53 protein-coding genes, 1 pseudogene and 1 riboswitch (2 of these 55 cut by a window edge) are annotated in these 56,011 nt (G+C 67.4%); of the genes and pseudogenes, 28 read left to right on the top strand and 26 right to left on the bottom strand.

Annotated features, from left to right (window positions below):
• From purU to QE394_RS11665, 8 genes and pseudogenes are all read left to right on the top strand, one after another.
• Nucleotides 1-6, top strand: the 3' end of a protein-coding gene (gene purU, locus QE394_RS11700; RefSeq protein ID WP_056080934.1) for a formyltetrahydrofolate deformylase. The gene continues 915 nt to the left of window position 1, outside the view; the window shows 6 of its 921 coding nt (coding positions 916-921); the start codon falls outside the window, past its left edge; it ends in the stop codon at nt 4-6.
• 54 nt (nt 7-60) lie between these two features.
• A pseudogene (locus tag QE394_RS11695) lies at nt 61-2,555 on the top strand (FAD-dependent oxidoreductase).
• A gap of 2 nt (nt 2,556-2,557) precedes the next feature.
• Nucleotides 2,558-3,229 (top strand): cyclodeaminase/cyclohydrolase family protein, encoded by a 672-nt coding sequence (locus QE394_RS11690; protein WP_056080940.1) that lies wholly within the window; start codon nt 2,558-2,560, stop codon nt 3,227-3,229.
• The gene (locus QE394_RS11685) at nt 3,226-4,107 is read left to right on the top strand and encodes a bifunctional 5,10-methylenetetrahydrofolate dehydrogenase/5,10-methenyltetrahydrofolate cyclohydrolase (protein ID WP_056080943.1); all 882 of its coding nucleotides are present in this window, start codon (nt 3,226-3,228) and stop codon (nt 4,105-4,107) included. The genes QE394_RS11690 and QE394_RS11685 overlap by 4 nt, the downstream gene beginning before the upstream one ends.
• A 195-nt stretch (nt 4,108-4,302) precedes the next feature.
• Nucleotides 4,303-5,622, top strand: coding sequence for a molybdopterin molybdotransferase MoeA (locus QE394_RS11680; protein WP_056080946.1), 1,320 nt, complete (start codon nt 4,303-4,305; stop codon nt 5,620-5,622).
• Entirely contained in the window at nt 5,610-6,503 is an 894-nt protein-coding gene (gene fdhD, locus QE394_RS11675) for a formate dehydrogenase accessory sulfurtransferase FdhD (RefSeq protein ID WP_349034575.1), read from the top strand. Before QE394_RS11680 ends, fdhD begins: the two co-directional genes overlap by 13 nt.
• 366 nt (nt 6,504-6,869) lie before the next feature.
• A complete protein-coding gene (locus QE394_RS11670; RefSeq protein ID WP_349034574.1) occupies nt 6,870-8,276 on the top strand; it encodes an MFS transporter in 1,407 nt (468 codons plus the stop codon).
• 250 nt (nt 8,277-8,526) lie between these two features.
• Entirely contained in the window at nt 8,527-11,034 is a 2,508-nt protein-coding gene (locus QE394_RS11665) for an FAD-dependent oxidoreductase (RefSeq protein WP_349034573.1), read from the top strand.
• Nucleotides 11,035-11,100: 66 nt separating this feature from the next.
• On the opposite strand, the gene QE394_RS11660 is transcribed toward QE394_RS11665, so the two are convergent.
• From QE394_RS11660 to QE394_RS11650, 3 genes are all read right to left on the bottom strand, one after another.
• Nucleotides 11,101-13,452 (bottom strand): FdhF/YdeP family oxidoreductase, encoded by a 2,352-nt coding sequence (locus QE394_RS11660; RefSeq protein WP_349034572.1) that lies wholly within the window; start codon nt 13,450-13,452, stop codon nt 11,101-11,103.
• A 117-nt stretch (nt 13,453-13,569) separates the two neighbouring features.
• On the bottom strand, nt 13,570-14,190 hold the full coding sequence (locus tag QE394_RS11655) for an MBL fold metallo-hydrolase (protein WP_349034571.1): 621 nt from the start codon (nt 14,188-14,190) through the stop codon (nt 13,570-13,572).
• Nucleotides 14,187-15,305, bottom strand: a complete 1,119-nt coding sequence (locus QE394_RS11650; protein WP_261619451.1) for an S-(hydroxymethyl)mycothiol dehydrogenase — start codon at nt 15,303-15,305, stop codon at nt 14,187-14,189. Before QE394_RS11650 ends, QE394_RS11655 begins: the two co-directional genes overlap by 4 nt.
• A gap of 318 nt (nt 15,306-15,623) precedes the next feature.
• On the opposite strand from QE394_RS11650, the gene QE394_RS11645 reads away from it, so the two are divergent.
• The 3 genes from QE394_RS11645 (at nt 15,624) to purM (ending at nt 18,879) form a co-directional block, all read left to right on the top strand.
• The gene (locus tag QE394_RS11645) at nt 15,624-15,938 is read left to right on the top strand and encodes a hypothetical protein (RefSeq protein WP_056080963.1); all 315 of its coding nucleotides are present in this window, start codon (nt 15,624-15,626) and stop codon (nt 15,936-15,938) included.
• A gap of 104 nt (nt 15,939-16,042) precedes the next feature.
• Nucleotides 16,043-17,713 (top strand): amidophosphoribosyltransferase, encoded by a 1,671-nt coding sequence (gene purF, locus QE394_RS11640; RefSeq protein WP_349034570.1) that lies wholly within the window; start codon nt 16,043-16,045, stop codon nt 17,711-17,713.
• Nucleotides 17,710-18,879 carry a phosphoribosylformylglycinamidine cyclo-ligase gene (purM, locus tag QE394_RS11635; RefSeq protein WP_056080968.1) on the top strand — a complete coding sequence of 390 codons (1,170 nt, stop codon included), beginning with the start codon at nt 17,710-17,712 and terminating at the stop codon, nt 18,877-18,879. Before purF ends, purM begins: the two co-directional genes overlap by 4 nt.
• A gap of 81 nt (nt 18,880-18,960) precedes the next feature.
• On the opposite strand, the gene QE394_RS11630 is transcribed toward purM, so the two are convergent.
• The gene (locus tag QE394_RS11630) at nt 18,961-19,719 is read right to left on the bottom strand and encodes a VOC family protein (protein WP_349034569.1); all 759 of its coding nucleotides are present in this window, start codon (nt 19,717-19,719) and stop codon (nt 18,961-18,963) included.
• Between the two features lie 232 nt (nt 19,720-19,951).
• Entirely contained in the window at nt 19,952-20,185 is a 234-nt protein-coding gene (locus QE394_RS11625; protein WP_015938627.1) for a DUF3073 domain-containing protein, read from the bottom strand.
• 280 nt (nt 20,186-20,465) lie between these two features.
• On the opposite strand from QE394_RS11625, the gene QE394_RS11620 reads away from it, so the two are divergent.
• Entirely contained in the window at nt 20,466-21,173 is a 708-nt protein-coding gene (locus QE394_RS11620; RefSeq protein ID WP_349034568.1) for a septum formation family protein, read from the top strand.
• 35 nt (nt 21,174-21,208) lie between these two features.
• On the opposite strand, the gene clpB is transcribed toward QE394_RS11620, so the two are convergent.
• The 6 genes from clpB to QE394_RS11590 form a co-directional block, all read right to left on the bottom strand.
• Nucleotides 21,209-23,851, bottom strand: coding sequence for an ATP-dependent chaperone ClpB (gene clpB / locus QE394_RS11615; protein WP_349034567.1), 2,643 nt, complete (start codon nt 23,849-23,851; stop codon nt 21,209-21,211).
• Between the two features lie 242 nt (nt 23,852-24,093).
• A complete protein-coding gene (locus QE394_RS11610; RefSeq protein WP_349034566.1) occupies nt 24,094-24,846 on the bottom strand; it encodes a trypsin-like serine protease in 753 nt (250 codons plus the stop codon).
• Nucleotides 24,847-25,013: 167 nt separating this feature from the next.
• Nucleotides 25,014-26,099: an ATP-binding cassette domain-containing protein gene (locus tag QE394_RS11605; RefSeq protein ID WP_349035404.1), complete on the bottom strand. Its 1,086-nt coding sequence runs from the start codon at nt 26,097-26,099 to the stop codon at nt 25,014-25,016.
• A complete protein-coding gene (locus tag QE394_RS11600) occupies nt 26,096-26,971 on the bottom strand; it encodes an ABC transporter permease (RefSeq protein WP_349034565.1) in 876 nt (291 codons plus the stop codon). Before QE394_RS11600 ends, QE394_RS11605 begins: the two co-directional genes overlap by 4 nt.
• Nucleotides 26,968-27,762: a molybdate ABC transporter substrate-binding protein gene (gene modA / locus QE394_RS11595; protein ID WP_349034564.1), complete on the bottom strand. Its 795-nt coding sequence runs from the start codon at nt 27,760-27,762 to the stop codon at nt 26,968-26,970. Before modA ends, QE394_RS11600 begins: the two co-directional genes overlap by 4 nt.
• Nucleotides 27,759-28,169, bottom strand: a complete 411-nt coding sequence (locus tag QE394_RS11590) for a TOBE domain-containing protein (RefSeq protein WP_056080988.1) — start codon at nt 28,167-28,169, stop codon at nt 27,759-27,761. Before QE394_RS11590 ends, modA begins: the two co-directional genes overlap by 4 nt.
• Nucleotides 28,170-28,301: 132 nt before the next feature.
• On the opposite strand from QE394_RS11590, the gene QE394_RS11585 reads away from it, so the two are divergent.
• Entirely contained in the window at nt 28,302-29,171 is an 870-nt protein-coding gene (locus tag QE394_RS11585; RefSeq protein ID WP_349034563.1) for a DUF4031 domain-containing protein, read from the top strand.
• Nucleotides 29,168-29,983, top strand: a complete 816-nt coding sequence (locus QE394_RS11580; RefSeq protein WP_261619460.1) for a 2-phosphosulfolactate phosphatase — start codon at nt 29,168-29,170, stop codon at nt 29,981-29,983. The genes QE394_RS11585 and QE394_RS11580 overlap by 4 nt, the downstream gene beginning before the upstream one ends.
• A gap of 23 nt (nt 29,984-30,006) precedes the next feature.
• On the opposite strand, the gene QE394_RS11575 is transcribed toward QE394_RS11580, so the two are convergent.
• A complete protein-coding gene (locus tag QE394_RS11575; protein ID WP_261619461.1) occupies nt 30,007-30,303 on the bottom strand; it encodes a DUF4190 domain-containing protein in 297 nt (98 codons plus the stop codon).
• 103 nt (nt 30,304-30,406) lie between these two features.
• Here QE394_RS11575 and QE394_RS11570 point away from each other — a divergent pair, with 103 nt between their 5' ends.
• Complete coding sequence (locus QE394_RS11570) at nt 30,407-30,670, top strand: hypothetical protein (RefSeq protein WP_056081002.1); 264 nt, start codon at nt 30,407-30,409, stop codon at nt 30,668-30,670.
• Nucleotides 30,671-30,737: 67 nt separating this feature from the next.
• Here the strand turns inward: QE394_RS11570 and QE394_RS11565 are convergent, their stop codons facing one another.
• Complete coding sequence (locus QE394_RS11565) at nt 30,738-31,139, bottom strand: YccF domain-containing protein (RefSeq protein WP_056081005.1); 402 nt, start codon at nt 31,137-31,139, stop codon at nt 30,738-30,740.
• 105 nt (nt 31,140-31,244) lie between these two features.
• Complete coding sequence (locus QE394_RS11560) at nt 31,245-31,856, bottom strand: phosphoribosylanthranilate isomerase (protein ID WP_261619462.1); 612 nt, start codon at nt 31,854-31,856, stop codon at nt 31,245-31,247.
• 150 nt (nt 31,857-32,006) lie between these two features.
• Here QE394_RS11560 and QE394_RS11555 point away from each other — a divergent pair, with 150 nt between their 5' ends.
• The 5 genes from QE394_RS11555 (at nt 32,007) to QE394_RS11535 (ending at nt 34,849) form a co-directional block, all read left to right on the top strand.
• Nucleotides 32,007-32,573, top strand: a complete 567-nt coding sequence (locus QE394_RS11555) for a HutD family protein (RefSeq protein WP_261619463.1) — start codon at nt 32,007-32,009, stop codon at nt 32,571-32,573.
• A gap of 100 nt (nt 32,574-32,673) precedes the next feature.
• Complete coding sequence (locus QE394_RS11550; protein WP_349034562.1) at nt 32,674-33,204, top strand: ferritin; 531 nt, start codon at nt 32,674-32,676, stop codon at nt 33,202-33,204.
• Nucleotides 33,205-33,344: 140 nt separating this feature from the next.
• A riboswitch (guanidine-III (ykkC-III) riboswitch) is annotated at nt 33,345-33,410 on the top strand.
• A gap of 9 nt (nt 33,411-33,419) precedes the next feature.
• A complete protein-coding gene (locus QE394_RS11545) occupies nt 33,420-33,743 on the top strand; it encodes an SMR family transporter (RefSeq protein WP_349034561.1) in 324 nt (107 codons plus the stop codon).
• Nucleotides 33,743-34,102, top strand: coding sequence for a multidrug efflux SMR transporter (locus QE394_RS11540; RefSeq protein WP_349035403.1), 360 nt, complete (start codon nt 33,743-33,745; stop codon nt 34,100-34,102). The genes QE394_RS11545 and QE394_RS11540 overlap by 1 nt, the downstream gene beginning before the upstream one ends.
• 120 nt (nt 34,103-34,222) lie before the next feature.
• Nucleotides 34,223-34,849, top strand: a complete 627-nt coding sequence (locus tag QE394_RS11535; RefSeq protein WP_349034560.1) for a nucleoside/nucleotide kinase family protein — start codon at nt 34,223-34,225, stop codon at nt 34,847-34,849.
• A gap of 142 nt (nt 34,850-34,991) precedes the next feature.
• Here QE394_RS11535 and QE394_RS11530 read toward each other — a convergent pair whose 3' ends face one another.
• Genes QE394_RS11530 through betT form a run of 3 tightly spaced genes read right to left on the bottom strand, consistent with a single transcriptional unit; the run spans nt 34,992 to nt 40,248 of the window.
• Entirely contained in the window at nt 34,992-36,575 is a 1,584-nt protein-coding gene (locus QE394_RS11530; protein WP_349034559.1) for a GMC oxidoreductase, read from the bottom strand.
• Between the two features lie 2 nt (nt 36,576-36,577).
• Nucleotides 36,578-38,077 carry an aldehyde dehydrogenase family protein gene (locus QE394_RS11525; RefSeq protein WP_056081023.1) on the bottom strand — a complete coding sequence of 500 codons (1,500 nt, stop codon included), beginning with the start codon at nt 38,075-38,077 and terminating at the stop codon, nt 36,578-36,580.
• The gene (betT, locus tag QE394_RS11520; protein WP_349034558.1) at nt 38,074-40,248 is read right to left on the bottom strand and encodes a choline BCCT transporter BetT; all 2,175 of its coding nucleotides are present in this window, start codon (nt 40,246-40,248) and stop codon (nt 38,074-38,076) included. The genes QE394_RS11525 and betT overlap by 4 nt, the downstream gene beginning before the upstream one ends.
• Before the next feature lie 297 nt (nt 40,249-40,545).
• Here betT and QE394_RS11515 point away from each other — a divergent pair, with 297 nt between their 5' ends.
• Complete coding sequence (locus QE394_RS11515) at nt 40,546-40,848, top strand: antibiotic biosynthesis monooxygenase family protein (protein WP_349034557.1); 303 nt, start codon at nt 40,546-40,548, stop codon at nt 40,846-40,848.
• Nucleotides 40,849-40,937: 89 nt separating this feature from the next.
• A complete protein-coding gene (locus QE394_RS11510) occupies nt 40,938-41,588 on the top strand; it encodes an MBL fold metallo-hydrolase (RefSeq protein WP_056081032.1) in 651 nt (216 codons plus the stop codon).
• Nucleotides 41,589-41,785: 197 nt separating this feature from the next.
• Here the strand turns inward: QE394_RS11510 and QE394_RS11505 are convergent, their stop codons facing one another.
• Nucleotides 41,786-43,681 (bottom strand): DEAD/DEAH box helicase, encoded by a 1,896-nt coding sequence (locus QE394_RS11505; protein ID WP_056081036.1) that lies wholly within the window; start codon nt 43,679-43,681, stop codon nt 41,786-41,788.
• 327 nt (nt 43,682-44,008) lie between these two features.
• Here QE394_RS11505 and QE394_RS11500 point away from each other — a divergent pair, with 327 nt between their 5' ends.
• Nucleotides 44,009-44,800, top strand: coding sequence for a class I SAM-dependent methyltransferase (locus QE394_RS11500; protein WP_268155644.1), 792 nt, complete (start codon nt 44,009-44,011; stop codon nt 44,798-44,800).
• 9 nt (nt 44,801-44,809) lie between these two features.
• Here the strand turns inward: QE394_RS11500 and QE394_RS11495 are convergent, their stop codons facing one another.
• Both QE394_RS11495 and QE394_RS11490 read right to left on the bottom strand, forming a co-directional pair.
• On the bottom strand, nt 44,810-46,195 hold the full coding sequence (locus tag QE394_RS11495) for an MFS transporter (protein WP_349034556.1): 1,386 nt from the start codon (nt 46,193-46,195) through the stop codon (nt 44,810-44,812).
• A 6-nt stretch (nt 46,196-46,201) separates the two neighbouring features.
• On the bottom strand, nt 46,202-47,476 hold the full coding sequence (locus tag QE394_RS11490; protein ID WP_056081671.1) for a CynX/NimT family MFS transporter: 1,275 nt from the start codon (nt 47,474-47,476) through the stop codon (nt 46,202-46,204).
• Between the two features lie 270 nt (nt 47,477-47,746).
• Here QE394_RS11490 and QE394_RS11485 point away from each other — a divergent pair, with 270 nt between their 5' ends.
• Both QE394_RS11485 and trmB read left to right on the top strand, forming a co-directional pair.
• Entirely contained in the window at nt 47,747-48,127 is a 381-nt protein-coding gene (locus QE394_RS11485) for a hypothetical protein (protein WP_349034555.1), read from the top strand.
• Between the two features lie 142 nt (nt 48,128-48,269).
• Nucleotides 48,270-49,199 carry a tRNA (guanosine(46)-N7)-methyltransferase TrmB gene (gene trmB / locus QE394_RS11480; RefSeq protein ID WP_056081048.1) on the top strand — a complete coding sequence of 310 codons (930 nt, stop codon included), beginning with the start codon at nt 48,270-48,272 and terminating at the stop codon, nt 49,197-49,199.
• A 34-nt stretch (nt 49,200-49,233) separates the two neighbouring features.
• Here the strand turns inward: trmB and QE394_RS11475 are convergent, their stop codons facing one another.
• Nucleotides 49,234-49,680: a hypothetical protein gene (locus QE394_RS11475; RefSeq protein ID WP_349034554.1), complete on the bottom strand. Its 447-nt coding sequence runs from the start codon at nt 49,678-49,680 to the stop codon at nt 49,234-49,236.
• 4 nt (nt 49,681-49,684) lie between these two features.
• Complete coding sequence (locus QE394_RS11470; protein ID WP_349034553.1) at nt 49,685-51,265, bottom strand: hypothetical protein; 1,581 nt, start codon at nt 51,263-51,265, stop codon at nt 49,685-49,687.
• A 138-nt stretch (nt 51,266-51,403) separates the two neighbouring features.
• On the opposite strand from QE394_RS11470, the gene QE394_RS11465 reads away from it, so the two are divergent.
• Both QE394_RS11465 and QE394_RS11460 read left to right on the top strand, forming a co-directional pair.
• Nucleotides 51,404-52,279: a DUF1206 domain-containing protein gene (locus QE394_RS11465; protein ID WP_349034552.1), complete on the top strand. Its 876-nt coding sequence runs from the start codon at nt 51,404-51,406 to the stop codon at nt 52,277-52,279.
• Nucleotides 52,280-52,371: 92 nt separating this feature from the next.
• The gene (locus tag QE394_RS11460; RefSeq protein ID WP_261619474.1) at nt 52,372-52,860 is read left to right on the top strand and encodes an SRPBCC family protein; all 489 of its coding nucleotides are present in this window, start codon (nt 52,372-52,374) and stop codon (nt 52,858-52,860) included.
• Here the strand turns inward: QE394_RS11460 and QE394_RS11455 are convergent.
• Entirely contained in the window at nt 52,857-53,612 is a 756-nt protein-coding gene (locus QE394_RS11455; RefSeq protein ID WP_349034551.1) for a zf-HC2 domain-containing protein, read from the bottom strand. The two genes, QE394_RS11460 and QE394_RS11455, sit on opposite strands and share 4 nt — an antisense overlap.
• Entirely contained in the window at nt 53,609-54,109 is a 501-nt protein-coding gene (locus tag QE394_RS11450) for a sigma-70 family RNA polymerase sigma factor (RefSeq protein WP_056081067.1), read from the bottom strand. Before QE394_RS11450 ends, QE394_RS11455 begins: the two co-directional genes overlap by 4 nt.
• A gap of 178 nt (nt 54,110-54,287) precedes the next feature.
• On the opposite strand from QE394_RS11450, the gene QE394_RS11445 reads away from it, so the two are divergent.
• Complete coding sequence (locus tag QE394_RS11445) at nt 54,288-54,836, top strand: hypothetical protein (RefSeq protein ID WP_349034550.1); 549 nt, start codon at nt 54,288-54,290, stop codon at nt 54,834-54,836.
• Nucleotides 54,837-54,932: 96 nt separating this feature from the next.
• Here QE394_RS11445 and QE394_RS11440 read toward each other — a convergent pair whose 3' ends face one another.
• Both QE394_RS11440 and QE394_RS11435 read right to left on the bottom strand, forming a co-directional pair.
• Nucleotides 54,933-55,730: a hypothetical protein gene (locus QE394_RS11440; RefSeq protein WP_349034549.1), complete on the bottom strand. Its 798-nt coding sequence runs from the start codon at nt 55,728-55,730 to the stop codon at nt 54,933-54,935.
• A protein-coding gene (locus QE394_RS11435) for an RNA polymerase sigma factor (protein ID WP_349034548.1) crosses the window boundary here: on the bottom strand, nt 55,723-56,011 show its final stretch. It continues 290 nt past the right edge of the window; 289 of the gene's 579 nt are visible here — the last part of the coding sequence; its start codon lies off the right edge, out of view — the gene reads right to left on this strand; it ends in the stop codon at nt 55,723-55,725. The genes QE394_RS11440 and QE394_RS11435 overlap by 8 nt, the downstream gene beginning before the upstream one ends.

Raw genomic sequence — 56,011 nt, 5'->3', positions numbered from 1 at the left:
CGCTAGCCGGCGCCGCACCCAGCACACAGCACATCAATGACTTTTCAGCAGGAGAACCACATGGAATCGACGCCACGCATTGTCATCATCGGAGCTGGCATTGTCGGCACGAACCTGGCGGATGAACTGGTCACCAAGGGTTGGAACAACATCACCGTCCTGGACCAGGGCCCGCTCAACATGCCGGGCGGCTCGACGTCCCACGCCCCCGGCCTGGTCTTCCAGACCAACCCGTCCAAGTCCATGGCGCTGTTCGCCAAGTACACGGTGGAAAAGCTCCTCTCCCTGACCGAGGACGGCGTCAGCTGCTTCAACCAAGTGGGCGGACTCGAAGTTGCCACCAACGAAACCCGTCTGGCCGACCTCAAGCGCAAGCTCGGGTACGCCCAGGCATGGGGCATCGAGGGTTCCATCCTCTCCCCGGCGGAATGCAAGGAGCTCTACCCCCTGATCAACGCGGACGACATTTTGGGCGGCCTCCACGTTCCCAGCGACGGACTCGCCAGCGCCGCCCGCGCCGTGCAGCTGCTGATCAAGCGCACCGAAGCCGCCGGCGTGAAGTACCAGGGCAACACCACCGTCACGGGGATTGAACAGTCGGGCCGCCGCGTCACCGGCGTGCAGACGCCCGACGGCGTGATCCCGGCTGACATCGTTGTCTCCTGCGGCGGATTCTGGGGTGCCAAAATTGGCGAGCTGATCGGCATGTCCGTGCCGCTGCTGCCGCTGGCCCACCAGTACGTCAAGACCACTCCGGTCCCGGCCCAGAAGGGCAAGAACGAGCTGCCCAACGGCGCCCGGCTCCCCATCCTCCGCCACCAGGACCAGGACCTCTACTATCGCGAGCACGGTGACCGGTACGGCATCGGCTCCTACGCCCACAAGCCCATGCCCGTGGACCTGGACGAACTCGGCAGCTTCAAGCCGGACGAGATCAGCGAGCACAACATGCCCTCCCGGCTCGACTTCACCCTGGAGGACTTCCTCCCGGCTTGGGAAGCCACCAAGCAGCTGCTGCCCCCGCCCTGCGCGAAAGCGAGATCGAGGACGGCTTCAACGGCATCTTCTCCTTTACCCCTGACGGCGGCTCCCTGGTGGGCGAGTCCAAGGAACTGGACGGCTTCTTCGTTGCCGAAGCCGTGTGGGTTACCCATTCCGCTGGCATCGCCCGCGCCGTGGCCGAGTTGCTGACCACCGGGAAGTCCTCCATTGACCTGGGCGACTGCGACATCCACCGCTTCGAGGAAGTCCAGCTGACCCCCGAGTACGTCAGCGAGACCTCGCAGCAGAACTTCGTGGAAATCTACGACGTCCTGCACCCGCTCCAGCCCAAGCTGTCCCCGCGCAACCTGCGCGTCAGCCCCTTCCACGCCCGGCACAAGCAGTTGGGCGGCTTTTTCCTGGAAGGCGGCGGCTGGGAACGCCCTTACTGGTTTGAGGCCAACGCCGAACTCCTCAAGGAGATGCCGGCAGACTGGCAGCCGCCGGCACGCGATGCCTGGTCCGGCATGTTCAGCTCGCCCATTGCGGCTGCCGAAGCATGGAAGACCCGTACCGCCGTCGCAATGTACGACATGACTCCGCTGAAGCGCCTTGAGGTCTCCGGCCCGGGCGCCCTGAAGCTGCTGCAGGAACTGACCACCGCGGAAATGAACAAGAAGCCCGGAGCCGTCACCTACACGCTCCTGCTGGACGAGCAGGGCGGCGTCCGAAGCGACATTACCGTGGCCCGCCTGAGCGAGGACGCCTTCCAGCTCGGCGCCAACGGCAACATCGACACCGCCTATTTCGACCGGGCAGCACGGCACCAGACCGCAAGCGGCACCGCCGAAGACTGGGTCCAGGTGCGCGACACCACCGGCGGCACCTGCTGCATCGGACTCTGGGGCCCGCTCGCCCGTGAGGTGGTCGGCGCGGTCAGCAACGACGACTTCACCAACGACGGCCTGAAGTACTTCCGGTCCAAGCAGGTTGTCATCGGCGGTGTCCCGGTCACCGCCATGCGGCTGTCCTACGTCGGTGAGCTCGGCTGGGAGCTGTACACCAGCGCAGACAACGGCCAGCGCCTCTGGGATGCGCTGTGGAAAGCCGGCCAGCCCTTCGGCATCATCGCCGCAGGCCGCGCCGCCTTCAGCTCACTCCGCCTGGAGAAGGGCTACCGATCCTGGGGCACGGACATGACCACCGAGCACGATCCGTTCGAGGCGGGCCTGGGCTTCGCCGTCAAGATGGCCAAGGAGAACTTCGTCGGCAAGGCCGCCCTGGATGGACGCACGGAGGAAACGTCGGCGCGTCGCCTGCGCTGCCTGACGGTCGACGACGGCCGCAGCATCGTGCTGGGCAAGGAACCGGTGTTCTACAAGGACCAGGCGGTGGGTTACGTCACCAGCGCAGCTTACGGGTACACGGTGGCCAAGCCCATTGCGTACGCCTACCTTCCCGCCGAAGTATCGGTGGGCGACTCGGTGGAAATCGAGTACTTCGGCCGCCGCATCGTTGCCACCGTGACGCAGGATCCGCTGTACGATCCCACGATGTCCCGGCTGCGCGGCTGACCATGGCCGAACAGCAAGCGAACAGCGCAGGTTCCCCCGGCTCAGCTTCAATCGGCGCAGAGACCATCAGCGGCTACCTCGCCCGGCTCGCCTCCCGGCAGCCGACCCCCGGGGGCGGTGCCGCTGCGGCCCTCCATGCTGCGCAAGGCGCTGCCCTGGTGGCCATGGTGGCCCGGTACACCACCGGTCCCAAGTACGCCGAAAACGCGGCGCTGGTAGAGCGGATCGCCGGCATCGCCGACGAACTGGCCACCGAAGCACTGCGGCTGGCGGATTCGGATGAGCAGGTCTTCCAGGCGGTCATCGACTCCTACAAGCTGCCTGCCGACACGGAGGAACTGAAGGCCGCTAAGAGCGGCGCCGTCCAGGCGGCCCTCGTCCAGGCGGCGCAGACCCCGGCGCAGCTCATCAAACTCGCCGGTTCGGTGGTGGAACTCGCCACCGAACTGGGCGAGGTGGCAAACCCGAACGTCATCAGCGACGTCGCAGCAGCGGCGGATGCCGCCCGGGCTGCCGCAACCACCGCCCGGGTGAACATCGACATCAACCTTGTTGCCATCAAGGACCCGGGTGTCAGGTCACTGCTGGCAGACCAGACGGACGGCCTCGCAGACAAGGTTGTTGCGGCAGCGGACAGCCTCGCGGCCCGGGTGCGGGAAAGGATCCTTCAATGAGCCCCTCTACCACCACAACACTGTCCGGAAAGGCGCTGGCCGGAGTCATCCGGCAGCGCACCCAGGATGAGGCCCGGGAACTTGAGCGGGACGGTGCGCATCCGTCCCTCGCCGTGGTCATCGCCACGGACGACGGGTCAACGCACTGGTACGTCCGCTCCATCGAACGGGCGGCCGAAGCTGCGGGCATCGGCTGCCGCATCATCGACCTCGGGCACGATGCCACCGAGCAGGTGCTGGCCAACGTCCTGCGGGACCTCAGCGCAGAGCCTTCGGTCCACGGCATCATCCTGCAGACGCCGCTGCCGGCAGGAGTCCGGACCGATGCCCTGGTGGGCCTGATCGCGCCGGAAAAGGACATTGACGGCGCCAACCCGCTCAGCCTCGGCCGCCTCGCCGTGGGGCAGCCGGCCTTCGCCCCCGCCACCGCCCGCGCCGTGGTCGAAATACTCGACCACTACGACGTCCCCGTTGCGGGCCGCAGCGTGGCAGTGGTGGGCCGGTCCGCCGTCGTGGGCAAACCCCTGGCCCTGCTGCTGCTGGAACGCGACGCGGCCATCACCGTGTGCCACTCCCGCTCCGGCCCGCTGGAGCGGCACACCCGGCAGGCGGACATTGTGGTGGTGGCCGCCGGAAGGACGGGACTGGTGAACGGCAGCCATATCTCGCCGGACACTGTTGTGGTGGACGTTGGCACCAACGTCCTCCCTGACGGCTCCCTGGTGGGCGATGTGGACGGGGCAAGCGTGAACGGCATCGCCGCCGCACTGACCCCGGTTCCCGGCGGCGTCGGCTCGGTAACCACCGCGCTGTTGCTGCTGCACACCGTAGAGGCTGCGCGTCAGCAGTCGCCGGTCCAGCTTTTGGAAAACGCCTAACGTTCAAAAAAGTGTGGACACGACATTCACCACTGACCTAAAATTACTGATATATCTTTATCCGCAACAATGAGATATCAGTCGCCCGTTGCTCGTAGACGGTGCTTCGATGGCCTGAAACCTGGGGAGGTATTCCTCGTCGAAGCACCGCTTACGGGCAACGGGCTTTTCGCTTCAACTCCGCAAGGGGCATCCATGATGACGTTTACGCCCATCGCAGATCCCACATCCCCAATGGCGGGGACCGGTCTGCACTCGATCGATTGGCCGAAAGCCAGGCGCCTGGCCTACGACTGCGCAGGCCCCCTCCCCTCCGCTCAGGTTCCGCTCCATGAAGCGGCCGGCCGAACCCTCTCCCGCGCGGTGACCGCGTTGCAGGACCTGCCCCACTACGCCTCCTCGGCAATGGACGGCTGGGCGCTGAGCGGGGATGGTCCCTGGCTGCTGTCCGGCGGGCAGCAGCCCCTGGCGCCGGGCACGGCCGCCGTCATCGCCACCGGTGGCCTGGTTCCGGACGGCGCAACTGCGGTGCTCCGCAAGGAAAGCGGCCTGGTGGCCGGGGACGGAACGGGGCGCCCCGTCCTTACCGTCAGCGCCGGCGCGAAGCCGGGTGAACCCCGGCCGGGCCAGCACGTGCGTCCCCCGGGAACCGAGGCATTGGCGGGCGAAACACTGATTCCCGCGGGCACCGTTCTCAACCCTGCCCACCTCGCCCTTGCCGCCGTGGCCGGCCATGACCAGGTGGAGGTGCAGTCACAACCCGTGGTTTCCGTCATCCTGACCGGCTCCGAGGTAGTGACGTCAGGCGTTCCTGCTCCCGGGAACGTCCGGGATACTTTCGGGCCCCAGCTGGGCACCGTCATTTCCCAGCTGGGCGGCGTACCGGGCGGCTTCACCCGCGTTGGCGACTCCTTCGATGCTTGGCTGGCGGCGCTGGAAGGCTCCGGTGCGGAATCGGCGTCGCGGGCCAACGTCGTCATCACCACCGGAGGGACCGGCAAGTCCGGCACTGACCACTTCCGGGACGCGGTGGCCGCGCTGGGCGGACGCCTGCTCCTGGACGGCGTCGCCATGCGCCCCGGACACCCCGCCGTCCTGGCCGAACTGCCCGACGGGCGCTTCGCCGTCGGACTTCCCGGAAATCCCCTCGCTGCCATGATGGCACTGGCCACCATCGGGGCCCCGTTGCTGGCCGCGCTGGGAAACCAGCCCCTGCCGCAGCTCCAGCACGCCGCCTCCGGCAACGACTTTGGCCCCGACGGCGGCTGCAGCGACGGAAAGGGGCGGACGCGGCTCATCCCGTGCAGGTTCCTGTCCGGCCTGGCATTTCCCGTGGACCACACCGGACCCGGAATGATGCGCGGCCTGGCGTGGGCTGAGGGCATCATGGTTGTCCCTCCCGGCGGCGTCGACTCGGGCCAACCCGTGCCGGTACTGCCGCTTCCCTGGACCCCGGCGCCCGCAGCCAGCCAGGTGGCCACCAGCACCGGAAGGAACACGCCTTGGCCCGCATGACGCAGCGCCGCAAGATCCACCGCTTCCATCTGGACGGCTCGGGCACCGAATATCCGGTCCGGTTCAAGGAGGACGTGATCGCCGCCGAAGAGCCGCTGGAGATCCGGCTGGGCGGCCGATCGTTCGCCGTCACCATGAGGACGCCGGGCGACGATTTCGACCTCGTGGCCGGGTTCCTCGTCTCCGAAGGTGTTATCCGGGACGGGTCCGAGCTGGTTTCGCTGCGCTTCTGCGCCGGCGGCCCCGAGGACGTCCAGACCTTCAACGTAGTGGACGCCCAGCTGCGTCCGGACGTGCCCCTGCCCGAAACGATGCGGCACGTCTACACTTCCAGCTCGTGCGGCATCTGCGGCACGGAGTCCATCGAGGCGGTGCGGAAGACCCTGCACTGCAATCCCTCCGCGAACCCGCTGAGGGTACCCGTCGACGCACTGGCCGCCCTGCCGGAGAAGCTGCGGGAAGCCCAGGCCGTGTTCGACAAGACGGGCGGCGTCCACGCTGCCGGCCTCTTCCGGCTGGGTGATGGCGAGCCTGAGCTGCTGTGCCTGCGCGAGGACGTCGGCCGGCACAATGCCGTGGACAAGGTGGTGGGCTGGGCCCTCCGGCAAGGCCTGCTGCCCCTGCGCGGCACGGTGCTCCAGGTGTCCGGCCGGGCGTCGTTTGAACTCGTCCAGAAGGCGGCCTTGGCGGGCATCCCCATCCTGTCCGCAGTGAGCGCCCCGTCAAGCCTGGCCATCGACCTGGCGGTCGAAACCGGCCTGACGCTGGCGGGGTTCAGCAGGGGGCACAGCCTGAACGTCTACGCGGGCCGGGACCGGCTGGAGCCACCCCGTGCCGTAACAGATGACCTTCTCCAGGCAGTCGCCGGCCAGGAAAGCTAGCGCCCCGCGACGCCATTCGGGCCGGTCACTCCCCCGCAGCCGGGGGTGCGATTCCTACTGCCCATATTGAGCCGGGTGCCGGTGCCGGACCCCGCAAGCGCCAGCCGACATCTTCTTGACAACGGGTGTGACGTCACGCACTGTTTTGTTGCATAAAACGAAGCTCGTTGATCATCCCGGAACGAAGGCTTTTTCTCGAATGCGCGTACCTCCTGTTCCACGGCACCGGGCCGCGGCAACCGGGACGCGACTAATCACAGCGAAAAACCAACCTGCGGTGGCCGCTCGTGGAGGAACCCTGTTCCCCCGAAGCTCCCGCTGCGGCGAGCACCACGCTGCCGCAACAGAAACCCAAAGGAACTGTTGATGACAATCCAAGGTGGCAGCACCATCGATCAGACCAGAACAGAAGAGACCAGCTCCACGTTCAAACGCCGCTTCATGGTGCGGCTTGTCGCTGTCTTCATCGGCGGGATGTTCCTCGACGGTTACATCCTCGGAATCATCGGCCCCGTGGCCGGACTCATGCGGACAGATCTTCAGCTCGACGCACTGTCCCTGGGCATGATCGCTGCGGGCCCGCTGGTTGGTATCTTCGTCGGCTCCCCGCTGGCCGGCTGGGCTGCTGACAAGTTCGGACGCAAGCCCATGTTCCTCGTGGACATGGGCCTGTTCCTGGCCGCCTCAGCGGCCCAGTTTTTCGTAACCTCCGGAGACGGAGCCGTGATCCAGCTGGCCATCATCCGGTTCCTCATGGGCGTCGCGATCGGTGGCGAATACTCAATCGGCGGCCCATTGCTGTCAGAGTTCTCCCCTCCAAAGCTCCGCGGGCGGCTGCTCGGGCTGACCCTGGTGGCCTGGTACGTCGGCTTCATGATGGCATTCATCATCGGCACGCTCCTGCACGACGCCGGCACACCATGGCGCCTGGTCCTGGGCACGAGCACGATCATCGCATTCGTCCTGTTCCTCGCCCGCATCGGCCTCCCCGAATCGCCGAGCTGGCTCATTACGAAGGGACGGCGCGAGGAGGCACTGGCCGTTGCGCACCGATACGTCGAATCGCCCCAGATGCACGAGAGCATCACCGAAGAGATCGATCTCAGGATGATCCAGGAGGCCCAGGCCGCGCAGAGCAGGAGCAAAATCAAGACCGCCTCCATGGCAATGCTGTTCTCGAGGCAGTACTGGCGCACCACCCTCTTCACCTCAGGTTTTTGGTTCTGCGCTGTCACCCCGTACTTCGCGATCGCGACCTTTGCCGACGACGTGCTCACCCAATTCGGCTTCGGCGGCGGCTGGGCCGGTGGAGTAGGACTGTCCGCCCTTGCGACAGCGGGTGTTGTCACCTCGGTGCTATTGATTGACAGACTAGGCCGCCGAATCCTCACCGTGCCCGGGCAGTGGATCTGCGCAGGCATCCTGCTGGTCATCGGAGTCTGGGCGGACGCGCCGGCGATCCTCGTGCTTGTCCTGTTTCTTGCCTTCTCCTTCTTCAATGCCGGCTACACCACGATGACCCAGGTCTATCCGTCCGAAGTTTTCCCGGGCCACCTGCGCGGCATCGGCACGGGCTTCGCTGCTGCCTTCAGCCGCATCGGGGCCGCGCTGGGCACCTTCGCCCTCCCGTGGGCGATCAGCAACATCGGCATGGGTCCAAGCATGGTGGTGGCCGCCGCCGTCGCACTACTCGGCGCAGCCCTCTCGCAATGGCTCGCGCCGGAGACGAAGGGGCGCACCCTCGCCGAGATCTCGGCAGACTTCTCCCACTGACCCCGGGACTGCACCCCGAAAACGGCCCCGTGGGACAACCGGGCCGCAATGGAAGGAGGCCTTCGCCGCGTTTGCGGGGGGCCTTCTTCCTTGCCCCGACATACTCCCGCCGGCCCCGCAACAAAGCAGGCAGCCCCTTGACATCTGATGTGAGCTGCGCCACCGTGTTGCATATGGTGATGTGCGTTGCTCATAGCGAAGCGACAGCGCAGCTCCCACTCAACACCGCCAACCAGGAGAACCACACGCCATGACTGCATCGCCCCGCGTCGTCATCATCGGAGCCGGCATCGTCGGCACGAACCTCGCCGACGAGCTCGCCAGCCGCGGCTGGACCAACATCACCGTGGTGGAACAGGGACCGCTTGGACTCGCCGGCGGGTCCACCTCCCACGCTCCTGGCCTGGTATTCCAGACCAATCCGTCAAAGACGATGACTGAGTTCGCCACCTACACGGTGAACAAGCTGCTCTCCCTGAGCACTGACGGGGTCTCCTGCTTCAACCAGGTGGGCGGCCTCGAGCTGGCTACCACAGAGGCCCGCCTGGAAGACCTCAAGCGCAAGCTCGGCTACGCCACCTCCTGGGGTGTTGACGGCCGCATCATCGACGCCGATGAATGCGAGAAGCACTGGCCGCTGCTCAATGCCGGCTCCCTGGCCGACGGCCGCCAGGTCCTGGGCGGACTGTTCGTACCGTCCGACGGCCTGGCCTCGGCGGCGCGAGCCGTCCAGCTCCTCATCGCCAAGGCCCGCGCGGCAGGGGTCACGTTCCGCGGCTCCACCACTGTGACCGGCGTCGAGCAGGCAGGCGGCAAGGTGACGGGCGTGCAGACGTCCGACGGCGTGATCCCGGCGGACATCGTGGTCTCCTGCGCCGGGTTCTGGGGCCGTGAGCTGGGCAAGATGGTGGGGCTCAGCGTGCCGCTGCTGCCGCTGGCCCACCAGTACGTCAAGACCACCCCGGTGGACGCGCTGAACGGCGTCAACGACCTGCCCAACGGTGCCAGCAAGCCCATCCTGCGCTACCAGGACCGCGACCTCTACTTCCGGGAGCACGGCAACCGGATCGGCATCGGCAGCTACGCCCACAAGCCCATGCCCGTGGACATGGACCGGCTGCCCCGGGTGGGCGCGGACGAGATGTCCGACCACCGCATGCCGTCCCGGCTCGACTTCACGCTGGAGGACTTCGCCCCGGCCTGGGAGGACTGCCAGGACCTGCTGCCGGCACTTCACCAGGCCCAGATCAACGATGCGTTTAATGGCATCTTCTCCTTCACCCCGGACGGCGGCCCGCTCATGGGCGAGGCACCGGACCTCTCCGGCTTCTTCGTGGCAGAGGCCGTTTGGGTCACCCACTCCGCCGGCGTGGCCAAGGCCATGGCCGAACTCCTGGTCACCGGACACCCGGAGACCGATTTGCACGGCTGCGAGCTCACCCGGTTCGAAAAGGTCCAGACGTCCGATTCCTACGTCAGCGAGACCTCGCAGCAAAACTTCGTGGAGATCTACGACGTCATGCACCCGCTGCAGCCCCGCGAATCCCCGCGCGACCTGCGCGTGAGCCCGTTCAACGTGCGGCAGAAGGAGCTCGGCGCGTTCTTCCTGGAATCCGCCGCCTGGGAGCGCCCGCACTGGTTCGAAGCCAACCGCGGGCTCCTGGCAGAGCTGCCCGGGGAATGGCGTGCGCCCGAACGCGACGGGTGGGCTGCCATGTTCCACTCCCCCATCTCCGCCGCCGAAGCGTGGAAGACGCGCACCGCCGTTGGACTCTACGACATGACGCCGCTGAAGCGGCTCTCCGTGACCGGCCCCGGGGCGCAGGCGCTGCTCCACCGGCTCAGCACCGGCAACATCGCCAAGAAGCCCGGCGCCGTGACCTACTGCCTCCTGCTTGAGCACGACGGCGGCATCCGCAGTGACGTGACCGTCGCCAGGCTCACCGAGGAGGAGTTCCAGCTGGGCGTCAACAGCAATGTGGACTTCGACTACCTCCGCGTGGAGGCCCGCCGGCAGTCGGCTGCGGATCCGGCCCAGTGGGCGCACGTCACGGACATCACCGGCAGCACCTGCTGCATCGGCTTGTGGGGCCCTCTGGCCCGCGAGGTGATCGGCAAGGTCAGCGCAGACGACCTGACCAACGACGGCCTGAAGTACTTCAGGACCAAGGAGATCACGGTAGGCGGCATCCCCGTCACCGCCATGCGCCTGTCCTACGTGGGCGAACTCGGCTGGGAGCTCTACACCACCGCCGAGTACGGCCTGAAGCTCTGGGACCTGCTGTTCGAGGCCGGCCAGGAGCACGGCATCGTCGCCGCCGGACGCGGCGCCTTCAACAGCATGCGGCTGGAGAAGGGCTACCGGCTGTGGGGCACCGACATGACCTCCGAACACCACCCCTACGAGTCCGGCCTGGGCTTCTCCGTGGCCAAGGACAAGACCGGGTTCGTTGGCGCCGAGGCCCTTGCCGCGCGCAAGGAGCAGCCCGCCACCCGGGCCCTGCGCTGCCTGACGGTCGACGACGGCACGTCAGTGGTGCTCGGCAAGGAACCTGTGTACGTGGGCGGGGAAGCCGTCGGGTACGTCACCAGCGCGGCCTACGGCTACACCGTGCACAAGCCGATCGCCTACGCCTGGCTGCCCGCCGGCGTCGAAACCGGTGACGCCGTGGAGATCGAGTACTTCGGTAAGCGCGTGGCGGCCACTGTTTCCGCTGAACCCCTGGTGGACCCGGGCATGGAGCGCATCCGCGGCTGACAAAGCCAGCCAACGGCAGAACGCCCCCGTTTCCTTGCGGAAGCGGGGGCGTTCGTGTGGTGAAATCTAGACGCCGCTCGCCTGCAGCGACGCGGACTCTTCAGCCACGGCCGCCTCGCCCTTGTGCGGTTCGAAGCGGACGAACATGGCTTTGAAGCCGGGGGTGTTGGATTCGCGGGCCACGTTTTCCTTGTGGACCAGGGCGTTGGCTTCGGGGAAGTATGCGGCCGCGCAGCCCTTGGCGGTGGGGTAGGCCACCAGGCGGAACTTGTCTGCCCGGCGGTCGACACCCTGGAACGTGCTCACCACGTCCACGAGTTCCCGGTCCTGGAAGCCCGACTCGGCGAGGTCCTCCGGGTGGATCAGGATGACGCGGCGGCCGCCGGAGATGCCGCGGTAGCGGTCGTCCAGGCCGTAAAAGGTGGTGTTGTACTGGTCATGGCTGCGGATGGTCTGCAGCACCAGGTGGCCGGCCGGCGGTGTCAGGTACTCCAGCGGGCTGACCGTGAACCGGCCGCGGCCGATGTCCGTGGCGAAGGAACGGGTGTCGCGCGGCGGGTTGGGCAGCACGAAACCGTTCTTGGTCCGGACCCTGGCGTTGAAGTCCTCGAAGCCGGGGAGGACGCGGGAGATGTGGTCGCGGATCACGTCGTAGTCCTCGGCCATGCCGCGCCAGTCAACGGAGTGGCCCTTGCCGAAGGTGGCCTCTGCCATCCGGGCCACGATCACGGGTTCGGCGAGCAGGTGCTCGGACACCGGCGTGAGGCGGCCCTGGGTGGAGTGGACCACGGACATGGAGTCCTCCACGGAGAGGAACTGCGCGCCCTTGGGGTGCTTGTCGTCCTTGTCCGTGCGGCCCAGCGTGGGCAGGATCAGCGACGTGCGGCCGTGCACAATGTGGGAGCGGTTGGGCTTGGTGGAGATGTGGACGGTCAGGCCGATGCGCTGCATGCCGGCTTCCAGGGCCTCGGTGTCCGAGCAGGCGAGCGAGAAGTTCCCGCCCATCGAGACGAAGACGTCCACCTCGTCACGGTCGAAGGCCTCCATGGACTCCACGGCGTCGTGGCCGTGGTGCCGCGGGGACGTAATCCCGAACTCGGCATCGAGGGCCGCGAGCAGCCATTCCTTGGGCTTTTCCCAGATGCCCATGGTCCGGTCGCCCTGGACGTTGGAGTGCCCGCGGACGGGGCACGCGCCCGCGCCGGGCTTGCCGAAGTTGCCCTGCAGCAGCAGGACGTTGACCATTTCCTTGATGGTGTCCACGGAGTGCGGCTGCTGGGTGACACCCAGGGCCCAGCAGAAGATGGACGCCTTGGAGGCCAGCAGCATCCCTGCCACCTTCTCGATCTGCGCCCGGTCCAGGCCGGTGGCCTTCTCCGTCTCGTCCCAGTCCAGGGTGCGGCGGGCGTCGCGGTAGGCGTCGAACCCGTCCGTCTGCGCGGCGATGAAGGAATGGTCGACGACGGTTCCCGGGCCCTTCTCCTCGGCCTCCAACAGCAGGTGGCCGAGCGCCTGGAACAGGGCCAGGTCCCCGCCCACCTTGATCTGCAGGTACTCATCGGCCAGCGGTGTGCCGCCGCCCACCACGCCGGACACCGTCTGGGGGTCCTTGAAGTTGAACAGGCCGGCCTCGGGCAGCGGGTTCACGGCCACCACCTTGCCGCCCTTGTCCTTGCACTCCTTGAGCGCCGAGAGCATGCGCGGGTGGTTGGTGCCAGGGTTCTGGCCCACCACGAAGATGAGTTCGGAGTCGTGGATGTCCTCCAGCGACACGGTGCCCTTGCCGATGCCGATGGTCGGGTTCAGCGCGGAGCCGGAGGACTCGTGGCACATGTTGGAGCAGTCCGGAAGGTTGTTGGTGCCCAGGGCCCGCGCGAACAGCTGGTACAGGAACGCGGTCTCGTTGGCGGTGCGGCCTGAGGTGTAGAAGACGGAGCGGTCCGGCGTGGTGGCACGGATGTGCTCACCGATCAGCTCAAACGCGTCATTCCAGGAGATGGGCGAGTAGTGCGTCTCGCCTTCCCGGATCACCACGGGTTCGCTGAGCCGGCCCTGGTTCCCCAACCAGTATTCTGTCTTCTCCGACAGTTCCGCAATGGAGTGCCTGGCCCAGAACTCGGCGCCCACGGTGCGGAGGGTGTTCTCCTCGGCCACGGCCTTGGCGCCGTTCTCGCAGAACTCGGCAGCCTTGCGCTTCTTGTCCGATTCGGGCCACGCGCAGCCCGGGCAGTCGAAGCCGCCGCGCTGGTTCAACCGCAGCAGGGACTGCGCCGTCCGGGTCACGCCCGCCTGTGCCACGGCGCGCTCCAGCGCGACCATGACGGCCTTGACGCCTGCGGCCTCGGTCTTGGGCTTGTGGACCTCAAGGAGGTCCTCATTGATGTCCGCCACCGGGGCGGGCTGCTTACCGAACTTCATCGTTCCAACTTCCTTACCGGCATATAACTTCCTTGCCGGCATATGTTGATCAATCGCTGATGGAGGCGTGCACGGGTTTCCCGGCACGCCTCCACTGCGCGGTCTTCTGGACTGCGCCTACTCCGCGATCTTGGCCAGGGTTTCCTGTTCGGCCGCGATGGTGGTGTTGTCGCCGTGGCCGGTGCGCACCACCGTTTCGGCCGGCAGGGTCAGCAGCCGTTCGCGGATGGAGGTGAGGATGGTGGGGTAGTCGCTGTACGAGCGGCCGGTGGCACCCGGTCCGCCGTTGAACAGGGTGTCCCCCGTGAACACCGTGCCTTCGCTTTCCAGGTAGAAGCAGGTGGATCCCGGCGAGTGGCCCGGCGTGTGGATGGCCTTCAGCACGGCGCCGCCCACTTCGAACTCGTCACCGTCCTCGTGGTACTGGTCCGGGGTGGAGTCCGGGTATTCCTGTTCCCAGAGGACCAGGTCTTTCCGGTTCAGGCAGATCGGTGCACCTACGGCTTCGGCGACCTCGCGGGCAGCGCCGATGTGGTCGTTGTGTGCGTGCGTGAGCAGGATGGCCTTGACTGTGCGGCCGTTGACCTGGTTGATGATGGCAGCGGCGTCATGCGGGGAATCGATGATCACGCATTCGGTGCCGTTGCCCACAATCCAGACGTTGTTGTCCACGTCCCAGGTGCCGCCGTCGAGCGAAAACGTCCCCGAGGTGACCAGGTTCTCGATGGTGACGCTCATGCGGAGGCGCCCGCAGTCTCGGTATCAGCCTGGATTTCGACGACGGAACGCAAGACCTTGCCCTCGTGCATCTTGCCGAAGGCCGCCTCCACCTGGTCGATGGTGATCCGCTCGGACACGAAGGCGTCCAGGTCCAGGTTGCCCTGCTTGTAGTGGGACACCAGCATGGGGAAGTCACGGGAGGGCAGGCAGTCGCCGTACCAGGAGGACTTCAGCGATCCGCCGCGGCCAAAGACATCCAGCAGCGGCAGTTCCAGCTGCATCTCGGGCGTCGGAACGCCCACCAGGACCACGCGGCCGGCAAGGTCGCGGGCGTAGAAGGCCTGCTTGAAGGTTTCAGGACGGCCGACGGCGTCAATCACCACGTCCGCTCCGTTGCCTCCGGTGAGGGCCTGGATGGCCTCCACCGCGTCCTCCTGCTTGGAGTTGACGCCGTGGGTGGCGCCGAGTTTCTTGGCCATTTCGATCTTGTTGTCGTCGATGTCCACGGCGATGATCGTCGTGGCCCCAGCGAGCTTGGCCCCGGCGATCGCCGCGATGCCCACGCCGCCGCAGCCGATCACGGCCACGGATTCGCCGCGCTTGACCTCACCGGTGTTGATCGCGGCGCCGATGCCGGCCATCACACCGCAGCCCAGCAGGCCGACAGCGGCAGCATCAGCCTCGGGATCCACCTTGGTGCATTGCCCGGCGGCAACGAGCGTCTTTTCAGCGAACGCTCCAATGCCCAGCGCAGGGGACAGCTCGGTGCCGTCCTCAAGGGTCATCTTCTGGGTGGCGTTGGCGGTGTTGAAGCAGTACTGGGGCTGGCCCTTGGCACAGGCACGGCACTGGCCGCACACCGCACGCCAGTTCAGGATCACACGGTCGCCCGGCGCCACTTCGGTGACGCCCTCGCCCACGGCGCTGACCACGCCGGTGGCCTCGTGGCCCAGCAGGTAGGGAAAGTCATCGCCAATGCCGCCCTGCTTGTAGTGCAGGTCGGTGTGGCAGACACCGCAGGTCAGGATGTCCACCAACGCCTCGCCCGGGCCCGGATCCGGCACCAGGATGGTCTCCAGCGACACCGGAGCGTTCTTCTCACGGGCAATGACAGCTTGAACTTTGTGAACCATGGTTCTGTGTTCCTTTCCTGGATCCGGCCGGATCCGGTGAGTCGGCACCAGCTGCCAATCTAGCCGACACAGCAGGGTGGCTGCCCGCCGGCGGCTTGGTCGGAATGCGCCGGAGGCATTGCGCATTACACAACACGGCGCACATAGTGCTACTTGAGAATATGACAGCGGCCACAGTTGGTGTCAATAGATATATCAGTCATATCGCTTGGCGGACAGTGCCGGCCTTCCTTTCCCCCACGCCGTCCACCGATGCCGGCCCGCCCAGCTCCGCGGCTGCATTACGCGCACCAAATCTCCGGCAGTAGGCTGGATGGCATGTCTTCGAACCAACCCCCCGCCGAGCGGCGCGAGGTAACCGTCCGCCGGGCCCCCAAATTCGTACCTTTCCTGGTCCTGGGCGCACTGGCGGGCTTCGCAGCAGCTGCAATTGCGGCTTTCGGAGTGCCCGCGGATGAGGACTTCGATCCGGGCGCGGTTTTCGGCTTCCTCATGATCACGTTCGGCGCCGCCGGAGCCGTCCTCGGTGCGGTCCTGGCGCTGATCCTGGACCGCCGGAGCGTCCGCAGGCAGCAGCGCGTCGTCGTCGAATCCGTTCCGGATTCCGAACCGGACACAGACCCGCAGCCGTGACCCGCGCCACCGGCAGCACGCCCCGGCATCCGGGCGCGTGACGCTGCCGGGTCACAAAGGGAAGCGGGAAAAAGTCCTACCCCATGTCGTGCGATAATCGATCAGTGGCACGCGGCGATGGAAAACTTTCCCATGATCTTCTTCCCGGCGAAAAAGGCCCGCAGGACGCCTGTGGCGTCTTCGGCGTCTGGGCTCCCGGCGAAGAAGTAGCAAAACTAACCTATTACGGGCTGTACGCACTGCAGCACCGTGGCCAGGAGTCGGCTGGTATCGCTACCAGTGACGGCAAACGGATCAATGTCTACAAGGACATGGGGCTGGTGTCCCAGGTCTTTGACGAGACAACCCTGAACACCCTCACCGGGCACCTGGCCGTGGGGCACTGCCGCTACTCCACCACCGGAGCCAGCCACTGGGCCAACGCCCAGCCCACCCTCGGCGCCACCTCCACCGGCACCGTCGCCCTGGCGCACAACGGCAACCTGACCAACACTGCCGAGCTCAATTCCATGATCACCGAACGCAACGGCGGCCAGCTCACCGGCGAAATGAAGCAGGGCAACACCTCGGACACCGCCCTGGTCACGGCCCTCCTTGAAGGCGAGCCCGGCAAGACCCTTGAGGAAACCGCCACCGAACTGCTGCCCAAGATCAAGGGCGGCTTCTGCTTCGTCTTCATGGACGAAGGCACCCTCTACGCAGCCCGCGACACCTACGGCATCCGCCCGCTGGTCCTGGGCCGGCTGGAACGCGGCTGGGTAGTGGCGTCCGAGCAGTCCGCACTGGCCACTGTGGGCGCCAGCTTCATCCGCGAGATCGAGCCCGGCGAATTCATCGCCATTGACGAAGAAGGCGTGCGGTCCAAGAAGTTCGCTGAGCCCACTCCGGCCGGCTGCGTTTTCGAGTACGTGTACCTTGCCCGCCCGGATGCTGCGATTGCCGGCCGTTCCGTCTACGAATCCCGCGTGGAAATGGGCCGCCAGCTGGCCCGCGAAAACACCCACGAAGCGGACATCGTCATCCCCGTCCCGGAGTCGGGCACCCCCGCCGCGGTGGGTTACGCCGAAGAATCCGGCATTCCGTTCGCACACGGCTTCGTCAAGAACTCCTATGTGGGCCGCACCTTCATCCAGCCCTCGCAGACGCTGCGCCAGCTGGGTATCCGGCTCAAGCTCAACGCCCTTGAGTCCGTGATCCGCGGCAAGCGCGTGGTGGTGGTGGACGACTCGATCGTCCGCGGCAACACCCAGCGGGCCATCGTCCGGATGCTGCGGGAAGCCGGCGCCGCCTCCGTGCACGTCAAGATTTCCTCCCCGCCCGTGCAGTGGCCCTGCTTCTACGGCATCGACTTCGCGTCCCGCGCCGAGCTGATCGCCAACGGCGCCACCATCGAGGAAATCTCCCAGGCCATCGGCGCCGATTCGCTGGCCTACATTTCCGAAGACGGCATGATCGACGCCACCCGCCAGCCCCGGCAACGCCTCTGCACCGCGTGCTTCACCGGCAAGTACCCGATTGCGCTGCCGGGTGCCGACAAACTGGGCAAGAACCTCCTGGAACGCACGGACCTTGTTGGCCTGGCGCCGTCGCCGTCAGCCCTGCCGGGCGAAACCGCAGCCCTCGCCGTTGACTCGGAAGAGGATCCCGCCGAAAAGGCCGGCGCTACCGGCTGCGATCCCGGCCCGGACTCCGAGTTTGAAAACCTGCTGACCGACGCCGACATGGTGCCAGACGTACACGCCGCCGCAGGCACTGACAAGAAAGAGTCCGTATGACTTCCGCAAACACTGCCGCCGGCAACGGTTCCGTAACCCCCGGAAATACCGCAGGCATCACGTACGCCTCTGCGGGCGTCGATGTCGAAGCCGGCGACCGCGCCGTCGAGCTCATGAAGGGCGCCATCAAGGCAACCCACAACTCCTCGGTGATCGGCGGGGTGGGCGGTTTCGCCGGCCTCTACGACGTCTCGAAGCTGCTGACCTACAAGAAGCCGCTGCTGGCCACCTCCACGGACGGCGTCGGCACCAAGGTGGCCATCGCCCAGGCCATGGACATCCACGACACCATCGGGTTCGACCTCGTCGGCATGGTGGTGGACGACATCGTCGTGGTGGGCGCCGAGCCGCTCTTCATGACCGACTACATCGCCTGCGGCAAGGTGGTTCCTGAGCGCATTGCCGGCATTGTGCGCGGCATTGCCGCCGCCTGCTCCGTAGCCGGTACTGCCCTGGTGGGCGGCGAAACCGCAGAACACCCCGGCCTGCTGGGTGAGCACGAATACGACGTTGCCGGTGCAGCCACCGGCGTCGTGGAGGCAGATGCCCTCCTCGGCCCTGACCGCGTCCGCGCGGGCGACGTTGTGATCGGCATGGCCTCCTCCGGCCTGCACTCGAACGGCTACTCGCTGGTCCGCCGCGTGATCAACCACGCCGGCTGGGCTCTGGACCGCCAGGTCTCCGAACTGGGCCGCACCCTGGGTGAAGAACTGCTCGAACCCACCCGCGTTTACGCCGCCGACTGCCTGGACCTGGCCCGCACCTTCCCCGTCACGGGTTCTGCAGCGGTCCACGGCTTCAGCCACGTGACCGGTGGCGGCCTCGCCGCCAACCTGGCCCGGGTCCTGCCGCAGGGCCTGGTGGCCACCGTGGACCGCGCCACCTGGGAACTGCCGGCCATCTTCAAGCTCGTATCCGAACTCGGCAACGTGCCGCTGGCCGACCTGGAACGCACCCTGAACCTGGGCGTGGGCATGGTGGCCATCGTCTCCCCCGAAGCCGCGGATGCCGCCGTCGCGCGTTTGAACGAACGCGGGCTGCCGTCCTGGGTAATGGGCACCGTCGCCGCGGACTCGGATTCCATCCTGAAGTCCGGACCGGACTACGTCCAGGGCGCCAAGGGCGTGGACGGCGGCGCAGTCCGCATGGTCAACGCCTACGCGTAATCCCCCATCGAGTGCTCCGTAACTGCCCTTTTGAACCCTCAAAACGGCGGTTACGGAGCACTCGATTTGATTTAAGCGGCTTCAACCTCCAGCAAGCTGAATTCGCCGCCTTGCGGATCGCGGATGGTGGCTGGCCCCCCCGCCGGAGCCGTCATCCGGTTCCACCAGGACCTCGCCGCCCGAATCCCTGACGGCCTGCACGGCGGCACTGAGGTCCGCCACGCCAAAGTAGATCTGCCAGCCAGCCGGTCCCTCGTCCGGCGCCACCCCGGCCACTTCCGTGCCGTCCACCAACAGCGTGCTGTAGGTGCCGCCGTCCTCCTGCGGGTACTCCGTGACTTCATGCCCGAAAAGGTGCTGGAAGAATCCGATGGCGGCCTGGGGCTCAGGGGTGAGCAGCTCGGCCCAGGACAGGGCACCGGGCCCGTTGTACCGTCCTGAGCCGCGGTGCGTTCCGGCCTGCCACACTCCGGTGGTGCCGCCGCCCGGCGGGTCCAGGAACACCATGACGCCGGTGTCCCCCACCGCTTCCGGGCCAAACTGCACGGCACCGCCGGCATGGACTGCGTCGCCGGCTATGCTGCGCGCGTCCTCCGCGGCCAGGTAGACGTTCCACCGGGCAGCCGAACCGGGTGCCCGCATGGGGCTCTGCGGTGCGATGGTGGCCACCACGTCGTCGCCCAGGAAAGCCATCGCATAGCTGCGGCCATCCGGAGTTGGGTGGTCCTCGAAACGCCACCCGAACACCGCTGCATAGAACTTTTTGGCGGCCTCGACGTCCGGCGTCTGAACGTCAGCCCAGCACGGGGCACCCTGCGGGTAGGTGTTTACAGTTGGCATGGGACCTACCGTACACGGAGGCCCAGGGGAAGCCCCGGCCGCCGTGCACGCAGCTTCCGGTGTCTGTGCCCGGGAATCGGGTTGGGAATCCGGGAGGGCTGCAGAGCCAGCGGAAAGAATGACGACGACGGAAAGGCCCGCGGGCACGCACTGTGAAGAGGCGTGCCCGAACGGGCCTTGTGACCGAGGTCAGCAGTAATGGTGCTGCAAAAGAATTGTTCAGCGGCGGCGACTAGCCGATGCGACGGTTGTCAACCTCGTCGTCATCATCTTCCAAATCATCCGCGTACTTATCCACATAAGCCGAATAGTCCGGTTCTACCGGCTCATTGGCGTAATGGCTCGTTACACGACTGCCCGGACCCGTCAGCTCCCGCTGAAGTGCCGAGTAGTCAGTGTTCGGGGAGTAGTACTTGATATCCCGAGCCTGCTTGGTAGCTTTTGCCTTTTGACGGCCGCGCCCCATGGCGTGACCCCCTTTTGTACTTGGACCGGAGGTGGTCACCTTGGCGATCGGTGAGGCCCCGGAATGTTTGGTCAATTTGTCGTACACCTAGATTACATGCTTTCTGCGGCAACTGCTTGCCGCCCGACGCGCTCCCACGGGTGTTTGGGATACCATCCCCCGGTCCGCCCGCGGGATTCCGGGTTTTTTCTTCGGTAGAGTCGCTTCAGGCAGCTGCCAAAACCGTTCGGACAGCCGGTTTTGCAGCACTGACGCGACGACAACGCAGGAGGATGCAGCCGTGAACCCCCAGGACGTCCCGCCGAAGCCAGCCTCCCCGCCAACGGCCGGCATCCCCCGGGTAGACGCCGCCCCCGCCCCGGCCTCCGTGACGTGGCCCCGGCAGCATGCCGAAGCCGGCCCCTCGACCTCCGGAGCCTCCGAATCCGCCCCATCCGGCGCCACCGCATCGCACCGGGCACACCGGGCAAAGGCCCTGTGGAAGGCGCTCTTCGCCGTCGTGCTCATTGCTGTGGTGGGCGGCCTCGTGTGGCTGGCCCTCTGGCTTAATTCGGGCGCAGCGTCACCGGAGGCCCAGGGAGGGCAGGCTGGAGTCCTGGAAACCACGCCCACGCCGAGGGCGACGCCGCTGCCGCTGCCCAGGGAGGGCGTCAAGCCTGCCGACTATGCCGTGGGCGACTGCTTCAAGGACTTTGATCCGGAATCGCTGGCCTCAACCGCGGTGCCCTGCGACACGGGCCATTCCGCGCAGCTGGTTGGCGTCTTCCGCTATCCCGCAGGTGAGCGCTACCCCGGCGCCGAAACGCTGAAGGCCAAGGCCCTGGAGATCTGCCAGGCCACCAGGCTGGGTCCGGCCGCCAACAACTTCCAGCTCAATTACCAGCGCAGCTTCCCCAGCAGCACCAGCTGGGACGCCGGGGACCGCAGGGCGGACTGTTATGTGACGGCCCCGAACGGCAACGTCATCAACGCGAGCGTGCTGCCCTGACAGTTGCCTGCCAGGACAGCACGTTTAAGGGTCCGCTAATCCTTCCGGCGCACCGACAGCCCGGCTGACGGGGCACCGGTGAGGGCGTCCACGTTGCCGTTGGTGAGTTCGTCCGGATCGGCCGCGGTGTCCACGAGCACCGTGTCGCCGTCAACGATGTCACCGGCGAGGATGGCCCTGGCCAGCCGGTCGCCGATCTCCCGCTGGACCAGGCGGCGCAGCGGCCGTGCGCCATATGCGGGATCGAAGCCGGAGAGGGCCAACCATGCCTTGGCCCCGTCCGTGACGTCAAGGGTGAGCCGGCGATCATGGAGGCGCCGGCCCAGCTCGTCCACGTGCAGTTCAACAATGTGGCCCAGCTCCTCCACCGTGAGGACATCGAACAGGACCACCTCATCCAGGCGGTTCAGGAACTCCGGCTTGAAGGACGCGTTCACCGTGGCCATCACGGCGTTCCGCTTGGCCTCGGCATCCAGGGCCTGGTCCACCAGGAACTGGCTGCCCAGATTGGACGTCAGCACCAGGATGACGTTGCGGAAGTCCACGGTGCGGCCCTGGCCGTCGGTGAGCCGGCCGTCGTCGAGCACCTGGAGCAGGATGTCGAACACCTCGGGGTGCGCCTTCTCCACCTCGTCCAGCAGCACCACGGAGTACGGACGGCGGCGGACGGCCTCAGTGAGCTGGCCGCCCTCTTCGTAGCCGACGTATCCGGGAGGGGCGCCCACCAGGCGTGATACGGAGTGCTTCTCGCCGTACTCGGACATGTCGATGCGCACCATGGCACGCTCGTCATCGAACAGGAAGTCCGCCAGGGCCTTGGCCAGCTCGGTCTTGCCCACGCCGGTGGGACCCAGGAACAGGAAGGAACCGGTGGGCCGGTTGGGATCGCTGATCCCGGCACGCGCACGGCGAACGGCATCCGATACGGCAGCGACGGCCTTGGCCTGGCCGATCAGCCGCCGGCCCAGCTCCTCCTCCATGTGCAGCAGCTTCTGGCTCTCGCCCTGCAGCATGCGCCCGGCGGGGATGCCGGTCCAGGCGGAGATTACCTCGGCGATGTCATCGGCGGTCACCTGTTCGGCCACCATCTGGGATGACTTGTCCGTCACGGCAGCCTCGGCCTCGGCGGCGGCGGTGAGCTCGCGTTCCAGGGCGGGAATCTCGCCGTACAGCACGCGGGAGGCGGTTTCGAGGTCTCCTTCGCGGGCGGCCTTCTCATACGCGCCGCGCAATTCGTCCAGCTTGGCCTTCAGGTCGCCCACCCGGTTGAGGCCGGCTTTCTCGGCCTCCCAGCGGACCTTGAGCCCGTTGAGTTCCTCCTCGCGGTCAGCCTTGTCAGCCCGCAGCGCGGCGAGCCGCTCCACGGAGGCGGCATCTTTCTCGTCCTGAAGGGCCAATTCCTCCATGGTGAGCCGGTCCACCAGCCGCTGGAGCTGGTCGATCTCCTCCGGAGCGGAATCGATCTCCATGCGCAGCCGGGACGCGGCCTCGTCCACGAGGTCGATGGCCTTGTCCGGAAGCTGCCGCCCGGAGATGTAGCGGTTGGAGAGGGTGGCGGCGGCCACGAGTGCGGAGTCCGCGATGGCGACCTTGTGGTGCGCCTCGTAGCGTTCCTTCAGGCCACGGAGGATGCCGATGGTGTCCTCGACGCTGGGCTCTCCCACATAGACCTGCTGGAAGCGGCGTTCCAGGGCGGGATCCTTTTCGATGTTCTCGCGGTATTCATCCAGGGTGGTGGCGCCGATCAGCCGGAGCTCCCCGCGGGCCAGCATGGGCTTGAGCATGTTGCCGGCATCCATGGAGGAGTCGCCGGTAGCGCCCGCGCCAACCACGGTGTGGATCTCATCGATGAAGGTGACGATCTGGCCTTCGGAATTCTTGATCTCCTCGAGCACGGCCTTGAGCCGCTCCTCGAATTCGCCGCGGTACTTGGCGCCGGCCACCATGGACGCCAGGTCCAGGGCGATCAGGGTCTTGCCGCGGAGGCTTTCGGGGACGTCGCCGGCCACGATGCGCTGGGCAAGTCCTTCCACAACGGCGGTCTTGCCCACGCCGGGCTCGCCGATGATCACCGGGTTGTTCTTGGTGCGGCGGCTCAGCACCTGGACGATGCGGCGGATTTCCGTGTCGCGCCCGATCACCGGGTCCAGCTTGCCGGAGCGGGCCATGGCCGTGAGGTCGGTGCCGAACTTTTCCAACGACTGGAAGGTGTTCTCCGGGTCCGGGCTGGTGACCTTGCGGTCGCCGCGGACGCCGGGCAGGGCGGCCACCAGGGCTTCGTGGGAGGCGCCGGCTTCGCGGAGGAGGCGCCCGACGGCGTCACTTCCGGAAGAGAGTCCCAGCAGCAGGACTTCGGTTGACACGAAGGTGTCGCCGAGGCGCTCGGCCTCCTCCTTCGCACTCTGGATGGCCTGCAGTGCAGTGCGGGAAAGCTGGGCCTGCTGGGAAGATCCACCCGAAGCCGAAGGAAGGGACTTGATGGCGCTGCTGGCGTGGACACTGACTGCGTCCGGTTCTGCGCCGGTCGCGCGGAGCAGCGCCACGGCCACACCCTCGCGCTGGTCCATCAGCGCTTTGAGGATATGGGCGGGTTCCACCTGCGGGTTGCCGGCCGTTGAGGCGTTCATGGCGGCAGCCGAAAGAGCCTCCTGGCTCTTGGTGGTGAATTTGACGTCCAAAGAGGGCTCCTTTCAGGGGCGTTTTCTTTAGGTTGAGTGTACTACGCTCAACTTTTAAAAACGCAGTCCTTTGGCCCTGTTTTCCCACAGCGAACCTTCGGCGCTTCCCGGCGGGACATGCAAAACCGGCGGGCGGCTCCCCCAACAAGCCATCCGCCGGACGGCCGGTTCCCGCGGCATCCCCCGGGAACCGGCACCGCCCGCCCCCTACCGGGACGGGCGGAAGTCGCGAAGACCGGAACTCAGGAGGCACCCACCCCTGAGACGCTGGTGATCCAGCTGAGGTTGCGGGACACGGACGCATGGTCGTTGTAGTACCTGGTGAAGCTGGACGGGTTGGGGCTGGGCAGGATGCTTGACGTCGACAGGACACCTACCAGCTTGCCGCTGACGATGAGCGGGCCGCCGGAGTCGCCACCCAGGGTGTGCCCGCTTTGGGACTGCGTCCGGACGGAGGCTCCGCCGTAGGTATCAGTCCCTTGGCCGGCCACGGTGACGTCGGCGGTCTTGAGGTTGTAGGACATGGTGCCCGCGCCTTCGGTCTGGTCGCCCCAGCCGTACACCTTGGCCGGAGCCCCGGTGGCGGGGAATGAGCTGGAGAGCCCTACGTAGGAGCCGTAATGCGGGGTGGACAGTTTCAGCAGCAGGACATCGCCGGTGCTGGAGGCATAGCGGCCGGCCACGGTCTTCACGGTGCCGCCGGCCTCCAGGTAGGTGGTTCCCAGCCGGACGGACTGCAGGGAGGCCGAATTGCAGTGCTTGGCCGTGATCACCCAGCTGGCCGAGATTTGGCTGCCGGTGCATCCTACGTTGGTACCGGTGGCATCGAAGGAGATCTGCGCTGCGTAGGGGGCTGCGGAAATGGCGGTGGTGCTGCCGCCGGCTATATCGGGGCTTGCCGCGTCACCGCCCGTTGCGGGTGCGGCCTGTGCGGGCAGCGGGCCCATGAGCGCAGCAGTCGCGGCAACGGCGGCAAGGATTCTGGCGATTTTCACAGCGGTGGCTCCTTCGCAAGGGACCCCGCACCGCTGCCGGTTGAGGCGCGGGCGGGGTCGGTTCCGGTTGATGGGCGGAGGCGATGGCCTGCCGCCCATCCGAACGGTACCGGAACATTGTGAAGCTTGTCACTGACTTTGACAAAATATGTAAATTAGTTTGTAAATCAAGTCGCGTAGATGGAAACCGCAGCGGACTTGATCACGAAGTGGGCCCGGATCCCGGGGGCCAGGCCCAGCTCTGCCGAGGCTGCGGGAGTGATGTCCGCGGCCAGGCCGCCTCCCCGCACCCGGATCTGGTCTCCATGGGGCTCCAGTTCGGTGACCTGCACGGGGAAGGAATTGCGGGGGCTTCCGTGTGCGTCCGTCAGGAACACGGACACGGCCGACGGCGGAAACACGGCCGCGCCAGGCAGCCCGGCGGCGCCTGCCTGGCCCGCTTCGCCCGGTTCCTCCAGGTGCCCGGCGATCTCCAGGTCAGGAGCGATGCCCTGCCCGCCGGCTGTCCGGATTCCGGAAGCCGTCAGCGTGCCTGTGACGAAGTTGAGCCCGGCCAGGCCGGCTGCGAACGGGCTGCGCGGCCGCTCCAGCACTTGGCGGGTGGGTCCGTCCTCCGCGATGCGCCCATTCTCAAGGACCACCACACGGTCCGCCAGCACCAGCGCATCCAGAACGTCGTGGGTGATGATGATAGCCGGCCGGTCCGCGAGCACCCGCTTCAGCAGCCGCCGCAGCAGCGGAGCCGAATGGATGTCCAGGGCCGCCATGGGCTCGTCCAGCAGGAGGAGGCCCGGGTCCGCAGCGAGGGCACGGGCCACGGCGACGCGCTGCGCCTGGCCGCCGGACAGCCCGGCTGGGCGGCGGCCGGCCAGGGCTTCAGCCTCCACTTCGGCCAGCCACTGGAGGGCGCGTTCCTTTGCCTTGCGTGGGGGGACGCCGGCGCTCCGGGGCCCGAAGGCCACATTGTCCGCCGCCGTGAGGTGCGGAAAGAGCAGGGGTTCCTGGGCCAGGAGTGCGGTTCCGCGGCGGTGCGGCGGCGTCCACTGATGGATCCCGGATCCCAGGTGGAACAGCGTCCGGCCATTGAGCTCGGCCCTCCCGGTGTCCGGCCGGACCAGGCCCGCGATGGTGGACAGCAAGGTGGATTTGCCCGCGCCGTTGGGCCCCATCACCGCCACGGTTTCGGTGGGCCCCAGCGCGAGGGACACGTCGAAATCCCGCTGGGCCACGGCAGCCTGGAACGAAAAGCTCACCGGACCGTCCCGCCCGCGGTGCCCGCCGTCGTCGGGCGCCGGGAAGAACCGCCCCATGGTGCCGGACCTTGGCGCTGCAGTCCGCCGGGGCGGCCGTAGGCAAGTGCCACCACCGCTACCGCGACAGCCACCAGGACGAGTGACAGGGCGACGGCGGCGTCAGGATCGGTTTCGCGCTGGAGGTAGATTTCCAGCGGCAGGGTGCGGGTGACGCCTTGGAGGCTGCCGGCGAAGGTGAGGGTGGCGCCGAATTCGCCCAGGCTGCGGGCAAACGACAGCACGGCTCCGGAGGCCAGCCCGGGAAGGATCAGCGGGAGGGTGACGCGGCGGAACACGACGCCCGGCGGTGCGCCGAGGGTGGCGGCCACGGCCTCGTACTTCTGCCCGCCGATCCTCAGCGCCCCCTCCAGGCTGACCACCAGGAACGGCAGTGCCACGAAGGTTTGTGCAAGGACCACGGCGGTGGTGGAGAAAGCGATCTGGATTCCCAGGACCTGCAGGGCGCCGCCCAGGAGTCCCTGCCGGCCGAAGGTGTAGAGCAGCGCAAGGCCACCCACCACAGGCGGCAGCACCAGCGGCAGCAGCACGAGGGAGCGGAGCAGCCGCTGGAAGGGGAAGCTGCCGCGGGCCAGGACGAGAGCGAGGGGGACGCCGAGAACGATGCACAGGAGCGTGCTCGCGGCCGACGTGCGCAGGCTCAGGCCCAGGGCGTCAAGCGCGGACTCCGAGGTAACCAAGGTGATGAAGTTTGCCCAGTTGACCCGGGCCACGATGGCTACAAGGGGCAGGACCACCACCAGGGCTGACAGGACAGCGAGTCCGGAAACCCACCGCGGGATGCCGGTATACGGCTGCCGCGCCCGGAGCTTCATTGTCCGCCCGCGCCGAACCCGGCTTTGGCGAGAACCTGCTGGCCGTCTGATCCCAGCACGAGGTTGATGAAGGCCTTGGCGGCTTCCTGGTTCTTTGCCCCGGACAGGGCTGCGATGGGATAGCTGTTGACGGCCGCTCCGGCCTCCGGGAACGGGATGCTGTCCACCCTGCCCCCGGCTGATTTGACGTCCGTGACGTACACCAGGCCGGCATCGGCTTCTCCTGAGGTGACCTTGCCCAGGACGTCGGTCACCGCGTTTTCCTCGCTGACCGGGCGGAGGGTGACCCCTGCCTTGTCCGCCGCCGTGGCGGCGGCCGCGCCGCAGGGCACCTGCTTGGCGCAGGTCACAAGCCGGAGGCCGTCCCTGGCGAGATCCTGGAACCCGGTGACACGTGCGGGGTTTCCGGCCGGGACTGCTATGGCCAGGGTGTTGGTCGCGAAAACCCGGGGCTCGCCCTCGGCCAGGCCCGCCACGGTGACTTTGTCCATGTTTTTGGTATCCGCGGAGGCAAATACGTCTGCGGGGGCGCCCTGGGTGATCTGGGTGGCGAGGTCGGAGGAGCCGGCGAAGCTCAGGCTGACGCGGGTGCCGGGATGCTGCGCTTCGAAAGTCTCCGCCAACTCGGTGAAACTCGACTTGAGCGACGCCGCGGCGAAGACGGTCAGGGTTGTGGCGGCATCGTCGGATGAAGTGCCAGCGCTGCCCGCCGGTGCGCTGCTGCCGGCGCATCCGGCCAGCCCGGCCGCCAGTACCAGGGCGGCGACCGCCGTCGTGACGCCTCGTTTCATACTGTTCCCTTCCCCTGCGGGGTTTCGATGATGACGGTGGTGGCCTTGACTACGGCCGTGGCCACCGAGCCCAGTTCGAGTCCCAGGTCCCGGACGGCTTCGCTGCTCATCAGGGACACCACCCGGAAAGGCCCGCACTGGAGTTCCACCTGCGCCATGACCTTGTCAGCCACAATGCCGGTCACCAGCCCCACGAACCTGTTGCGCGCCGAACTTCCGGTCCGGTGCGGATCGTCGGGGAGCTGGGCGAGTTTCTGGGCGTGCCGGGCGAGCTCCAGCCCGTCCACGGCCAGCCGGCCGGACTCGTCCCTGAGGGCCGTGAGGGAACCGTTGTCCGTCCAGCGCCGCACGGTATCATCACTGACGCCGAGGAAGCGTGCGGCCTCGGAAACGCGAATGAGGGTCATGCGCCTACTGTAGTTCGTAATTGCGGACCGAATGGCGAATTCAGTCCGCAGATCGGATTGTGACCGCAGTGCCCTTTCCTCCGGGTGCCGCGCTACCGGGCAGCAGTGGGGCGGCGGCACTACACTTCCTGCATGGCCATTTACCTGGACCCGCCATTGTGGCCTGCCCATGGAACACACTTCTCGCACCTGGTGTCAGACACGTCGCTGGATGAGCTGCATGCCTTCGCCGGTGCTGCGGGCATCCCTGAGCGGGCGTTCGACGGCGACCATTACGATGTGCCGGAGCGCCGCTTTAACGATCTGGTGGCGGCCGGCGCGGTGCCCGTCGAGGCCCGCGTCCTGGTACGGAGACTGATTGCGAGCGGCCTGCGGATCCCGGCGCGGCAGCGAAACAAATCCCTCAAGGTGCCTCTGCTTAACCGGTGGAACACCATCATGGACGGCCATGACGCCCTCTTCCTGGACCTGCTGGACCGCTGGAGCGAACCGCACCGGCACTACCACGGCTGCACCCACCTGCTCTCGGTCCTCGAGGCGCTGGACCTGCTGACGGAGCCCGCCGAACCTCCACGGACGGTGCTGCTGGCTGCCTGGTTTCATGACGCCGTCTACCGCGGAATCGCTGAACAGGACGAGGAGGAATCGGCACGCCTTGCAGAGGACCGGCTGGCAGAGGCCGGGCTCCCCGAAGCGGACGTGGACGAGGTTGCCCGGCTGGTGCGCCTGACCTCTGACCATCGGCCGGAAGCCGGGGACGACGGCGGCGCCCTGCTCTGCGACGCTGACCTTTCCGTTCTCGGCGGGGAACCGGACCAGTACGCCCGTTATGTGGCAGCCGTGCGAAAAGACTATGCGCACATTGGTGACGCGGACTTCGCCGCCGGCCGGGCCGCCGTCGTACGCCATCTGCTCGAACTGGACCCGTTGTTCCACAGCCCCCGCGCGAAGGCGCTGTGGGCGGACTCCGCGCACCGCAACCTGAAGGGCGAACTGGCATGAACGCACCAGGCTCGAACCCGCGGCACACCAGGACGGCGAATGCCGCGCACTGGCAGCTTCCCTACACGGTCCGCTTCGAGTGGGGACCCGACGCAGCCGCCATCACGTCCGGCGCCAACCTTGCCGTGGTGGTGGACGTCCTGTCCTTCACCACCTGTGTGAGCGTGGCACTGGACCGCGGCGCGGAGGTGCTCCCCTACGCGTGGAAGGACACCAGCGCCGAGGACTTTGCTGCCCACCACGGTGCACAGCTTGCCGGCCCGCGCGACGGCGGCGGGCTGAGCCTGTCCCCCGCCAGCCTGCGCGCCGCGGACTCCCTGGGCCGGGTGGTGCTCCCGTCCCCCAACGGCTCGGCTCTCTGCCATGAACTGGCCGGCCACGTTCCGCTGGTGGCCGCGGTGTCCCTCCGCAACGCGGCGGCAACGGCCGACTGGGTGGCCGCGAACCTACCGGAGGACGCCGTGATCGCCGTGATCGCCGCGGGTGAGCGCTGGCACGACGGAACCCTGCGCCCCGCCGTGGAGGACCAGATCGGTGCCGGCGCCTTCATCGCGGGCCTGGCGGCCACGGGCAGGGGCGGCTACGACGCGGATGAAGGCAGGGATGGCCGGCACGGATACTCACCCGAAGCCGTGGCGGCGATGGCGGTCTACGAGGCTGCCGAGCCGCGGTTGCGGGAGATGCTGCACGGCTGCGCCAGCGGCAGGGAGCTGGCGGGCGCCGGCTACGCCGCGGATGTGGACATCGCCGCGGAACTGGACGACAGCGACGCCGTGGCCATCCTGGCGGACGGGGTATTCCGGCGCAGGTGAGGAATGTTATTGCTTAAGGCTGGCTACTGCGTGAACTGCTGCACGGCACCTGGTATGAAGCCCAAAGTGTTGATCAGCGCCAACGAGGCAATCCCATAGCCAATCATCAGGGCAGCAATTGCCAGCAGCTTCCCCCGTTCACCCCTGAGGCGAATTTGGTTCAAGGCAACGTGCCCGGCACCCACCGCAAACACGGCAAGAACGGCCACCCCAAAAATCCACAGCCCAGATGCAGCCAGGACAGCCAAAACCATGGCCGCAACAGCCAGTTTGTTCAGTTGATGTCTTGCCGTGTGCGTCGGCTCCGTCGATGCGCTCATCCTGGTCCCCCAACCTAAGGTATGCATGCGAGTCTAACTGGAGCCATCGCCGCACCTCAGGACCAGTATCCTGACCGTACTTGGAAAGCCGAAAAGTGGGGGCATGATGGACGCCGACTGGAGCTTTAGGACAGACGACAGCAATGCACGTTACCTCGTCCCATCCGACGAAGTGCGCCTGCCCGTTGAGAAGGCCGCCAAGGAACTGCGCGAGGCCATGGAATCGTGCAGAAGAGCCGCCGTCGATCTCGGCGCCGTTATCCGCGCTTCAAGCCAGGCTGGGTATGGAACGGGATGGATCCTGGAGGCAGCAGGCCTCAACAGCGCAGATCTGGAACGAGTCCTTCGCGGCGAAGAACTCTTCTGAAGAATTTCTGGCACATCAGAGTGGCCCGGATCGAAGACCTCCCGGTCATCACGACCAGAGCCGGGATTTAGCGGTAGGTGCTCACGAACGGAGTGCTGGTGGGCACGATCTGCTTGCCCAGCGGCATCAGCGACACCGGGATGAGCTTCAGGTTGGCGATGGCCAGGGGGATGCCGATGATGGTGAGGGCCATCGCGATCGCGGTGGCCACATGACCGATCGCGATCCAGATGCCGGCCACCAACAGCCAGATCACGTTGCCCAGCAGGGCGAACGGCCCGTTGCCGCCCGGCTTGTCCACCACCATCTGCCCGAACGGCCACAGCGCATAGGCCCCGATCCGGAACGAGGCGATGCCCCACGGAATGGTCACGATCAGCAGGCAGCAGATGACCCCTGCCGCGAAGTACCCCAGAGCCAGCCAGAAGCCGCCGAATACCAGCCAGATGATGTTGAGCAGTGTCTTCATGCATCCATTGTCCACCGGTACTGCGAACCGGAACGTAGGGGATCCCCCTGAGCGGACCCTTAATTGGCCTGGCTGACGGCGCCGGGAGAAAGGGTCCGGCCAGCCCTAGACCTTCGCGCCGGCCTTCGCGGCTCCGACGAACGCACGGATTTTCGCCAGGTCCTTGACGCCGCGGGATGCCTCCACACCGGAAGAGACGTCCACGCCCCAGGCGTGGGCCGCCACTGAGGCGTCATGGACATTGCCTGCATCCAGCCCGCCGGCGAGCAGCCACTGGCGGCCCTGCAGGACGGGGAGATCCGCCATGGACGCGTAGTCCCAGCTCTCACCCGAGCCGGGCACGGCGGCATCGATCAGGAGGAGGTCTTCGCCCCAGTCCGCCAACTCATCCGGGCCGGCACCAGCGGTGACGGCCCTGACCAGCTTCATTCCGGCGTCGTGCACTGTGGCAACGTCCGCGCGGGTGCGCTCACCGTGCAGCTGGATCCACTGCAGCCCAGCGGCGCGGGCAATGGCAATGGCGTCGGCCACAGGCTCGTGGCGGAAAACAGCAATGGGTGAAACGTTGGCTGGCACGTCAGCCAACAAGGTGGCAACCTGGCCCGGCGAGACCACCCGCGGGCTGGCAGTCAGGACAAATCCCACCGCATCCGCGCCGGCATCCACCGCTTCCCGGATGGATTCAGACGTGCTGAGACCACACACTTTGACGAACATTCCCGGGCTCCTTCAGGCTGTTTTCGTGTTGACCCCCCGCAGGAGAGTAGCAGGGACGGGTCCAACCTGCGATGCATGCCCACGTAACCAAACCGCACACTCGCCAGGTGGCGGGACCGGTCAACCCCGGCCGCAAACTAGGCTGGGCAGATGCAGATCATCCGCTTCGCAGAACTCAAGGCCAAACCCTGGCGCAACGGCGGCGGCACCACACGGGAAATCCTCAGCGGCCCGGCGGACCAGGCTGACGGGTGGGGCTGGCGGGTCAGCCTCGCCGATGTCACCAAAGCCGGTGATTTTTCGGAGTTCCCGGGCTGTGAGCGTGTGCTGACCGTGGTGGAGGGCGAACTCCTGCTGCTCAGCGTGGACGGCTCCGAACGTCCCGTGGAAAAGTACCGGCCATTCCGCTTCGACGGCGGCGCGGCAACCACCGCCACGCTGCCCACCGGCGACATCCGGAACCTCAACGTGATCACCAAGTCTGACGCCTTCAAGGGCTACGCATCCGTCATCGAAATTTCGAAGAAGCGGGCCCACCCGGTGTTTGCGGGACAGGTTGCCGTGCTGCTGCAGGGACAGGCGACGGCTGGTGACGGGGCCGGCGGCTCCGCTGACCTGGGGCGCTACGACGCGGTAGTGGGATCCGATGACGCCACTCCGGAGGTCACCGGCCGCGGGTTCCTGGCCGTGGTGTCCATCGATCCTGCAGCGGACTGACACGCCGGCCAACCGGCCCAACCGGGGACAGGGACAAACCTCCCGGGCCCAATATGTCGCCCTCTGGTAGGCGCTCCGGTCCGTCCCTACACTCGGCACTATGACAACAACAACGTTCAACGCGCTCCTGTCTACCCAGATCGGCAACGAATTCACGGCGTCCCAGCAGTACATCGCCGTTGCCACGTGGTTCGCCAACGAGGACCTGCCCCAGTTGGCCCGCTACTTCTACCGCCAGTCCGTGGAGGAACGGAACCACGCCATGATGATGGTCCAGTACATGCTGGACCGGGACATCCCCTTCAACATTCCCGGCGTTCCGGCTGTCCGGACCGACTTCGCCAAGGTCACTGAGCCGCTGGCCCTGGCGCTGCAGCAGGAACAGGAAGTCACCAGGAACATCGAGGACCTTTTCCGTGCCGCCCGCGCCGAAAATGATGCCCTGGGCGAGCAGTTCATGCTCTGGTTCCTCAAGGAACAGGTGGAGGAGGTGGCGTCCATGACCACACTGCTGAACATCGCCGAACGCGCGGACAACCTCTTCGACATCGAGAACTTCATCGCCAGGGAAACTGTCGGCGACGGCGGCCGCGACGCCAACGCGCCGGATGCCGCAGGCGGCGCGCTCTAACCCCCGGCCAACTGCGTAGCAGCAGATGTCGGATAGAGCCTCAAAAGAGCATCTGCTGCGACCTGGTTGGGTGCAGGCACCCGTGGTGAGCTTGGGCACCAACGCTGGCCAGCCGGCGTCGGGCGTTGCTATGTTGGATGCCAAGGCTCCGCACCCGAGCCTCCGGACGACGGTTCAGTACCCGGCACGCGACAAGACTGGCCAAAGGATCTGTCATGTCGTGGTTAATCCTGGTTCTCTCCGGGGCGCTCGAAGCAGTCTGGGCCGCCGCCCTGCACCGCGCAGCGCAGGCATCCGGCAAACGCCGCATCGCCCCCTCCATCCTCTTCCTGGTCTCCGTCGTTGCCAGTACCGGCGGCCTGGCCTTTGCCATGCAAAGCATTCCCACCGGTACCGCCTATGCGGTGTGGGTGGGCGTCGGCGTGGTCCTGACGTCCGCCTACGCGATGGCCAGCAAGGTTGAACGCCCGACGGCGGCGCGCCTGCTCCTGCTGACCGGCATCGCCGCGTGCGTGGTGGGCCTGAAGGTGGTGGCGTGATGTTGAAGTGTTCAGCTCCGTGGCTGGTGCTCCTGGCATCAGCCGTCCTCGAAGCGGTCTGGGCCACCGCGCTGGGCCTGTCCGACGGCTTCAGCAAACCGCTGCCCACGGTTGTCTTCCTGATCACCGCCACGCTCAGCATGCTGGGCCTGGGGATGGCGATCCGGTCCATCCCGCTGGGCACCGCGTACGCCATCTGGGTGGGGATCGGCGCCGCCCTCACAGTTGGCTGGGCAATGGCCACCGGAGTGGAACCCTTCAGCGTGCTGAAGCTGCTGTTCATTGCCGGAATCGTGGGCTGCGCCGCCGGGCTCAAGGCACTCCCCACCGAGAAGAAGCAGCCGGCTCCCGCAAGCTGACTTTCCCCACCTATGAGGCGGGACGACGGCGTGTCCCGGCGGCCCGCCGTCGTCCGCCGTCCTGGTGGCCGCAAAGGTGGGGAGGTTCAGCGGCGCGGCCCTGGCCTTTAGGCTTTTGCCATGGACTCCCCCGAGATCGCCCAGGCCGTGGACGCGCTCCGGCGCCGGATAGCCCCGGGAACGCGAACCATCCTGGGCATCGCCGGGGCGCCCGGCTCCGGAAAATCCACCTTGGCCGCCTGGCTCCAGCAACAGTTCGGCCCCGGAACGGCGGTGGTGGTGCCCATGGACGGCTTCCACCTGGGGAACGCCATCATCGACGGAACCCCGCTGCGGGAGCGCAAGGGCGCCATGGACACGTTCGACGCCGGCGGATACCTGTCGCTGCTCCGGCGCCTGGCGGCACGGGACGAGGCGGTCGTTTACGCGCCGGAATTCCGGCGCACCCTGGACGAGCCTGTGGCGGCGTCGATCGCGGTGCCGGCCGACGTTCCGCTGGTCATCACCGAGGGCAACTACCTGCTGGCCGACCAGGAGCCGTGGAAAGAGATCCGGGCGCAGCTGGACGAGGTGTGGTTCCTGGAGACGCCCCACGAGCTGCGGATCAGCCGGCTGGTGGCCAGGCACGCCTCATTCGGGATGGCACCGGACGCCGCGGAGGCGTGGGCCAACGGGCCGGACGAGGCCAACGCGGTCCTGATCAGGTCCACCCGCCACGCTGCCGACCGCATCATTCCCTGGCTCTGACCATCCCCTTTTTCCACATCGGACAGACTGACGGCAGCACCGCTGGGGTTCCCCATCTTTGAGGCGGGACGACGGCGTGTCCCGGGGACACGCCGTCGGCCATTCCATCCTCACGGCGAAGGTGGGGAATTTCAGCGGCAGATCAGGCTGTGCGGGCGGCCCGGACCAACTCGGCACAGCGCTCGCCGATCATCATGGTGGTGATGTTCGGGTTCACGGTGGTCAGCTCCGGCATGACTGACGCGTCGGCCACCCGCAGGCCGGTGACGCCCTTGACCCGGAGTTCGGGATCCAGGGGCGACATCCGGTCCCCGGTTGCCCCCATCCGGACCGTGCCCGCGGGGTGGTAGACGGTGTTGTGGGTCTTACGGATGTACTCGGTGATCTCTTCATCGCTCTGGATGCCGGAACCCGGGTACAGCTCGGTTCCCACCCACTCGGAAAGCGCAGGCTGGGCCGCGATCTCACGGGCTTTCCGGATGCCGGCCACCATCACGCGCATGTCGTGGCCCTCGGGATCGGTGAAGTAGCGCGGATCCACCTTGGGCTTGTCCCGGAAGTCCTTGCTGCGCAGCTTCACGGTCCCGCGGCTGCGGGCGTGCGTGACGTTGGGCGTGAGGCAGAAGCCGTTCTCCGTGGTGGGGAAGCCCTGGCGCAGGGTGTGCATGTCGAACGGTACGGACCCGTAGTGGAACATCAGGTCCGGGCGGTCCAGGCCGTCCTCGGTGGTGGTGAAGATGCCGGCTTCCCACCACTGGGTGGACGTCTGGGTCATGGGCTGCTTCGCTTCCCACTGGATGACGCCCTCAGGGTGGTCCTGCAGGTGCTCGCCCACGCCGGGTGAGTCCACCCGGACGGGGATGCCGAACTCCTCCAGCTGGGCCGCCGGGCCGATGCCGGAGAGCATCAGCAGTTTGGGCGAATCGATGGCACCGGTGGACACCACTACCTCGGCCCGGGCGGTGAGCTGGTGGGTCTTGGCGAAGGCGTTGTCCACCACGGCCACGCCGGTGCAGCGGTTGGCGTCGTCGAACGTGAGCTCCTTGGCGCGCAGGCCGGTCAGGAGGGTGAAGTTCTTCCGGTCCATGATGGGGTGGATGTAGGACACCGAGCTGGAGGACCGGGTGCCGTCGGCGCGGCGGTTGATCTGGAAGAAGCCGGCACCGTTGATCACCGTGTCGCCGGTGTTGAAGTGCGCCTTGGGGATTCCTGCCTGTTCGCAGGCTTCCAGCATGGCCCGGCCCGTGGGGTCCGACGCCGGGACGTTCATCAGGTGCACCGGTCCGGAGTCGCCGTGGTGCGGTGCGTCCGGGCCGGCGTCCTCATTGGTTTCCAGCTGCTTGTACAGCCGGTAAGCCAGGTCCGAGGTCCAGCCGGTGGCGCCGAACTTCTGCTCCCACTCGTCAATGTCCTCGCGCGGCGCCCAGAAGGCGATGCAGGAGTTGTGGCTGGAGCAGCCGCCCATCACCTTGGCCCGGGCGTGGCGCATGAAGGAGTTGCCGTTTTCCTGCTCTTCGATGGGGTAGTCCCAGTCGTAGCCGGATTCCAGCAGTTCCATCCAGCGGTCCAGTTGCAGGATCTCGGGGAGGTCCCGGTCGTCCGGACCGGCTTCCACCAGGGCAACTTCCAGCGATGGGTCTTCGCTGAGGCGGGAAGCCACTGCAGCGCCCGCCGAGCCGCCGCCGATCACGATGTAGTCGAAGTCCGTCCTTGCTGCTGCGCTCATTATCAGTTCCTCCCTGCAGGTGCGGCGGCGTGGTCCGCGAACCAGCCGGTGACCTGCGGATCGATGTTCTGGTAGACGTGCTTGGCTTCCTGGTACTCGGCCAGGCCGGTGGGGCCCAGTTCACGGCCGACGCCGGACTGCCCGAAGCCGCCCCATTCCGCCTGTGGCAGGTAGGGGTGGAAATCGTTGATCCAGATGGTGCCGTGGCGGAGGGCACGGGCCACCCGCTGGGATTTGCCGGCGTCCTGTGACCAGACAGCCCCGGCCAGGCCGTAGTGGGTGTCGTTGCCGAGCTTCACGGCCTCGGCCTCGCTGGTGAAGGTTTCCACCGTCACCACGGGCCCGAACGCCTCGTCCACCAGGACCGACATTCCGCTGGTGACCTGGTCCAGGACGGTGGGCAGGTAGTAGAAGCCCTTTTCCAGGTCCCCGGTTCCCCACGCGCCGCCGCAGCGCAGGCGGGCGCCCTCCGCAACGCCCTTGTCCACGTAGGCGGTGACCTTGTCCCGGTGGGCTGCTGAAATCAGCGGGCCGGCCTCGGCGTCGGGGTCGAACGGGCCGCCCAGGCGGATCTGGCCTGCCCGGCGCACCAGCTCATCCACGAACTTCTCCGCAATGGATTCCTCCACGATCAGGCGGGCACCCGCGGAGCAGACCTGGCCGGAGTGAACGAACGCCGCGTTGAGGGCGTTGTCCAGGGCAGCGTCGAAATCAGCGTCCGCGAAGACGATGTTGGGGTTCTTGCCGCCCAGTTCCAGGGCAACCTTCTTGACCGAGGCGGCTGCCGAGGCCGCAATCACCTTGCCTGTTTCCAGGCCGCCGGTGAAGGACACCAGGTCCACATCGGGGTGGCTGGACAGGACGGAGCCCACGGTTTTGCCTTCGCCCAGGACCAGGTTAGCGACGCCGTCGGGCAGTCCCAGCTCCTGGAGGACTTCCATCATGAGGATGGACGTGTGCGGCGTCAGTTCGCTGGGCTTGAGGACGAAGCTGCAGCCAGCCGCCAGCGCCGGGGCGATCTTCCACGCCGCCTGCAGCAGCGGGTAGTTCCACGGCGCGATCAGGGAGCAGACGCCCACGGGCTCGTACTCGATGCGGCTGACCACCGTGGGGCTGCCGGCATCCACCAGGCGGCCGGATTCCTGCCCGGCGAGCTTGCCGAAGTATTCGAAGCAGTTGGCGATGTCGTCCATGTCGATGTCGCTTTCCACCAGGCGCTTGCCCGTGTCCAGCGTTTCGGCGCGGGCAAACTCGTCCTTGCGGTCGCGCAGCCGGGCGGCCACGTTGAGCAGGAAAGAGCCGCGCTCCAGCGGAGACCTCGCGGACCACTCGCCGGCGTCGAAGGCAGCACGTGCGGCCAGCACCGCGCGGCCGGCGTCGTCAGCCGTCCCCTCAGCAACGGTGCCCACCAGCTCGCCGTCCGCCGGGCAGTGAATGTCCCGCGTGCCGCCGTCGGACGCTCCGGTCCAAGTGCCGCCGATGAATAGCGTTGAGGCGCTCATTTCGTTTCCTCCTGCATGTCGAAATCGGATTCCCAATTGTCTTTAGCCACCTGGTCCTCGACCAGGACGGTGTTTCCGGGTGCTGCACGGTTCAGGTGCAGGAATTCAAGGTGCTGCTCGTAGTGGTCCAGGACATCGGTGATGACCTGCTCGCGGGTGTATCCCATGAGGTCGTAACCGTGGCTGCCCTCCTGGGAGAACACCTCCATCCGGTAGTAACGGTCCTCCGGATCAGCGCGGCGGGTGGCGTAGCTGGGCGTCTCGTACTGGACCGGGTAGATCTGGTACTTGAACGCCCGTTCCTCCCCCATGGCCAGCTGCAGGTCGATGCTCTGGATGCCGCAGGTCTCCACCGTGGCTACGGTCAGCGACGTCTCGGCGCCCTGGGACTTGAGTTCCGCCTCGACGTCCTTCAACGCCGGCAGGGCCACGGTTTCGGCAAAGCGGGTTGTCTGCTTGCGGCCCGGGTAGCTCATGGCACGGCTTAGCCGCTGCCGCCAGGTCCGTCCGCCGCGCTGGTCCAGGGACCTTCCGGTGATGATGCCGGGCAGGCTGGCGCGGTAGCTGTCGTTGAGCGAGTTCTCCACCCGCAGCGCCTTGTAGAGCCCCAGCATGATCAGCACCAGCAGCAACGAGAGCGGCAGGCCCATGATGATGGTGGCGTTTTGCAGCGTGGGAACGCCGCCCACCGTCAGCATGGCCAGGGTCAGCAGGCCGGTGGCCACCGCCCAGAAGACGCGCATCCACTCGGGGCCGTCGGAATCGGCGTCCTTGAGGTGCGAGGTGAAGTTGGACATCACCAGGGCGCCGGAATCAGCCGAGGTCACGTAGAAGAGCAACCCGGTGAAAGTGGCGACTGCGGCGGTGACGGGTACGGCGGGGAACTGTTCCAGCAGGCTGTAGAAGCCGCGTTCCGGGTGGCTCATGGCCGCCTCGCCGAACGCCGCGTTGCCGTTCATGATCAGGTCAAGGCTGGAGTTCCCGAAGATGGAGATCCACAGCACGATGAAGATGAAGGGCACGGTCATGGTGCCCAGGACGAACTGCCTGATGGTGCGGCCGCGGGAAATGCGGGCCAGGAACAGGCCGACGAACGGCGCCCAGGCGATCCACCAGGCCCAGAAGAACAGGGTCCAGGCGTTCATCCAGTCCGTGGGCCTGTCGTAGGCGAACGTGTCCAGGGTCATGGCGGGGAACCGGCTCATGACGTCGCCGATGTTCTGGGCGATCCCGTCCAGCAGGAAGCTGGTCTTGCCGGTCACCAGGACGAAGAGCATCAGGGCAACGGCCAGGATCACGTTGAGTTCGGAAAGCCGCCGGATCCCCTTCTCGACGCCGGAAACCACGGACACGGTGGCCATCACCACGGACAGGACGATCAGGCCGATCTGCACGGCCAGGTTCTCGGGAATGCCGAACATGAAGTTCAGCCCGTAGTTGAGCTGGACGACGCCGATGCCCAGTGAGGTGGCGATCCCGAAGATGGTGCCAAGGAGCGCCGCGATGTCCACCGCGTGCCCCACCGGCCCCTCGATCTTCTTGCCGAAGATGGGGTAAAGGGCCGAGCGGATGCTCAGCGGCAGGTTGTGCCGGTAGGAGAAGTAGCCCAGCGCGAGCCCCATGAGGGCGTACAGCGCCCAGCCGGTGATGCCGTAGTGGAACAGCGTCCACACCAGGGCCTGGCGGGCGGCCTCCGCGGTTCCTCCCTCGCCCTGCGGCGGGGCCAGGTACTGGCTTACCGGTTCGGAGACGGAGAAGAACATCAGGTCGATGCCGATGCCGGCGGCAAAGAGCATGGCCGCCCAGGTGAACATGCCGAACTGTGGTTTGGAGTGGTCCGGCCCGAGCTTGGTCTTTCCCACCCGGGACAGGGCGGCCACCAGGACGAAAATGACCACGGCGGTGACGATCATGAAGTAGTACCAGCCCATATTGGTGGACACCCAGCCCACCATGGCCCCGATGACCGCCTCCGCGTTGTCCTTGGCCATGATGGCCCACAGGGCAATAGCCACCACGCCGGTGGCGGAGCCCAGGAAGACTGTCTTGTTGACCCGGGTTTTGGCCGCCGGGCCGGCGCTGTGGTTGGTGTTTCCGCCGTGCGCGGGCGGCTTTCGTTCTTCTTTCTCAGGACCCGTGGTGTCCACGGGCGGTACTGCATTCTGGCTCATCAGATCCCGTTCCAGTTTTGAGGCTGCGGTCCAGACGCCGGGCGTACGGTGCCGCTGAGGGCACACCGAATGAAGGTCAGGCCGGGCGTCGCATTGAGTCTGGCTTGGCTTTCGACGCTATCAACGGGTGCCCGGAAGGGCAGACTTTTATGAATCCGGTCACGGCTGCCCGTGATGCGGCCAACGGCCGAAATTGCGCGGATGCACCCGGGTTCGCAGGGAAGAAAGCGGTCCCCGAGCTGGTTGCAGCAGTAAGGTTGGCTGGATCGGCCCTACTCCCACAAGCCAAGGAGCACCATGCCCGCCATTGTCCATTTTGAGGTCCGGATCGATCCCGCACGCCGGGACGAGGCCGCGAAGTATCTGGCCGAAACACTCGCCGCCACCCGCGCCTGGCCGGGCAACCAGGGCATCGAGGCGCTGGTGGACGACGCCGATCCCTGCCATATCCTGGTGGTGGAAACCTGGGCCACCACGCAGGACCACGACGACTACGCAGCCTGGCGCACTACCCCGGAGGGCAAGAGCTCCCTGGGCGAGATCCTGGCCGCTCCGCCGTCCAAGCAGGTCTACTCGGAAACCCTGCCGCTGGGGCTGTAGCGCCTGCAGGACTGCTGCTGGCCCGACAGCGCCCGCAAGGCAGCACGGATGCCGGAGACCCGGCACCCGGCGTCCCTAGACTGAAGCCTATGGACTCACTTCTGTACGACCTGCCGGCACTGACCATCCGCAGCATCTCCGTCAGCGAGATGGACAACAACGTGTACCTGCTGACGGCGAAGGCAAGCGGCGCACAACTGCTGATTGACGCCGCCGACGACCTCCCGGCCATCCGGCAACTGATAGCGGACGGCGCTGCGGACACCAAGGCCGGACCGCGCCTCGCCCTCATCGCCACCACGCACCAGCACTGGGACCACGTGAGGGCGCTGAAGGAACTCGTGGAGGCTACGGGGGCGCGCACCGCCGCGGGAACGGACGACGCCGAGGCGCTGCCCGTTCCGGTGGATGTCCGCCTCAGCCACGGCGACGTGGGTAACTTCGACGGGTTCAACGTGACGGCAGTGCACCTGCGCGGCCACACCCCGGGCTCGATCGCGTTTGTCTACGAGGACCCTGAAGGGCCGGCGCACATCTTCTCCGGCGACTCACTGTTCCCGGGCGGCGTGGGCAACACCCAGAAGGACCCGGAACGGTTCGCCCAACTCCTGAGCGACGTGGCGGAGCGGCTGTTCAACGCCTACCCGGACACCGCCGTCGTCCATCCCGGCCATGGCAAGCCCACCACCCTGGGCGCCGAACGGCCGCACCTGGAGGAATGGCGCGCCCGCGGCTGGTAACCCTTAAACGCATTGAGTGCTCCGTAACTGCCCTTATGAACGTTCTAAAGGGCAGTTACAGAGCACTCAATGGTGATAAACAGGGGCCACGACCGCCGGGTTCCCTGACCTTGGATCCGCTCCGGCGAGGGACCCGCCCGGGCTTGCGAGGGCAGGGAGCCGGTGTGGCCGTGCGAGGTTAGGGAGCGGTTGGGGACTTAGCGGCCGCGGCGCTCGTTCGACGCAGGCGCGGAAGCGCGGCGGGGACCGCTGCGCGCGGGACGGCCGGAACCGTTGCCCGAGCCGCCGTTGCCGGCGCTGTACGAGCCACCCGAGGTGCCACCGGTGTTGGAGGACCAGACTGCCTTGGAACCGCCGCTGGCTGCTCCGGCGGAACGCTGGCCACGGCCACCGGACGCACCGGCTGCAGCACGCTGGCCGGTTGCCGGACGTCCGCTGCGCTGCCCGCCGCCCGAAGCGGGACGGCCGGATCCGCCGCGGGGTGCCTCGCTGCGGGTAATGCGTGAATCGGTGCGGCCCTCCGAAGAGCGTCCGTCCGAACCGCGGCCGGACGCTGCGCGGCCGCCTGCTGCGGGGACGTCGTTGCGGTGGGTGCTGGCGGTGCCACGGCCGCGGGCATTGCGCCGGGCAGCTGCTGCCGCCACGGAGCGGTCCTCGTTCTGCTCCCGCACGGCGTCGACGGCGGCGCGGGCCTCGGTGCGGCCTTCGAAGGCAGCAGCGCGGCGCTGGGCACGCGGGACGTCGGTGCGGGCGGGTTCGGCGGAGACCTTGCCCCGGCCGCCACGGCCGCCACGGCCACCGGCCGACGGAGACGCCTGGCGGCGGGCGCGCTTGCGCTCAGCGTTGGCGCCGGTGGAGGTTCCGCCGCCCTGCTGCGCAGCCTTCTTGGCCAGCAGCGCAGCGCGGGTACGCGGATCGATCTTGTCAGCCATTTCGCCCACCAGTTCGGCGACCAGCGGGGAGTTCGCGGTGACGCGTTCGAAGCTGACCTCCACGCCGGCAGCCTTCATCAGCTTCTTCACGTCGGACTGCTGTTCCGGCAGGGTCAGCGTGACAACGGTGCCGTCGGAACCGGCGCGGGCGGTACGGCCAGAGCGGTGCAGGTACGCCTTGTGCTCGGTGGGCGGGTCAACGTGGATGACCAGTTCGACGTCGTCCACGTGCACACCGCGGGCGGCGACGTCGGTGGCCACCAGGACACGGACGTCACCGTTGGAGAATTCGGCCAGGTTGCGGTCACGGGCGTTCTGCGAGAGGTTGCCGTGCAGGTCGACGGCGGGGATCCCGGCATCGGTGAGGGTCTTGGCCAGCTTGCGGGCGTGGTGCTTGGTCCGCATGAAGAGGACGCGGCGGCCGGCGCCGGAGGCGAGCTCCACGATCAGCTGCTTCTTGACGGTCTGGTCGTTGACCACCAGCACGTGGTGTTCCATGGTGGTCACCGCGGCCTGCGGGTCGTCCACGGAGTGGGTCAGCGGGTTGGACAGGTAGCGCTGGACGATCTTGTCCACGCCGTTGTCCAGGGTGGCGGAGAAGAGCAGGCGCTGGCCCTGGCTGGGGGTCATGTCCATGAGCTTCTTGACCACGGGCAGGAAGCCGAGGTCCGCCATGTGGTCTGCCTCGTCGAGGACGGTGATTTCCACGGCTTCGAGGGTGAGGATGCGCTGGCGGATCAGGTCCTCCAGGCGGCCGGGGCAGGCGATGACGATGTCGACGCCGGCGCGCAGCGCCTTCTCCTGGCGGGCCTGGGAGATGCCGCCGTAGATCACGGTGGTGTTCAGGCCGGCGGCCTTGGCCAGCGGCTCGATGGTGGCGTTGATCTGGGTGGCCAGCTCACGGGTAGGTGCCAGCACCAGGCCCATGGGGCGGCCGGGCTTGCGGAAGTGCTTGGCTTCCCGCTCAGCGAGTCTTGCTACAAGCGGGATAGCGAAAGCGATGGTTTTACCGGAGCCGGTCCGGCCGCGGCCCAGGACGTCACGTCCGGAGAGGGTATCCGGAAGGGTCTTGACCTGGATAGGGAACGGCTCAACAATTCCCTGTGCGGTAAGGGTGTCTGCAAGCGCCTTGGGAGTTCCGAGGGCAGCGAAAGTAGTCATGTATTTATACGGTCTTTCAGGCGGTATCCAGGCGGATATCGGCCCCCGGCGCCGGTTGGACCAGGGGTTCGCCGAAGAAAAGTCAGGTGATCAACCGTTCTGCTGCATAAAGGGGCAGCCAGCCGGGACCAAATGGAACGCGTTCATCGACGCAGGATGTGCCTCTCACATGAAAAAAGCCCTGTCCCTAAATGAAGGGTTACCAGGGCATCACTGCACATCAAGTTCCACCATCGTAGCATCCCTGCCCCGTCGACGTATAAGTGGCGGCCTCCGGGGCCGCTTCAGGGCGTTGCCCTGCCGGGTGGCACAAGGCAGGGTTGAGGCATGAGCGAACATGCGGCGCACCACCATGACACGCACGACGACGGCGCCCCCACCGGCGGACACGGCACCAGCGCGGACCACCACAGTGCTGACGGCACCAGCGCGGCCCATAACGGAACTGAAGGTGCCAGGGCTGCCATCGATCCGGCCGCGGCCTGGGACGAGCGGTACCGCACCAAGACGCAGCTCTGGAGCGGAAACCCGAACCCCCAGCTGGTCCGCGAGGCCGGCGGCCTGAAGCCGGGACATGCGCTGGAACTGGGCTGCGGCGAAGGTGCCGACGCCATCTGGCTGGCCCATCACGGCTGGACGGTCACCGCCGTCGACGTCTCAGCGGTTGCCCTGGAACGGGCGCAGTCCCACGAAAAAGCCGTGTTCGCGCGCGAAAGCGTGCAGGCTGCAGAGGCTGTGCCGGCCAGCCGCATCACGTGGCAGCAGGCCGACCTGGAGCAGTGGCAGCCCGAGGGCGCCTTCGATTTGGTGACCTCACAGTTCCTGCACTCCGAGGAACTCGACTGGCGGCTTCCGCTCCGGACCGCAGCAGCAGCCGTCAAGCCCGGCGGGACGCTCCTGGTGGTTGGGCACCACCCGGACCGGCTGCCGCCGTGGGGCGGCGGGCACCACCACGGGGACATGTTCTACAAGGGCGAGGACCTGGTCCGGGAACTGTCGTTGGAGGGCCCGGGCTGGCAGGTGGAAGTGCTGACCAGCCGGGAGCGCCCGGTCACGGGGCCGGAGGGCCAGCAGGCCACTATCGCTGACGTCGTGCTGCGGGCCACCCGGCTCCCCTGACCGGCAGGGTCAGCCCGCGCGGGAGGTGACCCGCGGTGCCACCACAGCCGCGGCGACGCCCACCAGCGCAGCGAAGGTGAAGACGCCGGCGAAGGAGGCCGCCGTCGTCGTGAACGCCGTGAAGACGATGCCCGTGGTGGCCAGGGCCAGCGCCCCGCCGAGGGAGTCGGAAATGGACATGGCCGAGGAGTTGAAGCCTTCGTTGTCCTTCGTGGACAGTGCCAGCGTCATCACGCTGAGCCGCGGATAAAGCAGGCCCATGCCGCCGCCCGCGAAGATCCAACCCACGATGGCGACGGCCGCGGGCCAGTGCAGCGCGGTGGTGGCCAGAGCGAGGATCACCGCGCCGAGGACCATGAATGCCCCGGTGCTGACGGCGCCGGGGTTGGACAGCCGGTCGCCCAGCCGGCCCTGCACCGCCGCGGCTGCCGCCCAGGCGAGCGCGCCACCGGTGAGGGTGAGGCCGGCGAAGGTGGGCGGGAAGCCATACTGCTCGATCAGCAGGTACGGCAGGTAGACCTCGGCGCCGAAGAACGAGGCTGAAGCGAGTCCGCGGGCCAGGATGACGCTCGGCAGCCCGCGGCGGGCGAGGAGGGTGCCGCGGGGAACCAGTGGCCGGACGGCGGCAAGGGCAAGCGCGACGGCGGCGACGGCCAGGACCGCGGTGGCAGCCGGAAAGCCCTGGATACGGACCTCGGCGGACAGGTTCAGGCCCAGCACCGCGACTGCGGCGAGCGCCGCCCAACCCAGCCGGCCGATGGCCCAGGGCGTTGCAGCTGCCGCCGCTCCCGGCCGGTCCATCCCCTTCAGCACCGGGGCGATCATGAGCAAGGCCGGAATGACGAGGCCCACCACGCCGAGGAAGACCCAGTGCCAGCTGAAGACCTGCGCCACGATGCCGGCGGCAAACGGTCCCACGAGCGACGGGATCACCCAAGCGGCGGAGAACGCCGCGAAGATCTTCGGGTGGAGCGTGCCAGGAAAAATCCGCGCCACCAGGACGTAGAGCGCCACTGTCAGGGCGCCGCCGCCGAGGCCCTGGACCAGCCTTCCGGCCACGAGCATCGGCATGGACGCGGCGGTGCCCGCGATCAGGAGGCCGGCCACGAACAGAGCCACAGAGGCGTAGAGGGGGACGGTGGGGCCGCGGCGGTCGGACCAGTTGCCGGCGGCCACATTGCCGATCACCCCCGCGGCCAGGGGGCCGGCGAAGGCGAGGGCGTAGAGGCTTGCACCGTCCAGTTCGCGGCTGACCAGCGGCATGATGGTGGTGACCGCCAGCGATTCGAAGGCAGCAAGGAACACCAGCGCGCAGGTCCCCACAGTGACCCACAGGTAGGGCCGCTGGAGGATGCCGGCCGTGCGCTCCGTGGCGGGGAGGGTGGAGCGGCGCACTGTCCCCTACCCCACGTACCGGCTGCGGCCGGCGCGGTAGCCAAAGACGGCGGCCAGCAGCCCCACCGCGAGGAACAGGAAACCGGCGGCGGTAAAGGACCCCGTCCCCTGGTGCAGTTGCCCCACCATCAGGGTCCCGGTGGAGCCCAGGCCGTACCCGACGCCCTGCATCATGCCCGACAGGTGCGCGGCAGTGTGCCCGTCGCGGGTGCGGAGCATGATCATGGTGAGGGCCACAGCGGTAAGGCTGCCCTGCCCCAGCCCCAGCAGGCCTGCCCACACCCAGACCAGGTCCAGGGGCCCGAAGATGCTCAGCGCGAAGCCGCCGCCGGTCATCAGGGCAACAACGGTATTGATGGCACGCTGGTCCCGGAACCTCGCCGCCAGCGCGGGGGCGAACAGCGAACCCAGCATCTGCAGCACGATGCTCACCGAGACGATCAGCCCGGCAGTGGCGCCGTCCACGCCGCGTTCCCGCAGGATGGGGGCCAGCCAGGCGAAGACGCTGAAAGACATCATGGCCTGCAGCACCATGAAGATGGTGACCTGCCAAGCCACCGCGGAACGCCACACGTTCACGCCGTCCCTGACAGCCGGGTGCCGGGCAGGGTGCTGGCGCAGGGCCACCGGGAGGAACAGGAGAAGGACGACGGCGGCCGGCAGCGCCCAGAACCACAGCGCCACGGTCCACTCCCCTGCTGCCGCGTAGACCGGGTAGGTGAAGCCGGCCCCCAGCGCCGCCGAGGCACAGATGGCCGTGGTGTACAGGCCGCCCATCAGGCCCAGCCGGTGCGGGAAGTCGCGTTTGACCAGGCCGGGGAGCAGGACGTTGCACAGGGCGATGGCCGCACCGCAGGCCGCAGTTCCGGCGAGGAGGCCGGGCAGGTGGCCGCCGGGAAGTCCGGGGTCGGCCGGGCGCAGCAGCAGCCCCGCGGTCAGCACGGCCATGGCACCGAGCAGCACGCGTTCGGCGCCGAACCTCCGCGCCAGCACCGGGGCCAGCGGCGCGAACACCCCCAGCAGGGTGACCGGCACCGTCGTCAGCACCACGATGGCCCACCCGGGCAACGACGCCTGCGCCGTGATCTCGGGAAGTACCGCAGAGAAACTGGAGAAGACGGTCCGGAGGTTCAGCCCGATCAGCACCAGGCACAGTCCCAGGTAGGCCAGTTGCCGGCGGTTCCCCACCCGGGTGGGTCCGGGGGCGGGCGCCTCATCAGCCTCGGCGTCGATGAGGCCGATGGAATCCTTGGGTGGCGCGGGGTCCTTCGCCGCCTTCAGGCCAGGTTTCCTTGCCCCGGCATTCGTTGCTTCGGTCACCCGCCCATTCTTGCAGCACCGACGCCGGCGGATCCCCGCCAGGCTCCGGCAACTTGCCGCCGCCACCCCACACCCGGAGGTTATCCACATACGGGAGCCGATGGCTTATGGACCGGCCGGCGCTTTCCTAGTTTGGAGACGCGGACCAGTGCCAAACGAAGTCCTCTACCCGTCCACTGCCCTACCCGTCCATTGCCCAACTACCGGCCAATCCGGCCCAGCAGGGAGAACATGAGCGCGCAGCCCTTTCAAGAGTCCATTCCGCCCGTCCCCGGACAGTCGGTTTCCGCCAAGGCCATCGCCAGCCTGGTGCTGTCCATCGTGGCACCGGCCACACTCTACATTTCCAGTCCCTTGGCGTTTATCGCCGTGCTGATGACCTACCCGGATGAAGGCCCGTCGCACGCGCCCTGGGTGGCGCCGTTGGTCTTCCTGAGCCTGCCACTGGCCTGCTGGCTCGTGTCCGTCCCATTGGCTGTATCCGTCATCAGGAAGTCCATAGGCCGATCGGGCGGTTGGGGGCTGGCGGTGGCATCACTCTGGGTGTCCGGCGTCCTCTCCGTGATCGCCCTGGTCCTCTCGCTGAGGTATGTGCCCATGCTGTTCTACTGATCCCGCAGGGTCCATCCGGGTTCGCGAGTCCATCCGGCGGGCTCCGATGGGGCCGGGCGGCAGCAGCGGTGCAGCGGGCGGCGGGGCCGGCCAAGCAGGGCCGGGCGGGCGGCCGGCGTTGCCTGCCGGTATTCTGGAAGGGATGAGCGATTCCCCCGAAAACCCCCAGCAGCCGCATGTCCCGAGGCCGGTGACGCCCGGAACGCAGGCGTCCTTCGGCACCTACGGTGGCCGGCCGGTCAGCTTCGTGCGCCGCGGCACCCGTCTCCAGGGCCGGCGCCAGACCGCCTGGGAGGAGCACGCAGAACGGTGGGCCGTCGACGTCCCCCGGCACGTCGCCAACACGTCGGTCCACCCGGATTACACGTTCGACGCCGAGGCGGAGTTTGGCCGCAAGGCGCCGCTGGTGGTGGAAATCGGCTCGGGCCTGGGCGATGCCATCTGCCACGCCGCCGAACAGAACCCGGACACGGACTTCCTGGCTGTTGAGGTCTACACGCCCGGCCTGGCCAACACCATCATCAAGATCAACGGCCGGGGCCTCACCAACGTCCGCGTGGTGGAGGCCAACGCCCCCGAGGTGCTGGCCACCATGCTGCCCGAAGGCTCCGTCGATGAACTCTGGGTCTTCTTCCCGGACCCCTGGCACAAGTCCCGGCACCACAAGCGCCGGCTCATCCAGCCGGAGTTCGCCGGGCTGGCATCCCGTGCACTGAAGCCCGGCGGACTGTTCCGGATTGCCACTGACTGGTCCAACTACGCCATCCACGTCCGCGATGTGATGGCAGGGTCCGCCGACTTCGAGAACCTGCACACCGGCGAGCGCCGCGGACCGGAGAGTCCGCTGACGCAGGTGTGGCAGTCCGGCGTCGAATCAGTGGTGGGCGGCGCCCCTGTCCGAGAGGGCCGCGCGCCGGTCAGTACCGGGCACACCGGCCCCAACGAGGGCGTGGACGAGACCGGCGGCTGGGCTCCCCGGTTCGAAGGCAGGATCAGGACCAGCTTCGAGGCGAAAGCCCACGAAGCCGGCCGGTTGATCTTCGATCTCTGCTACCGCAGGCGCCAAGCCTGACAGCCGGGGGCTGGAACCACGCCGGCAGAAGGACTCAGCTGACGCTGATGGCGGCGACGACGTCTTTGAGCAGGTCCAGGCGCGGCTCCGCTTCAGGGCTGGTGTAGGGCCAGATCACCACGACGCCGATGAACCGGCCGTTTTCCAGCACGCCTACCGTCGCGGCTACTTTGGGTGACCCCTGGGCGTCGCTGTAGCCCGCCACCACGGCGTACGCTGACTTGCCGGGCAGGCCGAGCTCGCCTTCAGCCAGCAGTGTGCCGCCGCGCTCCTCCAGGTAGAACCCAGCCATCAGGTGCGCCCAGCCCGTGGCCTGCGGCGCGTCCTGCACCGAGTTGTCGTCCTTGATGACCGTGACCAGGACTCCGCACAGCAGGCCGTACTGCTCGGTGTTGGGACCGGCGCTGGAATCATCCAGGACCTGGGTGTACTCAGGGAAGTCTGCGGTAAACCCCAGCGGGGATTCGATGTGCACTGACATGGGTTCAGAGCCTCTCGAGCTTGGTGTCGTTGGGGACCTTATAGTACGTGGACACGTTGGTGGTGGCAGAACTCTCGGTCTTGACCTCCACCTCGCCCAGCTTCACGTCGAAGCCGGCCTCGTTGGATGCTGTCACCACACTGTTGACCTGGACGGTGGCCGAGCCGGCCTCGTACAGCTTGGCGGCGTCTTGCGCTGCTCCGTAGTCGTTGCCCAGGGCGACGTTGCGCAGGTAGCTGTCCACCACGGCGCGGTTCTCAGGGGTGTAGTCCACGTTGATCTTCACGGTGCCCTGCGTTCCCGCGGACACGGAGGATTCCACCTTGGCAGCCTTCACGTCGGTGCCCTCGGTAACGCCCTGCGCTACGGTGCCTTCCATCGAGACCGTCACGGAATCGATGTTGTTGCCCTTGTCCATGTTGACCTGCAGGCCGCCCTTGCCGGAAGCCTCGAACGTCCGTCCGTCCAGGTTGAGTTTGCCCTGGGCTGACACTTCGCCGCTGGCGGTCGCCATGCCGTCCGTGAGGTTCCGTTCGTAGGAGAGGTCCAGCTTGGCTGAACCGGAGGCTGCCCCGCTCTCGCCCTCTGCCTCGAGGGACAGCGTGCCCTTGGCCTTGTCCGTCTGGCCGGTTGAGCCGTTGTCTCCGGCGGCATCGTTGATGGTGTCCAGGACGTAGCCGGGCGGGTTGCCGGCAACGTCCTTGATGTCGCCGATGCTGTCCGGCGGCAGGTCCTTGTACATCTGGGCCCGCGCCGCCATGGCTTCCTCCACGCTGCCGAACGTGTACTCCCGCGAGACTTCGCCGCTCAGGGTGACGCCGGCCGTGCCCGAGGTGTCATTGACGCCCAGGCCCATGTTTCCGTAGACCTTCATGGTGGCGGAACCGTCCGCGTTCTCCACCACCTCGGTGCCCACTTCGGCGCCGCCGTGCACCCAGGCGACACGTGCCTCGATGGAGGCCTTGCCGGTCTCCGTGTAGACCGGAATGTCTGCTTTGGCCAGTTCCTGCAGGTGCTCCTTGGCCTGCTGCTGCGCGGACTCGGGAATGCCACCGTCCATGCGCATGAGGTCCTTGGCGAAGGGGCCGTCCTCGCCTTCGCCCTCGATCAGGTACTTCCGGTCCGCCTCGGACAGGCCTGCCCACCACTTGGCCTGCTCCTCGGGGCTGGCGTCCAGCATCCGGTCCAGGCCGGACTCAAGTTCCTTGCGGTGTTCGGCGGCGGCCGCCGCTGCGGCGGCCTGTTCCTGCAGCCAGTCCCTCGCCTGCCCGGCCAGGGACTTGATCCGGTCCCAGGTGCCGCCCCCGCCGCCTCCGCCGGAGGAGTTGGAAGACTTCTCCTGCTCGTCCGCGTGCTTCATCAGGATCTTGGAGTTGGCCCGGAGGCTGGAGACCACCTTTTCCAGGTTGGGCCGGTGGCTGGAGCTCCAGTCCTGGCGGAAACGGGCGCCGTCGGCCCCTTTCCACGGTGCGGACTGGATCTGGCCCTGCAGCGAACCTGCGCGGCTGCTCAGCAGGGAGGCGGCCTGGTCCACTGCCTTGGCCAGCGCCCGCAGCTGGCTGACGTCAGCGCCGTAAAAAGTCATGGTGTTCCCCCGGGTGGTTCGCGGTGAGTGTGAATCGCTGAAGCTTATGGTTGCACAACCACCGGACCGGGGCGATGGGGATCCCTCCCCATCACCCGGACCCGTGGCACGATTACCTTATGTGGGGCACGCATACCGGTGAACCACAGCGCCGCCGCCCGGCGCACGCACAAAGGAACTGCCATCAAAAGAGAACTCAAGCAGGCCGCCGATGCGGCTGAAGACGTCACCAACTCACGTGCACTGGAAGTGCTGGCCAGGGCGGGATTCGCGGCCAGCGGCATACTGCACCTCCTGGTGGGTGCCATAGCCATCCGCCTCGCCACCGGGGGAACCGGCAGCGCGGACTTCAGCGGAGCCGTGGCCGAGCTGGCCACCCAGCCTGCCGGACCGTTCCTGCTGTGGGCCAGCTTCGCCGCCTGCGCAGCCCTGGCCATCTGGCAGGCCAGCGATGCGATCTTCGACTACACACACCTTCCCGCAAAGCAGAAAGCCGCCAACAAGGCGAAGGCCGCAGCGCAGGCAGTGGTGTTCGCCGGCATGGCCCTGACGTTGATGTCCTTTGCCATGGGCACGGGATCCGATGGTGACAACCGAAAAGCCGCCAGCGACCTGACCTTCTCGCTGATGAAGGCTCCGGGCGGCGTCGCCCTCCTGGTACTGCTGGGGACCGCCATCGCCGTCACCGGCGTCGTGTACGCCATCCGCGGGCTGCGGAAATCCTTCGAAAAGCACCTGGTGTTGCCCAGCAATCCCACCGCCAGGACCGCTGTCACGGTGCTGGGTGTCGCCGGCTACGTGGCCAAGGGGACGGTGCTGTTGCTGACCGGGCTGCTGATCGCCATTGCCGCGTGGCAATCCCATCCGGAGCAGTCCACAGGCCTGGACGGCGGCCTGCGCGGCCTGCGGGACCAGCCCCTGGGGATCTATCTCCTGGCTGCGGTGGGGGCAGGGCTGATTTGCTACGGCGTGTTCATGATCGTGCGGGCCAGGATCGCACGGATGATCAAGTAGTCCCGCAGGACGTACCGGAGGTGGCCGGGCACGGGCGCCTCCGGTACGGTCCGGCGCGGCCGGAGTGCTGCCTGTGTCGCTAGGGTTGGACCATGCCCCAGGTACGCGCTGAACGCCATATCCGCACCGACCCGGAGACGGCCTTCGCCTTCTCCCAGACCACGGGTTCCTTCCGGTTGAAATGGGACCCGTTCATCTCCGCGCAGGGATTCCTGGACGGCGCAGCCCAGGCCGGCAAAGGAGTCAGGACCCGGACGCGGTCCCGCCTGGGCCTGGTGATGGTCAGCGAGTACGTCTCCTATGCGCCGCCCCGGAACGTGGGCATGACCATGGTGTCCGGCCCCTGGTTCTTCGAGAACTTCGGCGGGGGCTGGCGCTTCACGGTGGACGACGGCGGAACCCGGGCCGTCTGGAAGTACACCTTTTCCTGCCGTCCGGCGCTGCTGCGGCCGGTGATGGAAAAGATCGGCACCTGGCTGCTGGGCCGGGAGATCGAAAAGCGGATCGAGGCGTTCGCACGCGCTTGCGAGGACGCCGCCCTCCAGGCGGAGTTCCGGGAACTCCGCGGCCGCACCGCCTAGGGAACGGTGATGACGGCGACCGCCTGCTGCGTCCCGTCCCGCAGCTCCACACTGGAGATTTTGCCCAGCTGGATCGGCGTGGCGCCGGTGACCTTGACCCGGCCACTGGGCGTGGCCGTCCAGGCGCATGCGCGGTCCTCGCCGCCGTCGCGGTCCCTGACCCACAGCGAGAGAGTCCCGTCGGATGGCAGGCTGCTGCCGTTGACCGCCAGTTCCGTCCCCCAGGTCTTCCGGGCCAGGTCGATGCTGAACTGCAGCCCTCCCCCGGACTGCACCGAGTAGGTGGCGTCAGGCTGCGGCGCCCGCACCAGCAGCGGCCCCACGGCCAGGCCCACCGCAAGGCAGGCAGCGGCGGCGGCGCCCGCGAGCGCTGCCCACCGTCGTCGCGCTGTCCGGCGCCGGTGCGCCAGTTCGTGCAGCAGCCGCGACTCGGGTGCCTGGTCCGGGGCCGAACCGGAGAAGGCCGTGGGCACGGCGCCGGCCAGCCCGGTCACAAGCCCGGCCTCCTTTACACCGGCCTCGGTGGCACCGGGCTCGATGGCAGCGGGCTCGGTGGCGCCGAGAACCGACGTGAGGGCCAGGGCGTCCGGCACGGGAAGGGCGTCAAGCAGCGCAGGGAGGGTCTCCAGCCCGGCGAGTTCGTCCCGGCAGGAGCGGCACTGCCGAAGGTGTGACTCGAACACCGCCCGGTCTCCGGCGTCGAGCCCGCCCAGCAGGTAGGCACCCAGGAGGTGGTGGGGGTCCTTGGTCATGGTTCCACCCCCATCTCATCCAGGATGGTCCGCAGGGCCCGCACCGCATAGTAGGCGCGGGACTTCACTGTGCCGCTGGGGATGTTGAGCTGGGCGGCGGCCTCGTTGACCGTGAAGCGGCGGTAGTGCAGGGCCACCAGGACATCCCGGTGCTCCTTGCTAAGGCGCAGGAGGGCTTCCTCGATCAGCACCCGGTTCAGCAGGCCGTCCACGCGCTCCATGACCCCGGCCTGGCGGGATGGCTCGCCCTCCAGCGTTTCGGCGGGGCGGCGCTGGGCGCGCCGGTAGTTGTCGATCATGATGTTCCTGGCCGTCCGGTAGAGGTAGCTGCGGATGCTGCCGTTGATGTCGGGCGCCTGCTGCCAGACCCGCAGCACGGTTTCCTGCACCACGTCCTCGGCCAGCTGCGGGTCCCGCGAGGCACTGAGCACGAACCGGCGCAGCGCCGTGCCGTGTTCACGGTAAAGGGACTCCACCGCATCCTCGTCGAGCGGCATCCCATCCTCCTGCCCGCGTCCATCCGCTGTTTGTCCATTCAGACGCCGTTTCCGGGCAAATGGTTCAACCACACCGGCCTACCCTGTTTTGCCGCCGCCTTGAACCATTCTTCACCCGGAGGCGTCATACCGGTTAGCGTCCGGTGATCCCACACCGGGCACCAGCAAAGGAGCAACCATGAAATCCCGTTTGGGTACAGGTTTCGCCATTTTGGCCCTCACTGCTGCACTGGCCGCCTGCGGCGGAAGCAGCGGGACCGCACCGGCCTCCAGCCCGGCCGGAACGGCAAGCGCCCCGGCCACGTCCGCTGCGTCCGCTTCGCCGTCCGCCACCTCCACCGGCACGTCAAGTGCCGCCGTCGACCTCAAGACGGCGTCCTCCAGTGCGGGCACCATCGTGGTGGACGCCAAGGGCATGAGCGTCTATTTCTTCACAAAGGACACCAAGGACTCCGGTACCAGCGCCTGTGCTGATGCCTGCCTGAAGGCGTGGCCGCCGCTGACCACCACGTCCGCCACACCGTCGGCCGACGGTGTGACCGGGAAGCTGGGCACCATCACCACCGCGGACGGCAAGCAGCAGGTAACGCTTGAGGGCATGCCGCTGTACTACTTCGCCAAGGACACCAAGCCCGGCGACGTCCTGGGCCAGGGCGTCAACAACGTCTGGTACCTGGCAGACCCATCCGGCAGCATGATCCAGACGGCCAGCGGCGCCGCCTATTAGGGGCGGCCTGCCGGGCCCTTATGCTCGTGGGCACAGGTCTCGTAGGCAAAGGTCCGCGGGTACAGGTTTTCGGGCACAAAGACGGGCTGCAGGCGCCTATTGGTGGGGGGCCGCCGGAAGCGTGGTGGGCAGCGGAAGCTGCGGCACTTCCGGCAGTGGCACCTGCGGCCGCTGGGGCAGCCTGTCCGTGACCTCGGTGGGGACGGCCGTGGGCAGCGACCCCGGCGCCGGTACGCCCGCAGGCTTGCCCGGTGTCACGGCCGGGGACGGGACGCCTTCCGGAACAGCGGGAGCGTCCGACGCCGGCGCCCCGGCAGGTGCCTCAGCCGGCACAGGAGCCGTGGGCACTGCGGCCGGGCTCACCGGTGCGGCCGGGGCGGGCGCCGCCGGTTCCCCCGGTTGCGTCGGGGGTACGGGTGCCTGCCGTTGTCCGGCGGGCCCGGATCCCGCGACGAAGGAGGTCACTGCGTGGTTGAGGTGGGTGAACGAATCGCGGATGCCCTGATCGGACGCGGCAGCAACAGCACCGCCGGCGGTCAGGGTAACGCCCAAGGTCAGTGCGGTGAGGGCGGCCCGGCGCTTCGCCCGGCGCCGCGCGGCAAGCTCGTCACCGGGTGAGCCGGTTGTGCCAGCTCGAACATCGACCGGGGCAGCAGGGGAATCCGCCGCGGCGGGTTCAGCCGGGTCAGCAGGTGCTGCGCTGGTCTCGCCGGGCCCGGCGGCATGGGCGCCTCCGAGCAATGCCGCGACGGCGGCCGAGGGCTCGGGAACTTCGGTGCCCAGGGCGCGGAGCTGCAAAAGGGCGGGGCGGAGCTGGCCGTCGTCGTCCAGGTCTGCCTCGAGCAGCAGCTGGTCAACGAAACCTTCACTGCGGGATCCTGCGGTGTCACTCATGATTCGCCTGGTTTCTTTTGAGCGTCTGTGCCTTGAGGTTTTGGAGGGCCCTGCGCTGGAGCTGCTTGATGGCTCCGGTGCTTTTGCCCATGATGGCGGCCACCTGTTCGATGGACAGGTCCGCCACTATGCGGAGGGCCAGTACTTCCTGGTGTTCATCGGCCAGCCCTTCGAGCATGGCGGCCGCCCCTCCGGTGATTCCCACCGCGTCCTCCTCCGCCGACGGGGACGTCCGGGCGTCGTCGTGGGGATCGTACGGCGTCAGGTGCGGCCTGCGCTCC

This window comes from Pseudarthrobacter sp. SORGH_AS 212 (genome assembly GCF_030818145.1).
Classification (GTDB): Bacteria; Actinomycetota; Actinomycetes; order Actinomycetales; family Micrococcaceae; genus Arthrobacter.
This window is presented reverse-complemented; position numbering and strand designations above follow the sequence as displayed.

What these genes read in the sequence shown, in the direction of transcription:
- QE394_RS11690 (WP_056080940.1), top strand. Translation starts at nt 2,558, where the DNA reads ATGGCCGAACAGCAAGCGAACAGCGCAGGTTCCCCCGGCTCAGCTTCA.
- QE394_RS11685 (WP_056080943.1), top strand. Translation starts at nt 3,226, where the DNA reads ATGAGCCCCTCTACCACCACAACACTGTCCGGAAAGGCGCTGGCCGGA.
- QE394_RS11680 (WP_056080946.1), top strand. Translation starts at nt 4,303, where the DNA reads ATGATGACGTTTACGCCCATCGCAGATCCCACATCCCCAATGGCGGGG.
- QE394_RS11670 (WP_349034574.1), top strand. Translation starts at nt 6,870, where the DNA reads ATGACAATCCAAGGTGGCAGCACCATCGATCAGACCAGAACAGAAGAG.
- QE394_RS11665 (WP_349034573.1), top strand. Translation starts at nt 8,527, where the DNA reads ATGACTGCATCGCCCCGCGTCGTCATCATCGGAGCCGGCATCGTCGGC.
- QE394_RS11660 (WP_349034572.1), bottom strand. Translation starts at nt 13,452, where the DNA reads ATGAAGTTCGGTAAGCAGCCCGCCCCGGTGGCGGACATCAATGAGGAC.
- QE394_RS11655 (WP_349034571.1), bottom strand. Translation starts at nt 14,190, where the DNA reads ATGAGCGTCACCATCGAGAACCTGGTCACCTCGGGGACGTTTTCGCTC.
- QE394_RS11650 (WP_261619451.1), bottom strand. Translation starts at nt 15,305, where the DNA reads ATGGTTCACAAAGTTCAAGCTGTCATTGCCCGTGAGAAGAACGCTCCG.
- QE394_RS11645 (WP_056080963.1), top strand. Translation starts at nt 15,624, where the DNA reads ATGTCTTCGAACCAACCCCCCGCCGAGCGGCGCGAGGTAACCGTCCGC.
- purM (WP_056080968.1), top strand. Translation starts at nt 17,710, where the DNA reads ATGACTTCCGCAAACACTGCCGCCGGCAACGGTTCCGTAACCCCCGGA.
- QE394_RS11630 (WP_349034569.1), bottom strand. Translation starts at nt 19,719, where the DNA reads ATGCCAACTGTAAACACCTACCCGCAGGGTGCCCCGTGCTGGGCTGAC.
- QE394_RS11625 (WP_015938627.1), bottom strand. Translation starts at nt 20,185, where the DNA reads ATGGGGCGCGGCCGTCAAAAGGCAAAAGCTACCAAGCAGGCTCGGGAT.
- QE394_RS11600 (WP_349034565.1), bottom strand. Translation starts at nt 26,971, where the DNA reads ATGAAGCTCCGGGCGCGGCAGCCGTATACCGGCATCCCGCGGTGGGTT.
- modA (WP_349034564.1), bottom strand. Translation starts at nt 27,762, where the DNA reads ATGAAACGAGGCGTCACGACGGCGGTCGCCGCCCTGGTACTGGCGGCC.
- QE394_RS11590 (WP_056080988.1), bottom strand. Translation starts at nt 28,169, where the DNA reads ATGACCCTCATTCGCGTTTCCGAGGCCGCACGCTTCCTCGGCGTCAGT.
- QE394_RS11585 (WP_349034563.1), top strand. Translation starts at nt 28,302, where the DNA reads ATGGCCATTTACCTGGACCCGCCATTGTGGCCTGCCCATGGAACACAC.
- QE394_RS11580 (WP_261619460.1), top strand. Translation starts at nt 29,168, where the DNA reads ATGAACGCACCAGGCTCGAACCCGCGGCACACCAGGACGGCGAATGCC.
- QE394_RS11575 (WP_261619461.1), bottom strand. Translation starts at nt 30,303, where the DNA reads ATGAGCGCATCGACGGAGCCGACGCACACGGCAAGACATCAACTGAAC.
- QE394_RS11570 (WP_056081002.1), top strand. Translation starts at nt 30,407, where the DNA reads ATGATGGACGCCGACTGGAGCTTTAGGACAGACGACAGCAATGCACGT.
- QE394_RS11565 (WP_056081005.1), bottom strand. Translation starts at nt 31,139, where the DNA reads ATGAAGACACTGCTCAACATCATCTGGCTGGTATTCGGCGGCTTCTGG.
- QE394_RS11560 (WP_261619462.1), bottom strand. Translation starts at nt 31,856, where the DNA reads ATGTTCGTCAAAGTGTGTGGTCTCAGCACGTCTGAATCCATCCGGGAA.
- QE394_RS11555 (WP_261619463.1), top strand. Translation starts at nt 32,007, where the DNA reads ATGCAGATCATCCGCTTCGCAGAACTCAAGGCCAAACCCTGGCGCAAC.
- QE394_RS11550 (WP_349034562.1), top strand. Translation starts at nt 32,674, where the DNA reads ATGACAACAACAACGTTCAACGCGCTCCTGTCTACCCAGATCGGCAAC.
- QE394_RS11545 (WP_349034561.1), top strand. Translation starts at nt 33,420, where the DNA reads ATGTCGTGGTTAATCCTGGTTCTCTCCGGGGCGCTCGAAGCAGTCTGG.
- QE394_RS11540 (WP_349035403.1), top strand. Translation starts at nt 33,743, where the DNA reads ATGTTGAAGTGTTCAGCTCCGTGGCTGGTGCTCCTGGCATCAGCCGTC.
- QE394_RS11535 (WP_349034560.1), top strand. Translation starts at nt 34,223, where the DNA reads ATGGACTCCCCCGAGATCGCCCAGGCCGTGGACGCGCTCCGGCGCCGG.
- QE394_RS11530 (WP_349034559.1), bottom strand. Translation starts at nt 36,575, where the DNA reads ATGAGCGCAGCAGCAAGGACGGACTTCGACTACATCGTGATCGGCGGC.
- QE394_RS11525 (WP_056081023.1), bottom strand. Translation starts at nt 38,077, where the DNA reads ATGAGCGCCTCAACGCTATTCATCGGCGGCACTTGGACCGGAGCGTCC.
- betT (WP_349034558.1), bottom strand. Translation starts at nt 40,248, where the DNA reads ATGAGCCAGAATGCAGTACCGCCCGTGGACACCACGGGTCCTGAGAAA.
- QE394_RS11515 (WP_349034557.1), top strand. Translation starts at nt 40,546, where the DNA reads ATGCCCGCCATTGTCCATTTTGAGGTCCGGATCGATCCCGCACGCCGG.
- QE394_RS11510 (WP_056081032.1), top strand. Translation starts at nt 40,938, where the DNA reads ATGGACTCACTTCTGTACGACCTGCCGGCACTGACCATCCGCAGCATC.
- QE394_RS11505 (WP_056081036.1), bottom strand. Translation starts at nt 43,681, where the DNA reads ATGACTACTTTCGCTGCCCTCGGAACTCCCAAGGCGCTTGCAGACACC.
- QE394_RS11500 (WP_268155644.1), top strand. Translation starts at nt 44,009, where the DNA reads ATGAGCGAACATGCGGCGCACCACCATGACACGCACGACGACGGCGCC.
- QE394_RS11485 (WP_349034555.1), top strand. Translation starts at nt 47,747, where the DNA reads ATGAGCGCGCAGCCCTTTCAAGAGTCCATTCCGCCCGTCCCCGGACAG.
- trmB (WP_056081048.1), top strand. Translation starts at nt 48,270, where the DNA reads ATGAGCGATTCCCCCGAAAACCCCCAGCAGCCGCATGTCCCGAGGCCG.
- QE394_RS11475 (WP_349034554.1), bottom strand. Translation starts at nt 49,680, where the DNA reads ATGTCAGTGCACATCGAATCCCCGCTGGGGTTTACCGCAGACTTCCCT.
- QE394_RS11470 (WP_349034553.1), bottom strand. Translation starts at nt 51,265, where the DNA reads ATGACTTTTTACGGCGCTGACGTCAGCCAGCTGCGGGCGCTGGCCAAG.
- QE394_RS11460 (WP_261619474.1), top strand. Translation starts at nt 52,372, where the DNA reads ATGCCCCAGGTACGCGCTGAACGCCATATCCGCACCGACCCGGAGACG.
- QE394_RS11455 (WP_349034551.1), bottom strand. Translation starts at nt 53,612, where the DNA reads ATGACCAAGGACCCCCACCACCTCCTGGGTGCCTACCTGCTGGGCGGG.
- QE394_RS11450 (WP_056081067.1), bottom strand. Translation starts at nt 54,109, where the DNA reads ATGCCGCTCGACGAGGATGCGGTGGAGTCCCTTTACCGTGAACACGGC.
- QE394_RS11445 (WP_349034550.1), top strand. Translation starts at nt 54,288, where the DNA reads ATGAAATCCCGTTTGGGTACAGGTTTCGCCATTTTGGCCCTCACTGCT.
- QE394_RS11440 (WP_349034549.1), bottom strand. Translation starts at nt 55,730, where the DNA reads ATGAGTGACACCGCAGGATCCCGCAGTGAAGGTTTCGTTGACCAGCTG.